At 43.7% G+C, this 57,671-nt stretch carries 45 protein-coding genes and 1 pseudogene (2 of these 46 cut by a window edge); 20 read left to right on the forward strand and 26 right to left on the reverse strand.

Annotated elements, in window-relative coordinates:
* The 3 genes from L4C44_RS11980 to L4C44_RS11990 all read right to left on the reverse strand — a co-directional run.
* A protein-coding gene (locus tag L4C44_RS11980) for an AAA family ATPase (protein WP_146490989.1) crosses the window boundary here: on the reverse strand, nucleotides 1-457 show its beginning. Its footprint begins 500 nt before the window's first position; the window shows 457 of its 957 coding nt (coding positions 1-457); the start codon lies at nucleotides 455-457; the stop codon falls past the left edge of the window.
* Between the two features lie 165 nt (nucleotides 458-622).
* The gene (locus L4C44_RS11985) at nucleotides 623-1,294 is read right to left on the reverse strand and encodes a hypothetical protein (protein ID WP_285953819.1); all 672 of its coding nucleotides are present in this window, start codon (nucleotides 1,292-1,294) and stop codon (nucleotides 623-625) included.
* Between the two features lie 129 nt (nucleotides 1,295-1,423).
* Nucleotides 1,424-2,797: a hypothetical protein gene (locus L4C44_RS11990; protein ID WP_428805106.1), complete on the reverse strand. Its 1,374-nt coding sequence runs from the start codon at nucleotides 2,795-2,797 to the stop codon at nucleotides 1,424-1,426.
* Nucleotides 2,798-2,945: 148 nt separating this feature from the next.
* Here L4C44_RS11990 and L4C44_RS11995 point away from each other — a divergent pair, with 148 nt between their 5' ends.
* From L4C44_RS11995 to L4C44_RS12005, 3 genes are all read left to right on the forward strand, one after another.
* On the forward strand, nucleotides 2,946-3,653 hold the full coding sequence (locus L4C44_RS11995) for a Crp/Fnr family transcriptional regulator (protein ID WP_428805107.1): 708 nt from the start codon (nucleotides 2,946-2,948) through the stop codon (nucleotides 3,651-3,653).
* Between the two features lie 240 nt (nucleotides 3,654-3,893).
* Entirely contained in the window at nucleotides 3,894-5,810 is a 1,917-nt protein-coding gene (locus L4C44_RS12000; protein ID WP_327784747.1) for a methyl-accepting chemotaxis protein, read from the forward strand.
* A 208-nt stretch (nucleotides 5,811-6,018) separates the two neighbouring features.
* Nucleotides 6,019-6,219: a restriction endonuclease subunit S domain-containing protein gene (locus L4C44_RS12005; RefSeq protein ID WP_017065689.1), complete on the forward strand. Its 201-nt coding sequence runs from the start codon at nucleotides 6,019-6,021 to the stop codon at nucleotides 6,217-6,219.
* A gap of 238 nt (nucleotides 6,220-6,457) precedes the next feature.
* Here the strand turns inward: L4C44_RS12005 and malK are convergent, their stop codons facing one another.
* Entirely contained in the window at nucleotides 6,458-7,570 is a 1,113-nt protein-coding gene (malK, locus tag L4C44_RS12010; protein ID WP_108082432.1) for a maltose/maltodextrin ABC transporter ATP-binding protein MalK, read from the reverse strand.
* 665 nt (nucleotides 7,571-8,235) lie between these two features.
* On the opposite strand from malK, the gene malE reads away from it, so the two are divergent.
* From malE to malG, 3 genes are all read left to right on the forward strand, one after another.
* Nucleotides 8,236-9,420, forward strand: coding sequence for a maltose/maltodextrin ABC transporter substrate-binding protein MalE (gene malE, locus L4C44_RS12015; RefSeq protein ID WP_048614635.1), 1,185 nt, complete (start codon nucleotides 8,236-8,238; stop codon nucleotides 9,418-9,420).
* Between the two features lie 78 nt (nucleotides 9,421-9,498).
* Entirely contained in the window at nucleotides 9,499-11,070 is a 1,572-nt protein-coding gene (gene malF / locus L4C44_RS12020) for a maltose ABC transporter permease MalF (RefSeq protein WP_428805108.1), read from the forward strand.
* Between the two features lie 11 nt (nucleotides 11,071-11,081).
* On the forward strand, nucleotides 11,082-11,972 hold the full coding sequence (gene malG, locus L4C44_RS12025; RefSeq protein WP_048610621.1) for a maltose ABC transporter permease MalG: 891 nt from the start codon (nucleotides 11,082-11,084) through the stop codon (nucleotides 11,970-11,972).
* A 571-nt stretch (nucleotides 11,973-12,543) separates the two neighbouring features.
* On the opposite strand, the gene L4C44_RS12030 is transcribed toward malG, so the two are convergent.
* The 4 genes from L4C44_RS12030 to L4C44_RS12045 all read right to left on the reverse strand — a co-directional run bounded on the left by L4C44_RS12030 (nucleotide 12,544) and on the right by L4C44_RS12045 (nucleotide 16,678).
* Nucleotides 12,544-12,816 carry a hypothetical protein gene (locus tag L4C44_RS12030; protein ID WP_060980586.1) on the reverse strand — a complete coding sequence of 91 codons (273 nt, stop codon included), beginning with the start codon at nucleotides 12,814-12,816 and terminating at the stop codon, nucleotides 12,544-12,546.
* 273 nt (nucleotides 12,817-13,089) lie between these two features.
* The gene (locus L4C44_RS12035; RefSeq protein WP_060980585.1) at nucleotides 13,090-13,593 is read right to left on the reverse strand and encodes an acyl-CoA thioesterase; all 504 of its coding nucleotides are present in this window, start codon (nucleotides 13,591-13,593) and stop codon (nucleotides 13,090-13,092) included.
* Nucleotides 13,594-13,968: 375 nt separating this feature from the next.
* Complete coding sequence (locus L4C44_RS12040; protein WP_428805109.1) at nucleotides 13,969-15,591, reverse strand: peptide ABC transporter substrate-binding protein; 1,623 nt, start codon at nucleotides 15,589-15,591, stop codon at nucleotides 13,969-13,971.
* 193 nt (nucleotides 15,592-15,784) lie between these two features.
* A complete protein-coding gene (locus L4C44_RS12045; protein ID WP_004732002.1) occupies nucleotides 15,785-16,678 on the reverse strand; it encodes a DMT family transporter in 894 nt (297 codons plus the stop codon).
* A 98-nt stretch (nucleotides 16,679-16,776) separates the two neighbouring features.
* On the opposite strand from L4C44_RS12045, the gene L4C44_RS12050 reads away from it, so the two are divergent.
* Nucleotides 16,777-17,565 carry an AraC family transcriptional regulator gene (locus L4C44_RS12050; RefSeq protein WP_123283566.1) on the forward strand — a complete coding sequence of 263 codons (789 nt, stop codon included), beginning with the start codon at nucleotides 16,777-16,779 and terminating at the stop codon, nucleotides 17,563-17,565.
* A gap of 50 nt (nucleotides 17,566-17,615) precedes the next feature.
* Here the strand turns inward: L4C44_RS12050 and L4C44_RS12055 are convergent, their stop codons facing one another.
* A complete protein-coding gene (locus L4C44_RS12055; RefSeq protein ID WP_285953814.1) occupies nucleotides 17,616-17,978 on the reverse strand; it encodes a hypothetical protein in 363 nt (120 codons plus the stop codon).
* A 428-nt stretch (nucleotides 17,979-18,406) separates the two neighbouring features.
* Between L4C44_RS12055 and L4C44_RS12060 the strand changes: the two genes are divergently transcribed.
* The 7 genes from L4C44_RS12060 to L4C44_RS12090 all read left to right on the forward strand — a co-directional run bounded on the left by L4C44_RS12060 (nucleotide 18,407) and on the right by L4C44_RS12090 (nucleotide 29,231).
* Nucleotides 18,407-18,748 (forward strand): DUF1214 domain-containing protein, encoded by a 342-nt coding sequence (locus tag L4C44_RS12060; protein WP_428805110.1) that lies wholly within the window; start codon nucleotides 18,407-18,409, stop codon nucleotides 18,746-18,748.
* A gap of 10 nt (nucleotides 18,749-18,758) precedes the next feature.
* Nucleotides 18,759-20,519: a protein translocase subunit SecD gene (gene secD / locus L4C44_RS12065; protein WP_428805111.1), complete on the forward strand. Its 1,761-nt coding sequence runs from the start codon at nucleotides 18,759-18,761 to the stop codon at nucleotides 20,517-20,519.
* A complete protein-coding gene (gene secF / locus L4C44_RS12070; RefSeq protein WP_428805112.1) occupies nucleotides 20,506-21,447 on the forward strand; it encodes a protein translocase subunit SecF in 942 nt (313 codons plus the stop codon). The genes secD and secF overlap by 14 nt, the downstream gene beginning before the upstream one ends.
* Before the next feature lie 305 nt (nucleotides 21,448-21,752).
* Nucleotides 21,753-22,436 carry a hypothetical protein gene (locus L4C44_RS12075; RefSeq protein WP_285953811.1) on the forward strand — a complete coding sequence of 228 codons (684 nt, stop codon included), beginning with the start codon at nucleotides 21,753-21,755 and terminating at the stop codon, nucleotides 22,434-22,436.
* A gap of 733 nt (nucleotides 22,437-23,169) precedes the next feature.
* On the forward strand, nucleotides 23,170-24,969 hold the full coding sequence (locus tag L4C44_RS12080) for a mechanosensitive ion channel family protein (RefSeq protein WP_428805113.1): 1,800 nt from the start codon (nucleotides 23,170-23,172) through the stop codon (nucleotides 24,967-24,969).
* 117 nt (nucleotides 24,970-25,086) lie between these two features.
* Nucleotides 25,087-26,178 (forward strand): efflux RND transporter periplasmic adaptor subunit, encoded by a 1,092-nt coding sequence (locus L4C44_RS12085; protein ID WP_428805114.1) that lies wholly within the window; start codon nucleotides 25,087-25,089, stop codon nucleotides 26,176-26,178.
* The gene (locus L4C44_RS12090) at nucleotides 26,178-29,231 is read left to right on the forward strand and encodes an efflux RND transporter permease subunit (protein WP_428805115.1); all 3,054 of its coding nucleotides are present in this window, start codon (nucleotides 26,178-26,180) and stop codon (nucleotides 29,229-29,231) included. The genes L4C44_RS12085 and L4C44_RS12090 overlap by 1 nt, the downstream gene beginning before the upstream one ends.
* Before the next feature lie 501 nt (nucleotides 29,232-29,732).
* Here the strand turns inward: L4C44_RS12090 and L4C44_RS12095 are convergent.
* The 4 genes from L4C44_RS12095 to L4C44_RS12110 all read right to left on the reverse strand — a co-directional run bounded on the left by L4C44_RS12095 (nucleotide 29,733) and on the right by L4C44_RS12110 (nucleotide 33,709).
* Nucleotides 29,733-30,383: a MarC family NAAT transporter gene (locus tag L4C44_RS12095; RefSeq protein ID WP_327784756.1), complete on the reverse strand. Its 651-nt coding sequence runs from the start codon at nucleotides 30,381-30,383 to the stop codon at nucleotides 29,733-29,735.
* A gap of 115 nt (nucleotides 30,384-30,498) precedes the next feature.
* A complete protein-coding gene (locus L4C44_RS12100; protein ID WP_327784757.1) occupies nucleotides 30,499-31,890 on the reverse strand; it encodes a magnesium transporter in 1,392 nt (463 codons plus the stop codon).
* 9 nt (nucleotides 31,891-31,899) lie between these two features.
* A complete protein-coding gene (locus L4C44_RS12105) occupies nucleotides 31,900-32,550 on the reverse strand; it encodes a DedA family protein (protein WP_327784758.1) in 651 nt (216 codons plus the stop codon).
* Nucleotides 32,551-32,617: 67 nt separating this feature from the next.
* On the reverse strand, nucleotides 32,618-33,709 hold the full coding sequence (locus L4C44_RS12110; RefSeq protein ID WP_428805116.1) for a calcium:cation antiporter: 1,092 nt from the start codon (nucleotides 33,707-33,709) through the stop codon (nucleotides 32,618-32,620).
* 265 nt (nucleotides 33,710-33,974) lie between these two features.
* Here L4C44_RS12110 and L4C44_RS12115 point away from each other — a divergent pair, with 265 nt between their 5' ends.
* Nucleotides 33,975-35,039, forward strand: coding sequence for an alpha/beta hydrolase (locus L4C44_RS12115; protein ID WP_428805117.1), 1,065 nt, complete (start codon nucleotides 33,975-33,977; stop codon nucleotides 35,037-35,039).
* A gap of 61 nt (nucleotides 35,040-35,100) precedes the next feature.
* On the opposite strand, the gene L4C44_RS12120 is transcribed toward L4C44_RS12115, so the two are convergent.
* The 4 genes from L4C44_RS12120 to L4C44_RS12135 all read right to left on the reverse strand — a co-directional run bounded on the left by L4C44_RS12120 (nucleotide 35,101) and on the right by L4C44_RS12135 (nucleotide 40,862).
* A complete protein-coding gene (locus tag L4C44_RS12120) occupies nucleotides 35,101-36,030 on the reverse strand; it encodes a LysR family transcriptional regulator (RefSeq protein WP_372385757.1) in 930 nt (309 codons plus the stop codon).
* A 457-nt stretch (nucleotides 36,031-36,487) separates the two neighbouring features.
* Nucleotides 36,488-37,621: a lipocalin-like domain-containing protein gene (locus L4C44_RS12125; RefSeq protein ID WP_428805118.1), complete on the reverse strand. Its 1,134-nt coding sequence runs from the start codon at nucleotides 37,619-37,621 to the stop codon at nucleotides 36,488-36,490.
* The gene (locus tag L4C44_RS12130; RefSeq protein WP_428805119.1) at nucleotides 37,621-40,155 is read right to left on the reverse strand and encodes an ABC transporter permease; all 2,535 of its coding nucleotides are present in this window, start codon (nucleotides 40,153-40,155) and stop codon (nucleotides 37,621-37,623) included. The genes L4C44_RS12125 and L4C44_RS12130 overlap by 1 nt, the downstream gene beginning before the upstream one ends.
* Before the next feature lie 8 nt (nucleotides 40,156-40,163).
* Nucleotides 40,164-40,862: an ABC transporter ATP-binding protein gene (locus tag L4C44_RS12135; protein ID WP_428805120.1), complete on the reverse strand. Its 699-nt coding sequence runs from the start codon at nucleotides 40,860-40,862 to the stop codon at nucleotides 40,164-40,166.
* 542 nt (nucleotides 40,863-41,404) lie between these two features.
* Here L4C44_RS12135 and L4C44_RS12140 point away from each other — a divergent pair.
* On the forward strand, nucleotides 41,405-41,893 hold the full coding sequence (locus L4C44_RS12140) for a hypothetical protein (RefSeq protein ID WP_428805121.1): 489 nt from the start codon (nucleotides 41,405-41,407) through the stop codon (nucleotides 41,891-41,893).
* Nucleotides 41,894-42,084: 191 nt separating this feature from the next.
* Here L4C44_RS12140 and L4C44_RS12145 read toward each other — a convergent pair whose 3' ends face one another.
* From L4C44_RS12145 to L4C44_RS12155, 3 genes are all read right to left on the reverse strand, one after another.
* Nucleotides 42,085-43,989: a bifunctional metallophosphatase/5'-nucleotidase gene (locus tag L4C44_RS12145; RefSeq protein ID WP_428805122.1), complete on the reverse strand. Its 1,905-nt coding sequence runs from the start codon at nucleotides 43,987-43,989 to the stop codon at nucleotides 42,085-42,087.
* Between the two features lie 299 nt (nucleotides 43,990-44,288).
* The gene (locus tag L4C44_RS12150) at nucleotides 44,289-45,278 is read right to left on the reverse strand and encodes a zinc-dependent alcohol dehydrogenase family protein (RefSeq protein WP_048662408.1); all 990 of its coding nucleotides are present in this window, start codon (nucleotides 45,276-45,278) and stop codon (nucleotides 44,289-44,291) included.
* A 20-nt stretch (nucleotides 45,279-45,298) separates the two neighbouring features.
* Nucleotides 45,299-46,087: a phytanoyl-CoA dioxygenase family protein gene (locus tag L4C44_RS12155; RefSeq protein WP_428805123.1), complete on the reverse strand. Its 789-nt coding sequence runs from the start codon at nucleotides 46,085-46,087 to the stop codon at nucleotides 45,299-45,301.
* 303 nt (nucleotides 46,088-46,390) lie between these two features.
* Between L4C44_RS12155 and L4C44_RS12160 the strand changes: the two genes are divergently transcribed.
* Nucleotides 46,391-47,578, forward strand: coding sequence for a GGDEF domain-containing protein (locus tag L4C44_RS12160; protein ID WP_048661058.1), 1,188 nt, complete (start codon nucleotides 46,391-46,393; stop codon nucleotides 47,576-47,578).
* A 34-nt stretch (nucleotides 47,579-47,612) separates the two neighbouring features.
* On the opposite strand, the gene L4C44_RS12165 is transcribed toward L4C44_RS12160, so the two are convergent.
* The 4 genes from L4C44_RS12165 to L4C44_RS12180 form a co-directional block, all read right to left on the reverse strand.
* The gene (locus tag L4C44_RS12165) at nucleotides 47,613-48,494 is read right to left on the reverse strand and encodes a DMT family transporter (RefSeq protein WP_048661060.1); all 882 of its coding nucleotides are present in this window, start codon (nucleotides 48,492-48,494) and stop codon (nucleotides 47,613-47,615) included.
* 123 nt (nucleotides 48,495-48,617) lie between these two features.
* Nucleotides 48,618-49,949, reverse strand: coding sequence for an MFS transporter (locus L4C44_RS12170; protein ID WP_428805124.1), 1,332 nt, complete (start codon nucleotides 49,947-49,949; stop codon nucleotides 48,618-48,620).
* 230 nt (nucleotides 49,950-50,179) lie between these two features.
* The gene (locus L4C44_RS12175) at nucleotides 50,180-51,691 is read right to left on the reverse strand and encodes a DUF1214 domain-containing protein (protein ID WP_428805125.1); all 1,512 of its coding nucleotides are present in this window, start codon (nucleotides 51,689-51,691) and stop codon (nucleotides 50,180-50,182) included.
* Nucleotides 51,692-51,758: 67 nt separating this feature from the next.
* Complete coding sequence (locus tag L4C44_RS12180; RefSeq protein WP_132786993.1) at nucleotides 51,759-52,547, reverse strand: hypothetical protein; 789 nt, start codon at nucleotides 52,545-52,547, stop codon at nucleotides 51,759-51,761.
* Nucleotides 52,548-52,676: 129 nt separating this feature from the next.
* Between L4C44_RS12180 and L4C44_RS12185 the strand changes: the two genes are divergently transcribed.
* A complete protein-coding gene (locus L4C44_RS12185; RefSeq protein ID WP_123283559.1) occupies nucleotides 52,677-53,603 on the forward strand; it encodes a LysR family transcriptional regulator in 927 nt (308 codons plus the stop codon).
* A 42-nt stretch (nucleotides 53,604-53,645) separates the two neighbouring features.
* Here L4C44_RS12185 and L4C44_RS12190 read toward each other — a convergent pair whose 3' ends face one another.
* Nucleotides 53,646-54,563 carry a LysR family transcriptional regulator gene (locus L4C44_RS12190; RefSeq protein ID WP_048661065.1) on the reverse strand — a complete coding sequence of 306 codons (918 nt, stop codon included), beginning with the start codon at nucleotides 54,561-54,563 and terminating at the stop codon, nucleotides 53,646-53,648.
* Nucleotides 54,564-54,696: 133 nt separating this feature from the next.
* Here L4C44_RS12190 and L4C44_RS12195 point away from each other — a divergent pair.
* Nucleotides 54,697-55,035: pseudogene (locus L4C44_RS12195) on the forward strand (DUF1254 domain-containing protein); the annotation flags it as partial.
* 438 nt (nucleotides 55,036-55,473) lie between these two features.
* The gene (locus L4C44_RS12200; protein WP_048661167.1) at nucleotides 55,474-55,749 is read left to right on the forward strand and encodes a hypothetical protein; all 276 of its coding nucleotides are present in this window, start codon (nucleotides 55,474-55,476) and stop codon (nucleotides 55,747-55,749) included.
* 98 nt (nucleotides 55,750-55,847) lie between these two features.
* Here L4C44_RS12200 and luxN read toward each other — a convergent pair whose 3' ends face one another.
* Nucleotides 55,848-57,671, reverse strand: the 3' portion of a protein-coding gene (luxN, locus tag L4C44_RS12205) for a quorum-sensing autoinducer 1 sensor kinase/phosphatase LuxN (protein ID WP_428805126.1). 753 nt of this gene lie beyond the right edge of the window; 1,824 of the gene's 2,577 nt are visible here — the last part of the coding sequence; its start codon lies off the right edge, out of view — the gene reads right to left on this strand; its stop codon occupies nucleotides 55,848-55,850.

Consider the following 57,671-nt stretch of genomic DNA (forward strand, 5'->3'; position numbering starts at 1 on the left):
TGCCTTCTTGCTCAATCGGGTTTTGCGTTGCCATCACCAAAAAAAGATCAGGCAGAGCATAGGTTTTTCGACCAGCGGTCACCTGCTTCTCAGCCATAGCTTCTAGCATTGCGGCTTGCACTTTCGCCGGAGCACGGTTGATCTCATCCGCTAGAATGAGCGAGTTAAAAATCGGGCCCGATTGGAAAGTGAACTCTCCGGTTTCTGGACGGAAAATATCGGTACCAGTTAGGTCGGCAGGCAATAGGTCAGGGGTAAATTGAATACGGTGAAAATCTCCCTCGACACAGTCAGCCAGCGACTTTACTGCGCGGGTTTTTGCCAATCCCGGAGGCCCTTCAACAAGGATATGACCATCTGCCAGTAAGGCGATCATCAATTGTTTTACGAGCTCTTGCTGACCAATGATTTGAGACTCTAGGTAGTTTTGAAGGATTTCGAAGTTATTTTTATGCATTTTTGGACTCTCTGGGGGCCATTTGATTCTTATTTTGAGTATTGGTCACTTATTAATAGGAAAAAGTTCCAGTACATCTACGTAATTTATTTTTCCAAAAATGGAATGATTTACAAGTGTTTAGCCAAAGTACAGTTAAGCCCAACGGTTTTACCATAGTCAGACTTAAAAGGCGTGCTTTAGTGTTAACCAAAAGTTGTCGTCTTCATCGGTATTTATCGCCATGCTCGTTTCCTTAGTAATGTTGTGGCCAACTTGGGTGACGAGTTCAAACAAGCGAATCTTTCGTCCATTTACGCTGTAGGTATATTGAGGTACCAAATTGACGAACCAGTCGTCGGCGACTTGCCAGCGAATAAAGGTATACAAGGTCACGATCGACGTATCTGGAAATAGTGTTTTTTGAGCTTTCTTATCGTCTGTCCAGGTTTCGCCGTATAAAAGGGCTGGGTTGATCCTAAGGTTATCTGAGATAGGGATTATCTGGATGGCGCCAACAGAAGCTCGGTTAACGGGAATCGCATTGGCGTTGTTGCGCTGCATATCGACAAACAACCCTGTTCCACTTTGTTTATAGATAGAAAAATGGCGTAGATGTACGGTTTCAAAATCGTCTTTAAATTGAATGAAGCTGTTGTGACCCAATACACTGTCGGGGCTATTGAATCCAAATTGCGCGATGGCACCATATCCGTTGGTCCCTGTTCGTATTCCCAGAAACGAGCTCAGCGCGGTAGGATCGTCTAGGTCTTCTATTTGTTCTTGTCCTTGCTCTGGTTTTAGTTCTGGTTTGAGTTCTTCTGTTTGCGCTGCTTGTGCCGGTATAAGAAAAGACATGAGCGACAACAATGATAGTAGTTTAAGTAGCATGGCAACCTCAGAAAATGGATGGTATTCGGTCATAGATGGCAGGCGGGGAACCTGCCATTTCATAGTTTTATTAATTGGTTATTCAGCTGGAAAGGACTATACCGAGCAAGGGATCATCAGCTCGAAGTTGTTGGTCGTCGTGTAGAAAGTTCTTGGGTAGTATTCCCCCATCACCGGGGCGATATCTTTGTCTTGCTGGATGTTTTGGATGGCGTGGCTAAACTCCGGCGCTGCGAGCATGTGACGGATTTGAACAATCGATGCATCTTCATCAATAATGCCATCACCATCGTCTGCCATTGGTAACCAACCTACACCACATTGGGCAAAAGCGTTACGTGGCCTGTCGGCGGCGCGACTCACGGCGACAGTGTAATACCCGTCTTTGTCCACCGGAATAGCTTCATCGTAAAGGCAGTCGTTGACTTTGGTTACAGCGAAGCCTTTATTCGAGCAGACCGACCAATAACGAAGGTCACCTTTGGTCATCTTTTTAACGCCATGGAAAGTTTTTGGCGTCACAGGTGCTTTCGCTCTGAGGACAAATACAGGGCCATGTTTGCGATTGACGACGGTTCTAATGTAATTGTTATCAAGATTGGGGTAGAAGCCACCCGTGCTACGGCGAGCTTCAGGATTGACTTTCCCAGTGTAAATACCTAACAAGCTTTCTCGGTCGAGTTGAATGTGCCAAGTCGATGGGTTGGTCGCGGGGAAGCCCGCTGGCTTGTTGGGTTGTGACACCAGTTCTCGATATTTCTCTACAGGGATCCCCAATGCATTTAATTGAGCTTTTAACGGTTGTGTACTTTGCAGAGAATCACACGCTTCTTGCCCGCGAAGTTCCTTTCCTGAGGCTAGAGTGACGACTGGCTGAGGTAATGCTGTATTCCCTGTGCCATCACTGTTTTCGTCTTTTGCGTAGATACGGTAAATGATCACTTGCTGATTAGCTGAAGATTTCGGCGTGTGCAGTTCATCCATTTCAGCACCGTCACGTATTTGGCCTGCGGTGTAATCAGTTTTTGGTTGAGAGTCGAGAATATTGACTTGATAGCTTCTAAGAACGCTGTCGCGCTGGCTGCCTTCTCTGAAAGGGTTCACGCTGCTTCGGCTGGGTTTTATCATATAGTCGGGTAAAGATTGCACCGGTCTTCCACGGTCATCATAGCTAATGAACGACATGTAGCGAGAATGTGGGAATTGCCCTTCTAACCTGAGCTTGGCACCATCAGGTACAGTAAAAGCTGATCCCCAATACTTAACTGCTGCATCGGGGTAGGCAACGTTGATATACGGGTCAGCAGAGACGGGACCATAACGGAAGAAACACGTTCTTTCTCCTGGGATCCCTTCAAATTTATCATTGGCTGCTGAGACAGAACTCCAGCTAGCGCAGGTAATTAAAACTGTTGCTACAGAGCCTTTAAAGAGCCAACGACTCAATGTATTTACGCATGGCATTTGCATTTTTTAATCCTCTTTTCACGACCTTGTGGTGTTTCCTAATACTTATGTTTGATTAATTGTTAATTTATCTGTAACAATTAATTAACAAGCTATCAGGAGCGAGTTGAGAACAATGTGTAAAATCTTACATTCTAGTTTCGTGCCTACGATGAGTAGTGAAGAACAACATTCGATGCTGGAGACGGTGTTAAGAAATGATCCCACGCTAAATCAGTTAGACCCGAAGGCTATTGAGGAAATAGTTGGAGCCGCAAAAATAGAAACCTATAAGGTTCCAACATTGCTCAATTCCGCCTATACCGCTGTCGATACCATGCGACTTGTCGTTAAGGGACACATTGAACTGATGAGTTACAGTGAAAGTGGCGATGAGGCGTGCATTGCCATGCTAGGTCCGAGCAGTTGGCTGACATGGATAGGGTGTTTTGAAGACCAACCGACGAATCTCAATTTTTACTCTTCATCTGATGCGATTGTCGTCGCCATTCCGGTCAAAAAAATGAGAGCTATCGCTGCCCGTTACCCTCAACTTTATAAGATTGCGATTCGAGAAATCAGTTTTCGATTCCGGCTCTTGATGGAGTGGACGACAGAATCTGTGCTTCTCAAAAATGACTATCGCGTAGCTAAATTACTTCTATTGGTAAGCCGTTTGAATGGGGCTCCTAATGAGTTAAATCCAATCTTGTATACCCAAGACAAACTTGCCCATCTATCTCGATGTACCCGTCAGACACTGAGCCGTTCGCTCCAGTTGCTAGCGAAGGAAGGCATGATTGAAATAGGTTATCGCCGTATTGATATCATCAATCAAGACAAGCTAAATACATTCATTCTGGAAGGGTTAGCTAGGTAAATATGGCGTCACGCATAATGAATTTGAATAAAGCTAAATAATCATATTTCCTGATGGATGATACTCCAAGGTTAAATAATTTAGTTGTTACATCATATTTGCAATTTTTTGAGAGAAAAGTCTCTAGTTTTATTGGTTGTGGCCGATACATCACTCAGATTGTGCATTGCTGTTGGCGTGCACTAAAAAGTCCTGTTCAGGGTATACCGATAACGAGCTATTCTTTTTAAAGGTCCCAATATGTTTAAAACTAACTCTCTGAGTATCAAGCAAAAAGTTGTACTTGGAATTACCTTCGCGGTTCTTGCATCAACAGTTATTGTCGGCGCGATGGCGCAACAGCAAGCAAGAGATGTACTAAGTCATCGATTGATCGATATTGAACTTCCAGGAATGCTGGAGCGAATCAATGGTGAAATTGACCGAGAAGTCTCTCAGCTATTACTAGCGGCGGAGCAAATTGCTTCAAATGAATTTATTTCTGATGCTATCGAATCGACGGATCGCGATCCGGCACTAGAAAATAAACTGGTTAAACAGCTGAACAATGTTCGCAACCAATATCAGTTGAATGATGCCTCAGTGGCGAACCGTCAAACTGCATATTACTGGAACCAAAACGGATTCTTGCGTCAGCTAAACCAACAACAAGATGGTTGGTTCTTTGGCTTTACTCAATCTGGTCAGCCAACCATGGTGAGCATGTTCCAAGAAGCTAATGGCGAAGTGAAGATGTTTGCTAACTACCAACAGCCTTCTGGTTTGGCGATGTCAGGTCTATCAAAGTCGATGGATGACATGGTTAACCTACTCAATGGTTTTAAGATTGAAAATACAGGCTTCGTATTCTTAACCGATAGCCAAGGTGATGTTCAAATTCACCGTGAACGCTCACGCAGCGATTCTTCACTTCAACAACTTTACGGCCCTCAAGCAAGCCAGTTACTGAACAAGTCAGGCTTTAACCTAATTACTACTGAAAGCCAAGGCCAAGAGCTGTTTGTAGCGAGCTTGTATGTGTCCTCAATGGACTGGTTTGTTATTGGTGTTGTTCCAACTAATGAAGTATTTGCAGAGCTAGATGAGACAGCGCAAAAGATGCTGATCATGACTGCGGTTGTGGCGTTAGTCTTTATCCTAATGGGCGTAGTGCTAGCAAATAGCATCACCCAGCCGATTAAGCTGTTGGCTAAGCGTTTCGGTGACCTTGGCGAAGGTGATGGCGATCTAGCACAGCGTATCGAAGTGAAAGGCAACGATGAAATTGCACAGCTTTCAAAGGGCTTCAACGGATTCATTGAAAAGATTCACGAGTCGATGAAAGAGGTGTGTTCGACAAGCCAGGCGCTTCAAGTGGCAGCAGAGAGTGTTTCTAATAAAGCGCATATTACTCACGACAACAGCCAAGAACAGCGTGACCAAACGCTTCAAGTAGTTGCTGCAATCAACCAAATGGGTATGACAATCAGCGAGATTGCATCGAACGCGGCAACCGCAGCAGAAACGGCAACTCAAGCTTCAGGTAATACGGAAGTAGGCCGTTCTGTGGTGAACAAAGCAAAAGACGCGATCAGTCGTTTGGCGCAAGATATTGAAAGCACGGGTCAGGTAGTAGAGCAACTGGCTTCTACAACTCAAGACATCGGTTCTATTCTGGGTGTTATTCGTGATATTTCAGAGCAAACTAACTTACTCGCATTGAACGCAGCGATTGAAGCAGCCCGAGCCGGTGAGCAAGGTCGTGGTTTTGCGGTTGTAGCTGATGAAGTACGTAACTTAGCAAGCCGTACTGCAGATTCAACGGAAGAGATTCAGAAGATGATCAACCAACTGCAAAGCGATGCGAAAGATGCGGTAACGGCAATGAGTGCAGGTAAAGTGATTACCCTTGAAGGTGTATCAGCGTCGGATGAAGCGGTGGACGTGCTGGGTGGCATTTCAGACCGTATCGTTGATATCACAGACCGTAACACTCAAGTGGCAACGGCAACGGAAGAGCAATCAACCGTTGTTCACACCATCAACCAGAACATTGAAGAGATCAACGCGATTAATGAAGTGACAACGGGCACGGCTGAGCAACTTGCAGAGGCGAGCCAAGAGCTTCGAGACCTTTCTTCTCGCCTAGATAAGATGGTTGGTTCATTTAAGCTTTAATTCCTTTAAGCTGTAGCATGGCTTAGAAAGGGACACAGACGAAGAGCTGGATTCATTTAATCGTGAATCCAGCTCTTTTTATTTAGGGGCTTGTTTTCTTCTAACTGGCCTTAGCTTGATCTGGTTTCGGGCTTTGCACTTAATCGCTCTAGCATCACAGAGCGTAAATGAGTAAAATCTGGTTAGGTTTAATATTTAGGTAAGTATCATGAGCGATTTTGAAAAAGAACTAGAGCAGATGACTCAAGAGATGGGCGATGAGCCTGAGGTGAAACTGCCATCACTTGAAGAGCAAAAAGCAATTGTTGCTGAGTTCAAGCGACTAGAAGCGGAAGGCAAACTAACACCAGAAGTGTTAGAAAAGCATTTTGGCCAGTTCAACAAAACAAGTGATACGCCAATCCACTAAGTTGATTTAGGCAGGTCTTTTGTCTGAAAGAAGTGATATTAGCGGTTGGGTTTATTGCCTGACTAACAGATAAAGGTCTAGCAGTTGCTAGGCCTTTTTTATTGCAGCTAGCTCAAGAAAAATGGTTGATTCACGAACGATTCAATGTAAGTAAAATTGTCTCCAACACATAAAAAATCCCCCTTACTGAGTAAGAGGGATTCGATATGGGCAAGTTATATCCTAAAAGGCTAAGCGATTAGTCTGTGCCATACTCTTTGTACAAACGACGACATGCGCGGCCATCGCTGTGGAATAGGTGACAACGGTGCGCTGGAATACCAATCGCCAACTTGTCACCAGATTCGATTGTTAACGTGTCTGGCTGGCGATAGATAACGTCAGCATCGGCACTTTCAAGGTTTAGGTAAACCTGAGTTTCGTTACCTAGCTTCTCAACCATCATCACTTCAGCTTCAATTGTCGCGTCACCTGCTTCAGCAGACATCAAGTGTTCAGGGCGAATACCCAGCGACATACGATCGCCAGCATTAACCGTCGTCCCGTCAACAGGAATCCAGAAAGTCATACCGTTAGAAAGCTGTACCAATACGCGCTCTGCTTCAGCTTGCTCAATGTGTACCGACATGAAGTTCATCTTCGGTGAACCAATAAAGCCAGCAACGAAACGGTTTTGAGGGTAGTGGTAAAGGTCAAGCGGCTTACCGACTTGAGATACATAACCACCATCAAGAACAACGATCTTATCCGCCATTGTCATCGCTTCCACTTGGTCGTGGGTAACGTAGATCATGGTACAACCCAGTTGACGCTGTAGCTTGGTGATTTGCGAACGCATTTGAACACGTAGTGCAGCATCTAGGTTTGATAGAGGCTCATCAAGTAGGAATACGTTTGGTTGAGAAACCAGAGTACGACCAATCGCAACACGTTGACGCTGACCACCAGAAAGCGCTTTAGGTTGGCGCTCAAGAAGGTGACCAAGCTGAAGGATTTCTGCAGCATGTTCAACGCGTTTGTCGATCTCAGCTTTATTTGCGTTTGCTAGCTTCAGACCGAAAGACATGTTGTCGTATAGGTTAAGGTGAGGGTAAAGCGCGTATGATTGGAATACCATACCCACACCACGCTTTGACGGTTCAACGTCATTCATGCGCTGGTCGCCAATGTACAAATCACCAGACGTAATGTCTTCTAGACCTGCGATACAACGTAATAGCGTCGATTTACCACAACCTGATGGTCCTACGAATACTACGAATTCACCTTCGTTGATGTCTAAGGTTACGTCCTTAGAAATCTGTACATCACCATATGATTTATAAACGTTTTTTAACGTGACACTCGCCATCTAGCTCGTCCTCGATCGATCAAATTTTAAGTTTTACTGCTTATCATTATAAGAAATTTTTGGGTCAGCAGTAACTGTAGGAATTGGTAAGTATTGAGTGAGTAAGAAAAAAGTGGGTGAGACTTGGCTTCTTTAACCAAGCCCACCCGTCATAGCCAAACTGATGCCCATTTCCCCCACATCCAGCTAAACCTCCCCCGTGATTCAATCACAGATTTAGCTCGATGCTAATATAAGACACCAGCGGGCAGTGAAGCCAACTAAATGAATAATGCATTAACGCATAACACTCGCTGGTAAAGGGTTCTTACTATCCACTCTTGGATGGATGCAGTTTCGGTGAAATGGCGTAAGGGTACATCCTCCTAACGTAAAATTAACTAGGGGGAGTAGGAGGGGAGGAGTAGATAAATGGGGTTATCCTCAATTGGCGATCCAGTTCAAATAAATCCACCACGTAACGGTGATGTGGATCACGGTGAGTATGCACTTTGTGACTTTGCTCTCTAATCTGACCGGATGACGATCACGAAATTAAGCCATAATAGCGAGGGCGTAGTGGCTAGGATGATGAGCTGTCATTGATTTTCTCAGATCATAACCTCCGAAAACTGGCTCGTCTTAATTGAATGCGCCCTACGTATAAATATAAAAAGGATATTGACATGAAAAACGCTCTAAGCGCTGTAGCTCTAGGCACAATAGTGGCTCTGGGTTCATTTGGTGCAAACGCTGCTATCGAAGAAGGTCAACTAACTATTTGGGTTGGTGGCGATAAAGCTTATGAAGGAATGGCTGAAGTAGGTAAACGTTTCGAAGAAGATACTGGCGTTAAAGTAACAGTAGCTTTCCCAGATAAACTAGAAGAGAAATTCTCTCAAGTAGCAGCAGCGGGCGACGGCCCAGACATGATTTTCTACGCTCACGACCGTTTTGGTGGTTTTGCAGAAGCGGGTCTTCTTGCTGATATCAAACCTTCTAAAGAAACCAAAGAAGGTATCGTAGACTTCGCATGGGACGCTGTTTCATACGAAGGTAAAACAATTGCTTACCCAGTAGCGGTTGAGTCAGTTTCTCTAATCTACAACAAAGCACTTGTTCCTAACCCACCTAAGTCTTGGGAAGAAATCCCAGCACTTAACGCTGAACTTCAAAAAGACGGCAAGAAAGCAATCATGTGGCCTCTACGCGGTGGCGCTTACTTCACATGGCCTCTACTTGCAGCTGATGGCGGTTACGCATTCAAGCAAACGGCTGAAGGTTACGACATTAAAGATGCGGGCGTAGCGACTGATGGTGTTCAGAAGTCTCTAGGTTTCATCGAGAAGATGGTACAAGACAAAGTTATCTCTGCAGACATGGACTACTCAGTAGCTGAGTCTGAATTCGTTGCGGGTAACGTAGCAATGACTATCAACGGTCCTTGGGGCTGGGCAAACATCGAGAAAGCTGGCGTAGATTACGGCGTTGCGACACTACCTAAGTTCAACGGTAAAGCGTCTAAGCCTTTCGTTGGTGTGTGGGCGGGTGGTATCAGCACAGCTTCTCCAAACCGCGATTTAGCGGTTGAGTTCATGGAAAACTACCTACTGACAGATGAAGGTATGAAGACTTTGAACGATGATAAGCCACTTGGCGCTGTTGCTCTTAACTCTTTCCAACGTCAATTAGACAGCGACACGCGTATTGCAGCAACAATGGACAACGCGATGAACGGCGAAATCATGCCTAACATCCCTCAGTTCACAACGTTCTGGTACAGCATGGAAGAAGCGATCGGTAACGTAGTTGATGGTCGTCAATCTGTTGACCAAGCACTCGATGCTGCTGAAGCTCGTATGACTAAGTAATAATAAAGCATTACCTTTTAAGGAGGGGGCAACCTCTCCTTACTTTTCTATTTTTATATCTCGTTAGCAGGTTCCTCTATGCAGTCAGTTCAAGGTTCAGATGCGATCCCGGCACCATCAAGCCTTCCAGGCAGTAAAAGCGTCTTCATCAAATGGGGGTTGCTTGGTAGTGTAGGCTTAATTAATGGCTACGCTACAATCTTAATGTATTCTCGCGGTGAGCTCGCATTTGCGCTGCTTACAGTGATCTTAACGGCTTTGGCACTTTACATTTTTGGTAGTAAGAAAACTTACGCCCACCGTTATATTTACCCAGGTATTGCCGGAATGATTTTATTCATTCTTTTCCCATTGGCATACACCGTAGGGCTTGCGTTTACTAACTACAGCGCAAAAAACCAGCTTTCTCTTGAGCGTACTCAAACCGTTCTATTAGACCGTTCATTCCAAAGCGGTGAAAGTTACCCATTCACTTTGTACAAGACAGACGACGGTCACCAGATCGTGGTTAAAGATGGCGACCAACTGTTAGCGACTGACGTATTTTCTCTAGAAAACATGACAGCGACAGAGATGGACCTATCTGTAATTGAGTCTGCACAAGGTGAAAAAGAGAAGATCAAAGCGATCATCCAAAATCGCTCAGCGATCAGCAGCGTTGATTTCCACCTGCCAAATGGTGATGACATCCGCATGAGTGGCTTACGTAAGTTTGCTGCCGTCGTTCCTCTTTATACGATGCAAGATGATGGCGAAACTCTATACAACAATGAGTCTGGTGAAACACTTAAACCAAACATGGAAGTGGGTTTTTACCAACCAGTAGACGAGAACGGTGCATTTGTTGGCAATACGATTTCTCCGGGCTTCGTTGTCGAAATTGGTACTCATAACTTCGAACGTGTTTGGAAAGATGAAGGCATCAAAGAGCCGTTCATTAGTATCTTTATCTGGACAGTTGTGTTCTCTATTCTTACCGTTGCGTTTACTTTAGCAATTGGTCTCATTTTGGCAAATATTGTTCAATGGGAAGAGTTGAAAGGTCGTGCTGTATACCGTGTTCTATTGATTCTGCCTTACGCAGTACCAGCGTTTATCTCAATCCTAATATTCAAAGGTTTGTTCAACCAGAGCTTTGGTGAGATCAACATGGTTCTGGAAAGCATTTTTGGCTTAAGCCCTAACTGGTTCTCCGATCCGATTCTTGCGAAAACCATGGTGTTGATTGTTAATACATGGCTCGGTTTTCCTTACATGATGATTCTGTGTATGGGTCTACTAAAAGCGATTCCTGAAGACTTGTACGAAGCATCAGCGATTGATGGGGCGAACTTCATTGATAACTTCAAGCGCATTACGTTCCCATTGATGATTAAACCGCTTACACCGCTATTGATTGCAGCGTTTGCCTTTAACTTCAACAACTTTGTAATGATTCAACTATTGACGAACGGTGGCCCGAACATGATTGGTACTTCTGAGCCAGCGGGTTACACGGACTTGCTTGTAAGTTACACGTACCGAATCGCATTCGAAGGCGGCGGCGGTCAAGACTTCGGTCTAGCAAGTGCAATCGCAACGCTTATCTTCCTACTGGTTGGTGCACTAGCGTTACTAAACCTTCGTTTCACTAAACTGACTCAAGATTAAGGAGCACGACAATGGCTATGGTACAAGGTAAAGGCCTTAAATACCGACTATGGGCAACGCATTTCGCGCTGTGGTGCTTCTTAGCGCTTATTATTTTCCCACTGCTAATGATTATTGCTATTTCATTCCGTGAAGGTAACTTCGCAACTGGTAGCTTGATTCCAGACAATCCATCTTTGGAGCACTGGAAATTGGCTCTGGGTATGTCAGTGACGAATGCTGATGGCTCGGTAACGCCACCTCCATTCCCGGTACTTACTTGGTTGTGGAACTCAATAAAAGTAGCAGGTATTACCTCTATTTTGATTGTGGCATTGTCTACAACATCGGCTTACGCATTTGCTCGTATGCGCTTCAAAGGTAAAGAAACTATCCTGAAAGCGATGATGATTTTCCAAATGTTCCCAGCAGTACTCGCTCTAGTAGCAATCTACGCGCTGTTTGACAAACTTGGTCAATACATTCCGTTCTTAGGCTTGAACACACACGGTGGTCTAATCTTCTCTTATCTAGGTGGTATTGCACTGCACGTATGGACAATTAAAGGTTACTTTGAAACGATAGATAACTCTCTGGAAGAGGCTGCAGCACTTGATGGTGCAACGCCTTGGCAAGCATTCAGACTGGTTCTACTACCGCTGTCTGTGCCAATCCTAGCGGTTGTGTTTATTCTATCTTTCATTGGTGTTGTTGGTGAGGTGCCAGTTGCTTCAATCCTACTATCGGATGTGAACTCTTACACACTAGCAGTAGGTATGCAGCAATACCTATACCCTCAGAACTACCTATGGGGTGACTTTGCGGCAGCGGCTGTACTATCAGCACTTCCGATTACTATCGTGTTCTTACTTGCTCAACGTTGGTTAGTTGGTGGTTTGACGGCAGGTGGTGTAAAAGGATAAGCTATACCCTATAAGAAAGAAAAAGAGCGACCGTTAGGTCGCTCTATATTGGCATTTTTATTACATCATTTGGTTTGGCCGCCGATCAGTAATAAAAATAACCCTCAGGTTACGCATAGCTGGCTACTAATCAGGTTCCTTACGCTATTAATGATTAGTGGTTTTTGTAACTCTAACCCAGGTATTTACTTGGGTTTTTTTATGCCTGCTACTTTTTGTTTTTTGTGTCAGCGTTACTCGTCAACTATCGTGCTCGTATCTACTTTAAAGCCCAAAGTTTCGAGTTACTTCTCTCTTAAATACCGACTACTTCATTTTGGTTACTTGTAGAAATGAACTAGTCTCACAAATCAGACTCTCAGTATAAGCGGCTGTTGTACTATTGATATGTTGCTAATATTCCAATGCGTGATACTTCAATGATTTGTATGCAACGATTAGCCAGATTACACAGGAAATGTCTATAACGGCAGGCCACTGTTGATGTATCGCGAGTAATCATCACTGCCGGTTATTAATTTGCTTGAAAGCATGTTTCGATTCAAAGGTAAGAGAGAATCAGATGTTGGGATTAGAATTCTCTACTAGAAGGAGCACAACCAAGATGCTGCAACAGCACATAGATGCTTTCTTGATCGAGTGCCACACGGCGAAATAGATCCGCAAACGTCTGGTCACCGCCAAAACAAGTTTGGATGTAGTGGTTGATTTCATTGCTGTCGTAGCCTTCGACGTACAAAGTTCTAACCCATTGGTACTCAACAGCCTTTAAATTGTTCAGTGTAGATTCGCTAAGAGTGGGGCGTGTGACGCTCAAGAGTGGCTCCGGGAAATTCAAATACATCCATTATAATTGGCGGTATTTAAACAGAGCAAAATGACGACTTTATTACAGTCCGAGCAAATCGCTGAACAATAGCTGCTTCATTTCAACCCTTGGCTGAGTATCACGCTATATAAGCTGTATTGAGACAATTCGTATTGAGATAAGCAGTATTGGCTAAGACGCGGCTTAGTCTGTGAGAGTTTATATAGTGGAGTTGAGTTAGATAAGCAAATGCCAAGCATGTGCTTGGCATTGTAATTAGGTTTTGTAGGGTAGAGCTAGATATGGACCTTATTTAAGGTACTTCACGTGCGCTTCCATCTCTTCGCCGATCTGTTTTCGCATGTTCATTAGACGAATAGCTGAATCTCTTAATTCTATGTCTTCTGGCGTTTCTGGCGTCCACTCCGGCACTTTTGTCGGGTTACCATTTTCATCGACAGCGACCATAATAACGATACAGTGAGTCGTTAGTCGGTTATTGAGCTCTTTAGGGTCGCTGGCTTGAACGTCGATAGCAATGTGCATGGAAGATGAGCCTGTATAGATGACCTTCGCACTTACTTCAACAAGGTTGCCAACATGGATTGGGGCAACGAATCGAATCCCCCCTGCATAAGCGGTAATACAATACTTACCACTCCATCCAGCAGAACAAGCATAAGCCGCTAAATCGACCCATTTCATTACTGCACCACCATGAACTTTACCACCAAAGTTCACATCCCCGGGTTCAGCTAAAAAACGCAGAGTAACGTCTCGTTTACCATCTTGTCGGCTATTGCTACTGCTCATTTATTTTCCTTCATTATTATCGTGCTGCATAACATGCTTGTTACTTGCTAATAACAATATACTTAAGATGACATAAATTAAAGCGGATAATCTCACGATTAAGACTATTTTTTCGAACAGGTGATAAGTTGGTGAATATTGGTGTTTAAAGGTGTTGCATCAACAGAGGTATACTTTATCGAGTAAGTTACTCGAAAGGTTGATTGCAAAAAAAACACCTAGCGTAATGCTAGGTGTTTCTAAGCCGTGTGGTACTCATTACGGTACCTTATTTTGTTTTAGCCAACTAGCCGCTGTTTATCTGGTTTAGTTAAATGATTCTAGCCTCTTTACTACTAAAGTGGTAGTTAAAAATATTTGTTATTCAGCTCATTTTTACTCTTGGATAAAGTATAGATCCTTCGCGTAGATATTTCCTTTCGGATTATTATTAGGGAAACCTTTTAGTGTATTTCGCACTAATCGAGTGTGATTGTAATGATATAAAGGCATAACTGCTGCTGATTCGTTAAGTATCGACTCTGCGTGCTGGTATAGAGCGAAGCGTTTAGATTGTTCTTCCGTTTTACTTGCTTGCTGTAAGAGCTCATCATAATCGGTGTTACAGTAACCACTCTCATTTGCAGTGTGGTCACAAGTGAAGGCTTCTAGCAATGCAGAAGGTTCTGGGTAGTCACCAAACGCCCATGAGCGCGCAATCTGATAATCACCAGCCCCTTTCGCTGCAACATACGCTTTCCATTCCATGTTCTCTAACTCAACTGTTACGCCAAGTGGTTTCCACATTGATGCAATCGCAATAGCTATTTTCTTGTGGTTCTCACTGGTGTTGTATGTCAGTGTGAATTTAAGTGGGTTGCTCTCGTTGTATCCAGCGTCAGCAAGTAGTGTTTTGGCTTTTGTTAAACGCTGCGTGCTGTCTAAAGAATTGAATTCGGATAAAGGCGCTGTGTAGTCAGGAATATTATTCGGCGTCACGCTGTATGCTTCTGGTTCACCTTGACCTGTAACTTTCTCGACCAGAATCTCACGATTGACGGCCATGCTCAGTGCTTGGCGTACTCTTACGTCATCAAACGGTGCTTGACGTGTATTGAATGAATAAACGTAAGAGCCCAATAGAGCTTGCGCTTTGATTTGCTCAGGGCTTTCTTGGATTAATTTTTGGTAGTACTCAAGCTGGACACGATTGGTCATATCAATTTCACCAGCTTGGTAACGAATCAGCTCAGCATTTTGAGACGATAAGCCTAAATAGGTCACCTTGTTGATGACTGTCGACGTGTTATCCCAATAATTTGGGTTTCTCTCGACTTCAACGTATTCGTTGGGTACCCATTTACTCAAAGTGTAAGCACCGTTGGTCGCGATATTTTCTGCGCGAGTCCATTGGTCACCTTTCTCTTGAACCAACTTAGCAGGCAAAGGGAAGAAGGTCTTGATGCTCATTAAACTCATAAAGTAGGGCGTAGGTTTTGAAAGTGAAATTTCAACCGTGCGCTGATCTAATGCTTTGATACCAAGCTCAGAGGGATCTTTGTCTCCTGATAGAATCTCGCTAGCGTTCACGATGTTAGCCGTTGAAAAAACAAAACCCGTGTTGTTACCCGTTTCAGGAGACACAGCGCGCTGCCAACCAAAGACAAAATCAGACGCTGTGACTGGATCGCCATTCGACCAATTGAGATTCTCTTTCAACACAAACGTCACGGTTTTTCCGTCCTTGCTGATAGACCATTCTTTGGCTTGTCCTGGGATGATTTGCCCGTCACTGTTCTCAATCACAAAGCCTTCAAACATATCATTGACGATAATGTCACCGGGCATGCCTGAATTTACGAAGCTAGGGTCTAGTGTATTGGGCTCTGCACCGTTGCCACGTACAAAATGTTGTTCCTCAGCTAACGGTGTATCAGCAGGAACAGTGGCGGCAAAGCTTGAAGCAGATGATAAAGCAAGCAGGGACGAGATGATCACAGGGATCGCTGGTTGAGTCATTGTAATTCCTTTTACAACTTAAACGGTACTCAATGCATTAAACCTGACTCGTTAACATGTTGCAACCACAATGAACGCTTATTAAAAGCATTTGAAAGACTTGTAAATAAAACAACAGTGCCTACTTTAGGAGTAGGCACTGTGAAAAAGTGAGTTTGAGTGTTTGCCCTAATATGAGCGTTGTCCCATGCGTTTAGCTTTGCTGAGGGAGAGGAGCCTCAAGCCTTGGTTTTCTTTTGATTTGAGCAAGGATGACGCCTGAAATCACCATCACACCACCAATGATGTGGAACTGGTTAATTTCTTCACCAAGCCATGTCGCGGCTAATACGATCGCAACAACCGGAAGTAAGTTCATGAACATCGCGCTTGAGTCAGCACCAATGGTGTCAATCGCCTTCACCCACATCCAAGGTGCTAAAATCGAAGCGGCAACCGCGGCGTAAGCTATCAATGGGATTGCTTGTTGCGGTGGTAAAAGTTGTTCGCTGGTAAGCCAAAGTGGCGTAAGCATCGCGACAGCAAACAGACCCTGAATGTAGATCACCACCCAGCTACTGATTGGCATTTTCCAACGTTTCAATAGCACACAGTAAGAAGCATAAACAAAGGCCGCAATCAGCATATAGCCATCGCCTTGAGTCAATTCTTGATGCATGAAAAACAATGGATCGCCTTTACCTAACATTAGAGCTAAGCCTGACAATGACAACACACCACCAACAATACTCAAACTAGAAATCGACTTGTGCAACAAAGGAACGCTTAGAAACACGCTGATCAATGGGACTAAAGATGTGATTAATGCCATGTTGGAAGCGGTTGTGGTTAAGCCTGCGTAGTAGCCTAGAGATTGGTTCAACACCATGCCCAAAAAGCCGAGGAACGCTAACTTCGATAGGTTTGGCTTAATGACGGCCCACTGTTTCATCACAGGGCGAATACAGAAAGGCGTGAGAATTAACATCGCAAAAAACCAGCGGTAGAAACTCATCGCGCTAGGTTCTATGGTGCTTGCAGCAAGCTTGTTGACGATTGCATTGGCGCCCCAGATACAGACTGTAAAAAATGGTAAGAGATAATGCATGTGAATTCCGTCGCAAATGAGTTGATGCAGCTAGTTTGACAGGTCGTTATACTTACAAGTATCTTTAGAAAGACATCAGGCGCGATAGGAAGACAAGTTTGAAAAAACACTCCAGAAACCTTCACCCATCCTTATCAATTGACAAGGCACCATCCAACGTATTTATGAATTTTGAAGCGTTTCTGTCGAACACTGAGACCCGAGTTCATAGCCACTCATGGGGACAGGTTCAATTGATCAGTGGTGGTATATTAGAGATGGAAGCGGAAAGCACCCGATTTCTAGCACCACCGCATTTGGCGATTTGGGTACCAGCCGGGGTGATGCATTGCAGTTATAACCGTAAGCCTCTGGACTACTGCTCGCTAAATATCGCGCCAGAACTCACGCAACACCTGCCAGAAAAAACCAGTCTTATAAAGATCACGCCCATTGTGTCTTCGATCATCGATGACTTTCGCGAGCGTGGAATAAATGTTGCGGAAACAGAGCAAGATCAAAGGCTCGTTCAGGTACTGCTTGACCAACTTGCGCAGCGTGAGGTCGAACACCACTTCTTGCCTTCAACCGACAATAAGTACCTAGCACCAATATTGGCTTCTGTTGAAGAAAACCCAACCGATGAAGTGACACTGAAAGACTGGGCTGAACGTGTCCACACCACGGAAAGAACTCTTTCTCGCCACTGCCAGACGGAGCTTGGAATGAGCTTTACCGAGTGGCGACTGCGAGTGCGCTACCTATACTCAATGGACTTGTTAAGAAACGGCCAATCGGTCAAGGAAGTCGCTCTTACATTGGGTTACAACCAAGCAAGCCCTTTTATCACCATGTTCAAACGTTACGCGAACCAAACGCCAGAACAGTATAAGAACCGTTTGTTGTAACCCGTGCTGCTCTCGCATGGCTAACATGACAAGCCTCCCCCTTGACACAATTATAACGTAGTCAAAGCAACGCACCTGTTACCTAACAGGGTCGTCAACGTTGCGATAATTGGTTTGTTAATGTAATCGCTTTCTACTGCTACATCGTCAAGCCAGTAAATATCTGCAAGTAGGTGAAGATCTTCAATCAATGCTTGGCAATTTGCCTCAGTCACTTTTGAAATATCACTAGGGAAATCATCACTGAGATCGACAATGATCACTCGTTGATGCTTTTTTAGCTTCAATCTTACAATATCTTCTAAATCGGCCATGCTTTTCTCTCTGTGGAAAATAAACATCACACTTTGGCCCTCTCCGATATCGTAGATCTTATAGCGTCGATCATTGAGATAAATAATATTGAATTTCATGTTATCGATTCCTCGGGATTTAAATAATCAGCCAAAATGAAAATGAAAATGAAAATGAAAATGAAAATGTTGAGTTGGCATTAGACGTTAATTTTTAACTCAATGTCGTTTGAATTGAGTTTGCTTAACTTCACTTAAAGACTCAAAGAATTAGAGAAATTCAAATGTGAATCTCTCAAGTCATATTTGAATTTCTGTAAACCATATTCAGGACACTGTTGGTTATTTATGATCACTGCATTCATGGTTTTCTAGGAAAGGAAACCTAATGCAGCAAAGGAGATAGGTTCAAAAAAGAATCTAAGTAGCATCAATCAACAGTTGTCAACCCAATGAAAAATATCAATAAATATCTTTTGTTATTCTCTCTTCTTGTAAGCGGCTTTTTCTCAAGTTTTGCATGGTCTTCGAGCTCAATGTTGGAGGACGTGTCTGCAATCGCCAAGCTCATTTATGACAGTGAACCTCAAATTGAAGCGACGAGTGATGTCAAACAAATCAGTAATAACCAATCTCTGACGTATCGAATTACAAAGGAAGAAGCCGAAAGCGATTTGTGGTCGATTGTTATCATGGATGGGCAAAGTGACGAGGTAGCAGATAGTGGTCAGCAATTGATTACCAATATCGACAACATGAATTTTCATCGAGAACTCGATGGCAGCTTACTGATCAAAATATCGAAGTACCGACCTGGTGATGTGAACGCTACTAACTGGTTACAAGCCCCAGAAGGTAGCTTTTATCTCGTGAAGTATGTGTATTTATAGGGTAGATAACATGAAAAAAATATTTGCCTATTTCCTGCTAATTCTCTTATTGATTAGCGCCATACCGAGCTTTTTTGGCGAAAAGCCTGCATTGGTTCTTAATCACGCTGATAGCTCATTACCCATTGAGCCTTTGCTAAGCACATTAGTTAAAAGTCAGATAACTCCGTTAGGTGTTGAGAACCAGCAAGACGAAACTACATTAATCTTTGAAAGTAAAAAAGAACAGCGAGAAGCACAACAGGTATTGTCATTGGCGTTTCCGTTAGCTCATTCTCATTTTTCATTCGTCAGTGCAGCACCTCAGCTATTTAGCCAAGTAGGGCTAACACCCATTAACCTTGGATTAGATCTTCGTGGTGGCGTGCAGTTCATGCTGCAAGTTGAAATAGATGATAGCGTGAGAAGTTTGGTAGAAGCGACATCGACTAATGCTCGCCACGTGGCTCATGCAGAAGGGGTTCGCAGTCGAATTGCTGACATAGATAACAATGGATTCTCGATCATTATTACTAATTTAAGTAGTCGTGATTCAAACAGTATTCAAAGCGTAACCGACCACATGCGTTCACAGTTTTCTGAATGGAAAATCAGTGTAAACAGCAACGTATTACGTTTTACGCTTGATGAAAGCATTAAAGAAGAGCAGGCAAGCCTCGCTATGCAGCAAACCCTAAATATTATGCGCCAGCGTATTGAAAGTTTAGGTATCACTGAGGCCGTCACCCAGCGTCAGGGGGCTGACCGTATATTGATAGAGCTTCCGGGCGTTCAAGATCCTCAAGTTGCGAAGCGTGTTATTGGTGCGACGGCGACGATCTCTTTTCATACGGTTGTTGATTCAAGCCAAGCTGCACAGACTCATACTACGCGTGATGGGGAATCTGTACGCTTGTCTAGGCAACCGGTATTAACGGGAGAGTACATTATTGGTGCATCCGCATCGGTTGGTGAGTTTGGACAACCTGAAGTGAACCTAGTGTTGAGCAGTGCGGGAGGCAGCAAAATGTCTGACTTCTCACGTAGTAACATCGGTAAGCCTATGGCGACCTTATACAGCGAATATCATCAAGATCATAACAACCAACTTGTTCAACGCCATGAAGTGATCAACATTGCTACGATCCAAAGCCAATTAGGAAGTCGTTTTAGAATAACGGGTATCGGGCAAATTTCCGATGCACAAGACCTTGCGCTAATTCTACGCTCTGGGTCATTGACCGTACCTGTGACCATTATTGATGAGCAAGTGATTGGTCCAAGCCTAGGTGAAGAAAATATCCAAAAAGGTTTGCTCGCCGTATTGGTTGGTTTATCTCTGACATTTGTGTCGATGCTGGTTTTGTACCGAAAGTTCGGTGTTATCGCATGTGCCGCGCTTATCACCAACATTGTCATGATTGTGGGTTTCTTATCATTGATACCGGGAGCAACGCTTACTTTGCCGGGTATTGCGGGCCTTGTACTCACCATGGGCATGGCGGTTGATACTAACGTTCTAGTGTTTGAACGAATCAAAGAAGAAATGCGTTCAGGAAGATCGCTAGCGAGCGCGATACCGAGAGGTTATAAAGAGGCCAGAAGTACGATTATTGACGCAAACCTTACGTCGTTGATCACTGCGATTATTCTGTTTGCGATTGGTTATGGTGCCGTGAAGGGCTTTGCAATAACGCTCGGGATTGGACTTTTAACCAGTATGTTTACGGGATTACTCTATAGCCAAATGTGGATGACAAAACTTTGGGGGCATGACAATGACAAAGCTTAACCAACGAGTCGCTGATATTCAGTGGTCAAAAGTAAGGTGGAACGGTTTTTTGGTTTCACTTGGGTTGATGTTTATATCAATTGTCTTGATATCGACCAAAGGTTTCACGCTTGGGCTTGAGTTTACCGGTGGTATCTCTCATGTCGTCAATGCTGATGTCCCGGTGAGCTTGGAAGCGATGCAATCAGCTTTGAATACGGTATTTGATGAATTACCCAATCTAGTGCCCGATGTTACCTACCAAACTTGGCAGTTACAGTTTCCTATTGGCGGAACGGGTGAATTGGAGTTGTTGCAGTGGTTAAGACCTGTAGAATTGGAGCTAGGCCATCCCCTTAATCTAGTGTCGAGCTCAGTTGTTGGCGCGCAGGTGGGTGAGCAATTATTTGAGCAAGGTGGTTTAGCCCTGATTGTTGCGTCTATCGTCATTATGTTTTACTTAACTGTGCGTTTTGAATGGCGATTAGCTCTGGGCGCGATTGTTGCTATACTGCATGATGTGCTGGTGGTTTTAGCATTGTTTGTGGTGTTTTCGATTGAATTTAATCTCACCGCTCTTGCTGCATTGCTTGCTGTTGTGGGTTACTCGCTCAATGACTCTATTGTTATCGGAGACCGAATTCGTGAGTACCTGACCCGTAGACCGAATCAGAGTACCAGTGAATCTACGGATCAAGCGATACGATCGTCATTGTTTAGGACTCTAGTAACGTCTGGAACCACGTTATTGACGGTAAGCAGTATTGGCCTTATCGCAGGCGGTACATTAAGTGGGTTTGCGTTTGCATTGTTCGCTGGGATTATTGTGGGCACTTGGTCTTCATTAGTGATCGGTACAGCAATACCGGAAAGGATCGGTTTGTCTTCTGAGCATTATAAGCCCAAAGCTCCTTTGTTAGATGAAGGCGGTAATCCTATTCATAGTTAATATCTCATCGTTTATAGCTAATAGCTAATTGAAAACTTATGGCTCCTATATTGGAGCCTTTTTTGTGCCAAAGGAATTATTCATCATCGTTCGTCTAATGTACCAAATATGATCTTAGATTTTAGATTTTCTATTGGTGACCATTTGGGATGTTATTGAAAATTTAAAATAGTAGTGTGCTCATTTTATCGAATGTATGTTTATTAATAATTTACAGTGAGCTCTATTTTGAATTTCTGTAATTCGTCGTAAACAATAGCTGGTTAGGTACAATTTACTCGACATTAAATATTAAGGAACACATTATGAAAAAAATTGTATTAACTATCTCTGCTATTTTACCTTTAACTTTTTCAGCTGTTGCGAATGCAAACCAGAATATCGACTTTTCAAACCCAGTGTCGACTTACTCTTATGCGAACCTAGGTTATGATAGTGATGGTTTTACAGCTGGCATTGCTGCAAGCCAGGATCTAAACAATGGTTCAACCATGTTTGAATACATTGGTTCTAATGATTTCTACCAACATAATTTTATTGCGACATTAGCGAATAGTGATAGCGATGCCGCTCTTCAGTTGGATTACCTATGGGATACCGATTACAAGGATACAAGCAAAAACTCACATACGGTGTTTTTTAATGCCATAAAAACAACCTCTATTGACTCTAACTTCAGCCTTTATCCATCAATGGGGCTAGGCTTTAATACCAATGATTTATCGACAAACACAAGTTATTTAGCTAATGCAGCACTGACCATGACCTACGCATTCACTAGTGTCGTTTGGCTTGATGTCACACCAGAATACACTTATAGCTTTAATGATCAAAAACAGAAAGTCGGCGGTAAAGAGAGTTACCGTGATTTATCTATTGAAACCAATTTAGGTTTCAAATTAGCGCCAAATCAGTTTGTTGAAGCGACATATCGTTACGATGAAAACAATGATCACCATACTGGTATCAGTTACAACATGAGCTTTTAACCCACAATATTCCCCTTTGTTAAGTGACTGTATTTACCTTAAATTTGAAGTGTACAGTTACTTAATTAATAATATGTTTAGCTAATAACCAGTAACTAAAAAATGATAGTTCAATTGATTACTAGCTAAGCATAACGTTTAATGAAAATGTTAAATAATAGGTATAATTATATATGGTAAATATAACTGCTCAACCATTGGTTCTTTATGGAAAAGTTCCCTTCAAATACATCTATTTTGGTTTGTCTTCTTATGTGATTGTTATGTGTGGTTTTTTTTCTTTGATAGGAGGGATGGGTTAAAGGAAGTGATCTTTATAGAGAAATTTAATCGCAAAGGGAAATTTAATCGCAAAGGGAAATTTAATCGCATAGTGATGTGATGTGATGTGATGTGATGTGATGTGATGTGATGTGATGTGATTTGCTATGCGATAGTTAAAGATAAAATATATTTATGATGATATTCGTAACGTTAGAAATGACATGAAAATTAAGTAACCAAGAATAACGGTAATAAGTGGGAAGTATTTCATGGTTTATCTCCATCGATTATTGATGATTATTTATCGCATAACTACTTCACAAATCCTATGAATTAGAGAAATTCATTATTGTTCGAACTGATAGTGAACCATTCTTGAGTTATTCCACTTTTTATTCTTACTAATCATATTGATAGTAAGAATCGTATGCTCTCTGAGAGGGTATCTTTACTAAATCAAAGGTCAATTATGGTCGCTCGACTTTTAACACTTTTCTTTTCAATCCAAATTGTTTGGTTTAGTTCATTCGCTCACGGGCAAGACAAGCCCGGTTTTGTGGATACCTCAACGCCCAATAGCACTCTGTCTGGTTTTATTAAGTATTCTGAGCACGTGATCCATTATTGGCAACTTGAGCAGCTCGATTTACCTGAAGCCCAACATGCTTATGCCCAAGTAACGCGTACCATGGATCTGTCAAACCTTCCCAATCGCAGTCGAACCGTGGTTGTGATGGAAAGAATCATTTTGCTGCACGAAATTCTAAATAGGTTAGGCCAAGACGTTCAATTACACCCTTCAGAAATGGCATCACCAGCGGGTGACACTGGTTACCAATGGCGTCTCGCTAATACAGACATTTTGATTGCTAGGCAGACGAATGGTGAGAAGGTTGGCCAATATCTATTTACGACCACTTCCATTAATAGCTTATCGAAATGGTATCGCCTGATCTCAGCGTCTACTGAGAAAAGTGAACATGACGTTGATTTGTACCATGAGTTTTTAATTCTCCCAGGCCCGCTATTTTCAATATCATTGATTAAATCTTTACCAGAAAGCTTTAATACCTTATACGCATCGATTCCTCTTTGGCAGTGGTTCGCTTTAGTGGGCGTCTTTTTGTTATGTCGATTTATGATTAAGTTAAGCTTCTCGCTTGGCGAACGTTGGAACTTACATTGGTATCGAAATGGACTGAAATGGCAAGTTGGCCGCCAGTTATCTTTGGTTGGGGTCGTCTTTATCCTGTTTATTACCCGAAAAGTGATTGATGACGGAATATGGATCACTGGAGGTATCTACCAGTTTTTGTCTACCTCTTTTTTGATTGGCCAGTTTTTCTTCGTTGCGTGGTTGATCATGACCATCTTCAATTACTTTGCTGAGCTGTATGTATTTAATAAACACGAAGGTAAGTATGTTGACTCCTCTTTAATTACGGTACTCGCGCGTATTTTTGGTGGCCTCACGATTGCCATCTTGGGCATTTATGTGGTCGATTTTATGGGCTTCTCTATCTCCCCGATCGTGACGGGTTTAGGGGTTGGTGGTTTGGCGGTAGCACTCGCCATTCGTCCTGTACTGGAAAACGTGATTAATGGACTGACTTTGTATGCTGATGGTGGAATTAAAATTGGCGAGCTTTGTCGTTATGGCGACAATCTAGGGACGATTGAGAGCATAGGGTTACGGTCTACGAGAATTAGAACGCTAGAACGTTCATTAATTACTATTCCTAATTCCGAGTTTGCCAACATGGAAATTGATAATCTAGAGCGTCGTGATAAGCGTAGAATGAGCCACCGCTTGAGGTTGCGGTCAGAGCTAACTCAAGACCAACTCAAACTTCTGGTTGTTGGTATTAGGCGGCTGTTATTACAACATCCTAGACTCGATGAAGAGCCAGTTAGAGCAAGGTTTGTGGGTGTTGGTGAGTTTGCGATACACATCGATATACTCGCTTATATTATATGCAAAGATCATGAAGAGTTTCTTGCTGTGCAAGAAGATGTGATGTTTTCGGTGATGCAGCAAGTTGAAGCGGTAGGTGCCCAGTTGGCATTCTCTAATCAATACCAACTGACGCAGGCACTTAACCCTATTGATGATGAACTCAAAGAGAAAGCGACCGAAACGGTAAATCAGTGGCTAGATAATAATAACTACCCATTCCCAGACTTTAGCTATGAATTTAAAGATGGAATCAAAGACAGCATTATGTACCCAGCCAAAAGTTCAGCGGTTCGCGCAAATGGAAATGGCTAAAATTAAAAGCTTTACCTTAAGGTGATTACCGCTAATTTGAATTTCTCTAATTCATCGTGTTTGCCTTCAGTTTACTCCAAAGTAGCGTCAAATATTTAAGCTACTTTGGAGATATCCATGCCTCGTATTCGTTCTTCACGCATACTTCTTTCTTTTTCTGTTTTACTTATGTCGACGGGGTGTTCGACCGAAGACTCACCACTGATAGGAGACACTCCTCGCCCTGTTCGTTTGACTGAAGTTCAAACCGTGGGTCATCAAGATATACGCCGTTTCCCTGCTCAAGTTTCTGCGTCGAAGGAAGTCGAGCTCGCTTTTAGAGTGGGTGGTGAAGTGGTGGAATTTAACTTAAAGCCATCGCAAAAAGTGACAAAAGGCGAAGTCATTGCTCGGCTTGATCAGCGAGATTTTAAAACTGAAGTCACATTGAAAAAATCGGAGTTTGATTTAGTCAAAAGGGAATTAGATCGAGCGACCCAAATGATGAAAAAGAATCTATTGGCTCAAGCGGAGTTTGATGGCATTCAAGCTCGTCTTCAAGTTGCACAGGGGGCTTTACAGCTTGCACAAGACAGGTTGAAAGATACCGTCATTACTGCGCCTTACAGTGGTCGAATTGCAACAACTCACATTGAAAACCATCAACAAGTGCAAGCTCACCAAGGTATCGTCCTTTTACAAGATCATGAAATGATTGATGTCACGATCCAGTTACCTGAGAACGTACTTAGCCAGATGGATGCTAAGAGAATTGACCCATCTTATCAGCCCTTAGCGACCTTTAATGGCTCGTCAGTTTCCTACCCTGTGACTTATAAGCAGCATAAAACGCAAGCAACAGCAGGTACACAAAGCTATGAAGTGACCTTTACTCTAGCTGCGCCAAAAGATAACCATACTGTGTATCCCGGTATGGGAGCAACGCTGCACCTTGATATCGATAAAATCATTGCCGATAAGCAAGGTGCTCAGCGTTTTGTCGTTCCTGCTAGCGCCATTTTAGACAATGACGTGATTGGTCAACCTCAAGTCTGGGTATTTCAGAACGGGCTAGTCTCTCCGTTAGATATCACCATTCAAGGAGTGTCGGCACGTGGTGCGATTGTTTCTGGAGATCTTTCTCAGAATAGCTATGTGGTGAGTGCTGGTGTCAGTCAATTGTCAGAGGGCATGAGAGTTACGCCCATCGTTCGTGAGCGAGGTTTATAATGAACCTAACTAATTACGCAATCAAAAACAAAGTCATAAGCTGGCTCGTCGTTGCCATTTTATTGGTGGGCGGTGTGCTTTCTTTTCGTGGTTTAGGGCAATTGGAATTTCCAGCATTCCCTATTCCACAAGCCATGGTTAACACCACGTATCCTGGTGCTTCTGCAATGCAAGTTGAGGAGGAGGTCACCTTACCGCTTGAGCGTGCGATTTCTCAGCTCGAATATGTCAAAGAGGTCGAATCTTTTACCAGTGCTGGGCTGTCTCAGATTGCGGTGATATTAAAAGAGACCATACAAGCAGAACAACAGCCTCAGGTATGGGATGAATTGCGACGCAAGGTGAATGATATTCAGCCTAAAATGCCACCGGGAGTGAATCCATCGCAAGTCATTGATGATTTTAGCGATGTGTATGGCATTCTCTACAACATTACGAGTAATGAATACACTTATCGCGAACTGCAAAATTACGGTGAATTCCTTCAGCGTGAGCTTCTTGCCATTAAAGGTGTAAAGAAAGTTAACTTGGCCGGGCTAGTCTCTGAACATATTGTGATTGAGATTGCTCAGCAAGATCTTAATACGTTGAATCTTGATCCTGCTTGGCTTTCTCGTTTGATTCAAAATCAGAATATGGTGTCTAACGGTGGTGATTTGCTACTTGATGGACAATCGATCCGAATCCATTCTTCTGGTGAGTTTAATGAAATTGAAGCGTTAAGGTCATTTAAATTTAGCCCGCCGGGAAGCAATGACCTGATCCAATTAGGTGATATCGCAGAGGTAAGCCGCCAGTTTCAGGATAAAGCTTATACCTTGTATCGTAGCAATGGTGAACAAGCCATTTCTCTTGGGATCTCGTTTGCGAACAGCGTCAATGTGGTTGATGTGAGTGAACGTGTCAGTAATAAATTGTCTGAACTCGATTTTGCTCGCCCAATCGGGATTGAATTAAACAAGGTGTACGACCAAGGCGATGCGGTTGATAAATCGGTATCTGACTTTGTGATGAGCCTAGTCGAAGCGGTATTGATTGTTATTGTCGTGCTGTTATTTACGATGGGCTTGCGTTCTGGCATTTTAATGGGGGCTATTTTATTACTGACTATCCTCGGTACCTTCATTGGAATGAGTCTTCTAGGCGTTGAGATTCAAATTATTTCACTTGGTGCGTTGATCATTGCACTCGGGATGCTGGTTGATAATGCGATAGTGATAACTGAAGGTGTCTTAATCGGCCTGAAACGTGGATTGACCAAACGTAAAGCCATTGAATCCGTTGTTAAACAGACCCAGTGGCCGCTGCTTGGTGCAACACTGATTGGTATCATTGCATTTGCCCCGATTGGCTTGTCTGCCGATGCAACGGGGGATTTCTTAGGGTCTTTATTCCAAGTATTAGCGATTTCTTTATTACTAAGTTGGGTGCTTGCTATCACGTTAACGCCGTTCTTCTGCGAACTGATGTTTAGAGAAGAAATAGCTAAAGGTGAGTCAGAGCATATCGATCCTTATCGAGGGTTGATATTTACTCTGTATCGCACGGTTCTTAATACCGCACTAAAAAACCGTGTCGCGACTATGGTCATCACTCTGGTCTTACTTATTTCTGCTGTGATCGGGTTTGGCTCTGTAAAACAAGCTTTTTTCCCGCCATCGAATACGCCAATTTTCTATGTGGATGTATGGCTGCAACAAGGCACAGACGTTCGTGAAACAGAACGACGCTTAAAGCAAATTGAACGTACAGTGAGCGGCTTTAATGATGTTCATAATGTTACAACCGTCGTAGGTGCGGGTGCTCAGCGATTTATTCTGACTTATGCACCTGAAAAATCATATAGCAGTTACGGGCAATTGATTGTTGAAGTGAAAGACTTAGCCGCGATCGAAACGATGTTACCCCAGATGAAAGCAAGGCTTGAAAGTTTACATCCAGATATTGATTTCAAGTTTAAGTTAATGGACTTAGGTCCAGCCCCCGCCGCTAAAGTCGAAGCGCGCTTTTATGGTGCGGACCCACAGGTGTTGAGACAACTTGCTGCTCAAGCGAATGAGATCATGCGTAATGAGCCAAAAGCAACTGCAGTTCGTCACTCATGGCGAGAGAAAACTCAAGTGCTTGAACCGCAACTCGATGGTGCAGCAGCAAGGCGAGTTGGGATAACCAAAAGTGATCTTGATAGAACCTTGTTACGCAATTTAAATGGTGAGCAGATTGGCTTGTTCAGAGATGGTAGTCATATCATGCCGATTGTGATGCGCGCGCCAGATGAAGAACGTTTTGATATCGATAGATTACCTGAGTTACAAGTGTGGAGCCAAGACCAAAGCCGTTATATCCCAATAACACAGGTTGTTTCCGACTTTAATTTGACGACGGAAGACTCTCTAATTGTTCGTCGTAACTTTAAACGCGTGATTTCCGTTATGGCCGATGTGACGCCATTTGGTGATGATACGGCTGAATCTTTGCGCCGTTTGGTTGCTCCTAAAATCGAAGCGATTGAACTCCCTCAGGGCTATCATTTTGAGTGGGGCGGTGAATATGAAAGTCAGCAAAAGGCGACCAACAACCTAATGGGTTCATTGCCAATGGGCTATCTGATCATGTTCTTGATTACGGTCTTGTTGTTTAACACCATTCGTCAGCCTTTGGCGATTTGGTTAACCGTACCATTAGCATTAATTGGTGTGACTGCGGGCTTACTATTAATGAATATTCCGTTCTCGTTCACGGCATTGCTAGGACTATTGAGCTTATCAGGCATGATTGTGAAGAATGGTATTGTGTTGGTGGAGCAAATCAATATCGAAACCGACCAAGGTTCAAACCTTAACCGTGCGATTGTGGATGCGAGTGTGAGTCGTGTACGACCTGTGTGCATGGCGGCAATTACTACCATGCTAGGTATGATCCCGCTGGTGTTTGATGCCTTCTTCCAGTCGATGGCGGTGACCATCATATTCGGACTTGGGTTTGCTACACTACTAACATTAGTGGTATTGCCTGTGATTTATGCCTTGCTGTATCGAGTAAGCTATCGTTAACATCTACATGTTCAATACCTTTCATTAGGATAAGAAAGAACGTCCAGAAGTACGTAGGATTAAGCTGATACCAATAATGTTGGTATCAGCTTTTTTATTCGTATTAGCCTGGAGGAAGTGAACGATTTAGTACTCAAGTCTGATGAAAGATACGTGCTGTTATCAATGTATAAACAGTACTATTTAGCTAGAAAACCACCAGTGTGACCACTTTAAAACGTTCATACATTGCTATCGAATTTCTGTGATGAAAACTCGGGAGGATGTTCGTTAGGGGGGGGGCAATGTTTACTGGTCCGTCAATATATACTGGTTCAATGTTTACTGGATCAGTGGAGCACTTACATAGAAGAACGAAGAACAAGTCGAGCGATTAGAAGTAGAATGGGAATTCTGAGGGGGATAGTATTGTGAGCTGTTGGAGTGGAAACTGGGTGCCTATATTTAAACAGAAAAACCCACACAATAAGCAATCTACAGTGCGGGTTTTGATACGAAAAATTACAGCAATGCGCTGATGTCTTGTACGATTTCTGTAATACCGATAGTAAAGAACTGCACACCCATACAGATAAGCAGAAAACCCATTATTCGGGTAAACGCGTTAATACCATTTTGGCCCAAAGCTTTAAGTAATGGGTAAGCCATGCTCAGAATAAAAGCGGCGACTAAGCTCACGACACCAAAACCACCAATCACTCCTGTATAAATACTTATTTTTTCTAACTCTTCTTCACTAGAAGCAATTTCAGCGGCAAGGCTAATGATCAGTGCCATTGTTCCGGGACCGCACAGTGATGGAATCGTAAGGGGCACTAAAGCAATAGAATCTTGTCCGACACTGCCATCCATACTTTCTGGTTTTGGAAACAGCATGTTGAAACCAATCGCACAAATGATAATTCCGCCACCCAAGCGTAAGCTCGGAATGGAAATACTAAACAACTCTAAAACAGAAGCACCAATGAAAAAAGTAATGCACATGGCGATGAATAGGTAAAGCCCAACGGTTTTCGCTTGTGAAACGATATAACTCTTGTCTCGGCCCTTACTTAAACCAAGAAGAACGGTTGCAGCGGCTGGTGGGTTCATCATTGGCAACAAGCCGAGAACGGTGAGAGTTAAATAGGTGAATAACGTTTCTAGATGCATACGGTTTCCTTTAAATATGGGTGGTTTTTTGTGTCATTGGGTGATGGTTAAATTATTAGGTGTTGGCTTAATCTCGAATCAAATTAATGACTAAATGACTGACTAGCTAACTAGGTTAAAGAAGCATTAACTGAGCGAGGTACAGAACACTAAAGAATGAAATCGCATCGGTTAATGTGGTGAGCAGTGGGCTAGATAACATCGCCGGATCGAGGTTTCCGCGCTTGAGAATTAGAGGCAAAGCGCCACCGATCATAACTGCACAAGTGGACGATATCGTGTAGGCCCCCGCGACTAACACTGGTAATAAATGACTTTGCTGACCATGGGTAATCAACATGAGTAGAGCAATAACCAGACCAATAGCAAGACCATTGATAGCACCAATCGGGAACTCTTTGGCGACAACAAATAACCAGTCTCTAGCGGAAATATGCTTTGTTGATAATTCTCGAATAGAAACGGCAACAGATTGGTTACCCGCGGCACCGGATAAGTTAGCCACTAAAGGTAAAATTGCGGCTAATACGGCAACTTGTTCGATAATATGTTCAAAGGAAGCGATGATCGATACCGCGGCATAGCTCAAGATGACCGATGGCAGCAAAAATGTGAGGCGTCGGATATTACGTTGTAATAGCGGCATAGTACGAAACTCGTCGCCACCAAATATACCGCTGGCTTCACGTTGTTGTTGTTCGGATTTCTCATATAACGCCTGGTTTAATTGGGTGTGACCAACAATACCAATTTGAAAGCCATGTTCGTTGATAACAGGAACGGTAGAGTGTGAGGTAGAGTCGAGCACACTTTTTAATGATTGGAGATCAAAATCTGCAGGTACGGTGGGGACACTTGTATCAATATGATCGAGCAATCTATCCCAAGATTGAGCGAGAAACAGTTCTCTAGTTTTCACCGCTCCTAAGTAGTTACCGTGTTTGTCGTGTAAATAAATGTAGCGCCACTCAATTCGTTCAGAGCTTTGCTCACCTTCACGTAAGACGTTCTCTAAGTCTGAAATGGTTGCCCAGCTTTCCAATTTAATGATCTCATTCTTGCAAATACGTCCCACGGAGCCATTAGGAAAAGACATTGCGGCTTTTTCTTCGTTTTCCCAAGTTTCGGGCAGGGAGGATTCAAGGGCTTTGTGAAGTGGTTTAGGTAAGCTACGTAATAGAGAACGGCGAACGTCTGAACGCATATGTAAAAGTATGTCTTTTGCGCTGTCGATAGGAAGGTTGGAAAATAAAAGTGCACGTTCTGGCTCTGTTAGGAAATCCAGAAAATCAGCAGCTAGATTAGGTTTTTGAGTACAAAGCAACACCCAAAACTGTTCACACTGTGCGTTGGTGAATTTTCTAATCACGAATGGAAAATCGGTTAGGTTAGCACTTTCTATATGTTTGATAATGCTCTCACTAGTTCCGGACTTCATTGCTGAAATTAACTCGGAGTACAGCAGCTCGGCGTCAGTGTTAGGTAATGGAATGGTTATTAAGGTCATAATAATGGGCTACACTACAACGTGGTTTCGTTTACGGATAATTCGGACAAACAGCGTGATAAAAGCAATGGCCATCAGCGTTAAGCTAGTGAAGAGAAACCATTTGGTGATGAGCTCTTGGTGTTGGGCTAAAAATGGGTGACGCATAATGTATTTTCCAGCATAAAGCAGCGTTAACACCCACACGATAGAGCTGGTCATGCTGATCATGGCTGTGCGGATAAAGCTGAGGCGTGCAATACCCATAAGCATTGGGGTTAAAACACGAACGAATGGGATAAAGCGAGATACGAACAACGATAGGAACCCGAATTTATTGAGAAGACGCCTTGCTCTAGGTAATGAATCGTCAGGCAGCACGACTTCAATTTTGTTCATTAAGCGTGAACCTTCTAACCAGCGTCCTTGCAGATAACCGACAATCGTGCCTAAACAAGCCGATACGCTGAGAGCAGTCAGGGCGGTATAAAAGTCCAAAGCACCTAATCCCACCAGTCCTCCTACAAACAATACCAGTCCGTCTCCGGGGAGAGGCAAAAACACAAAGCTCGACTCTAGAAATAACACAACAGCGAGCAGTAGCAGCAAGATATGGAGTGAGTTAATCTCAAGTAGCGTGTCAAAATCTTGCACCCAAATGGCGGCTAATATCTCATTCATACTTTTTCCTTAATGGTATAAAACGACGTGACAACCAGATCGAATGATCTGGCTGTTGTGCGTGGTGTTAGTCGAACATCAAAATCAAATAAGCGAAGAAGAGAATAAGGTGGGTCGCACCATTCAGCGAGTTGGTTCTACCGCTGCTAAAGCTAACGCTGGTCATGAGAAGCGTCGCGGCCAGCAACACCATTTCTGCGGGTTCTAGGCCTAACTTCAAGGGCTGGTCCATTACGCCAGAGATGAGTAAAACGGCCGGTACGGTCAGTGCAATCGTTGCTAATACCGAACCAAAAAATAGGTTGATAGCACGCTGCAGTTGGTTTGTGAGAGCGGCTTTCACGGCACCAACGGCTTCTGGAGCAAGAATAATAAGGGCAACGATAAGGCCACCAAGGGCTGCTGGAGCGCCCATAACGCTAATACTGTCGTTAATTGGAATAGCTAGCCCTTTTGCTAGAAGTATCACGATGAGCAAGTAGCTAATGAGCATGACAGTGTGAAATAGATTGCTATTTATAGGGCCGTGGTGGTCGTGTTCACTTTTATTGTCGGCATCAATGAAGAAGTGAGTATGGCTACGTGTTTGTACGAACAGGAATACGCCATATAACGCAATGGATGCGAGAACCAGTGTGCCCATCAAGCTGAATGACATGTTTCCGTTATCACTGCTGCTGGTAAAATTTGGCAAGATCAGACAAAGCATTGCGAGAGGGATAATGGCAACCAAATACGCCTTAATACCATCCAAATTATACGACTGAGTGTGATACTTCATCCCACCGACTAATAAAGTAATACCGACAAAACCATTCAATACCGCCATGATCACTGCGAACATCGTATCTCGGGCAAGAACGGGGTTCGGATCTCCGGTCAACATGACAGAGGAGATCATGATCACTTCTAATGAGATGACTGACAGTGTAAGAATGAGTGTGCCAAACGGGTCTCCCAACTTGATTGCTAAGGAATCTGAGTGGCGAACCACCGCGAAAATGGCGGTCATGGCGACATAAAAGAGTACAGAGGTAGTGATGACATAAGAGAGGGTTGAGAGACTTGAGGTCAGTATGTTTTCGCCTAAAATCTTGAAAAATATAACAGTCAAAATACCGAGGAGCAGCGTTTTCTCTTGTTTTAAAATCTTATACATTTGAGCTTCTCGTTGATATCAACATCGTAAGGTCCTAGTAACGTTGTTGATTCGCGAATGTTCACTACATCCTCCATAAGGTAGTGATTTGCTCATAGTCTATGGTTGTGGGGAGAGGTTGAATATGAATTAGAGAAATTCATAAATGCTTTAATTATTGCCCCAATTCTGAATTTCTCTAATTCGTCGATTTTAAGTTCATTGAATTCAATAATGGCGTAAATAAACTGCAAACCACAGTTCATAAGTCGCCTTTGGAGTCACAATGAGAACATTACACAAATTTATACCGACTAATTTAATGCCTACTACTCTTGTCTCTGCGCTTGTACTTAGTCTTTCAAGTACTACGGCAATCGCTGATATCAACTTGGCTGAGCGCACAATTCCAACGCCTGTGGGGATATCGACAACGCTTGCTGAAATGATCGAAGGTAGAGGCAGCATTCCAGAGTTTCCTGTCCCTGAAAGTACAGAGGCGTGGCTTGAATTTCAGTCCATGTTTGATGTGCACGGAGTTGAACTCGCTAAATCGGTAGCGGAACGTTTTGAAGTAACGTATGAAGCAAAACAATTTGCAGGAGTAGACACTTTTTTTGTGACACCAAAAGTGATCTCATCTGAATATAAAGACAAGTGGTTAGTACACATTCATGGTGGTGCATTTGTATTTGGTGGTGGCGAATCTGCGTTACGAGAAGCTATCTGGGTCGCTGACGGTCTTGGTGCAAAAGTGATTTCAGTTGATTATCGTCAACCGCCATTACACCCATTTCCAGCTGCAATTGATGATGCCGTTGCCGTTTGGAAAGAGTTAATGAAAACCCAAACAGCAGAGTCGAGTGCAATTTTTGGCACATCTGCGGGCGGTAATTTAACGTTAGCAACGACACTGAAAATACAAGAGATGAATTTGCCTGCTCCGGGAGCTCTTTTTGTTGGTACACCCGCGGTTGATCTTAATGAAACATCAGATACTTGGCATACATTAAAGGGACTTGATTCATTAGGTCAGCGTGAAGGATTAATTCAAGCGACATTTGATTTATATGCTGATGGTGAGGCGTTGGATAACCCGCTAATTTCACCTATTTACGCAAATATAGATTCTTTTCCACCCACTGTTTTTATTTCAGGAACTCGTGATTTATTACTGAGTGACACGGTTCGAATGCACCGATTACTGCGCAGCGCTGATGTTGAGACTGAGCTTCATGTTTATGATGGTCAGTCTCATGGTGATTATATGAATGGACTCGTTGCGGATATGCCTGAATCGGAAGATGCTCTCAAAGAGATTGGCTTATTCTTCAGTAAGCATATCAATTAGTTTTAGTTTGCCAGAGGCTCCAAAATAAGTGACCAATATGAAGTAACTTGATGTTAAAGAGTTACTTCTCAGGCTGAATCACCTTATCGAAGAAATTTTGTATTGTTTGGTGCAGCAGTTGGTTTAGTGGAAAACCACGTTTAGATTGCAGGTATCCACCGTTAATTTGAATCGATCTCATCTCTTTTGGAATAGACGGAAGAGGGTAGCAACTTAGTTCGGGCTCATTCTCAGTCACTAACGTACTACCAAAAGACAAGGCGTCAGAATGTTTTAATTTATTGAGTAAAACTCGAATACTGTGAGTCGTTAAAACGATATTTGCTTTATACCCTCTTGCTAAATAAAAGTCTTCAACCGGGGCGCGTTTTGAGTTAATCCCATCAGCGAGTATCCGAGTGATAGGAAGGTGATGGATGTCTTCTAGGGCGGTACTCTTACTAAGTACTGGGTGATCTTTACGAGCAATGAGGCTGAGTTTTATTTCTTTTAAACGGTGCTGATAAATCTCTTGTGGCAATTGGAACTGAGAAAAAAGGAGCAAGTAATCTATTTGGCCATTAAGCATTTCATTTAAGCTTTGTTCTTGCCAATAAACTAATTTAAAACTGGCAGCAGGTAGTGCTTCTCTTAGAGCACTAAAAATACCATCTCCCCATTGCTCAAGCATGAAGATGTTCATTGCGATCGACACTTCACCTTTAAATTGCAGAGGGTCGAAATTTTGATAAGACTCGACGACTTTTAGTAGAGGTGTGAACATTTCATCGGCGGCTTCTGCAAGTTTTTCAGCTAGCTCAGAAGGCTCGACACCATGAGCTTTACGAATAAACAGTTGATCACCAAACGTTTCTCTCAGCTTAGCTAGACCACGACTGACGCTAGTTTGTGATATCCCCAATTTGTCTGCGGCCTGATGTGTGTTTCGTGTTTCTACAACCGCTTGCAATAGTTTCAGTAGGTTTAAATCTAAATCGCGAAGTTCTTTCATCGTTAGCCCTTAACTATTGAGAGTCTTCCATTGTAGTGTTGAACGCGGATGACGCAAACTCATTTTTTCCGCAGGTGTGTCAGTCTGTGTCAAACCGACTTAAACATAAATATAAGTATGGTTTACAGAAAGTTGCATATGTCACCGTTACTTGAGATTTGGAACATATTTGTACCCTAATAGGATTATCGGAACGACCTTGATATTGTGTAATTGATAGTATCTAGGTTGCGATAGGTGATATTGGAGAGTCGCCCAGCCATTTGCAAAGTCCGTATATTGCTGTTCCTGCATTTAATCTTATTGTTAATGAGCCCAAATGATTAGCTCTGAACGTGTTGGGACAGTTTATTGTGCCAATGGTTTTACTAGAATCTATTTAAGTCTTCAGTGGTGGTAGTTCAATTCAGCCCTCGCTCTCTTAATGACTCAATATGTGTTAGGTAGTATTTTTCAATCAATACCCCGTAAGCTCCATATAACCAGAACCGGAGTGTGTTCCTTCAATCACAATCGGCCCTTCCCAATAGGGAACCGATAGTGGCATTTTTGCTTTGGGGTTCAGTGCCGAGACTGTCAGTTCTATTTGCTGGCTTGGAATTAAAACCTGCCACTCTGTTGGATAGCCTCGCCCGTCGATTTCTGTTTGCTTGACGGCGGTTAGGCTGATGTCTTGCTGTGAAATCGCAATGCCAGAACCGTCTTGTTGCATTAACCTTGCGTGAGCATAACTGGCTTCGCCTGTTGCTGAGTTTCGTAGCTGGAACACGACTAAGCTGGTTTCATCATCGAGCCTGAGTGCAAACCAATCCCAGCCTTGTTGCGAGTCGAGTAAGAACTGCGAGCTCCATTCCCTGTCTATCCAGCCTTTGCCAGAAACCTGATGCGTCACGCCATCAATGGTCACTTTGCCTGATACATCGATAAATGGTTGGCTGTAGTAATAGGAGGCCACTTTGCCATCGCTACTTTTGGTGCTGTAGCCTTGCTCGCCTTGTTTCTGATATGGCGAGTTACTGGTGAGTATTAGCGAGTAGCCAAATTGACCGGAATTAGCGTTCAAGGTTGCGGGGAATAGATCATTGCTTGATGAGTTCCATTGCCAATCATCGAGATAAACACGAAACGGCGAATCGCTAACACCCGCAAGTTCAGCTTGGTCGCGAGACCACTTTTCATCGGCGTAGTGTTTGTCTTTGGTGGTGACGGCGCTGTGTGCCATGTAGATTTGCTGACTTTGCCACGTAGTTTCCTTGGTGCTATTGCCACTTTCCTGTGGTGCAGCCGCAAAGCGGAATTGTGTCCACTGCACGCCTAAAGTGTTGCCGTCTTCATCAATTAAGTTTGCGGTTAAGTACCACCATTCATGACGAAAATCTGGGTGTGCTTGATGGTCGGCAGGGAAGGTGATGTCGATACCTTTTACTACCGACGTGAATTGCTCAGCCTCTTTTTGTGTTCCATCGTCGGTTTGTGTTTCTGCGCCAAGTATCGAACCCATATTTTGAGCGGTTTGTTGTGTGGACTCGTCGCACCCTAAAAGGAGCAAGATGCCAAGTGTGAGAACGAAAATTCTCATTGATCGATTCATCACAACACCTCACTCTGCAAACTGGATACCACGGGTTTACTGACCAAACGCCACAGTGGAATCAAGGTCGCAATCACAGCCACTAAAATGGTGATGGTTGCGATGCTGGCTGCGTCACTCCAATTCCATACATAATTTAAGCTCCAACCAAAGGCGCGCAGGGTAACGATGTCCGTTAACACATAACCGACCATAGCGCCGAGTGGTAAGGCGATAATCAGAGTGAAGGTGACCAGAACAACGATTTGCCCGACCACCATCGCCATCAATTTTTTCTGACTAACACCGAGCGCATACAGCCTTGCAATAGCGGCTTTGCGTGCATCGAGCAACATGAAACAGGCGCAGAACAACCCAATCACCGCCACCATTAAGGTGACGCCATTAAGCGCACGGGTGATGGCAAAAGTTTGTGAAAAGATATCCAAAGCGATCGATTTGATCTGTGCTTGATCGTAAAGCTGGCTAGGGTGCAAATTGAGTTGTTGGCGCAGCTGTTCGTACACCATTTGTGGGTCGCCAGATACTTTGACTCCCAAGCTGGTGGGTAAGTCAGTAAAGCCGCTTTCGAGCCACAAATCAGGTGCAAGTAACACTTCGCCATTCGGTGAGCCGTAATCATGAAAAATCGCCCCGACGATGAGTGTTTTGTCTTGGATCGCGTCGAGCTTGAGTCGGCTTCCAAGGGACAAGCCGAGCTTCACCGCAGTAGGTTCGCTGATCGCCACGAATTCACCTTGGTAAAAGCGCGTCCAGAAATCATCAAGGTGGGATTGGAACACCATGGTTTGCTCAAGTGTGTCTTTGTCTTTGGTGCCGATCAAAGTCGGTAAGCCCTGCAAGTTATCATCGACGTAGTATTGCTTGTAGACGGTTTCAACGTTCTCAAACTGCTCTAACGCACGCTCCACATTCGCGATTTCACCTTGGGCTGGGCTAACGTAAATATCAGCATGCAATCGTTGTTCAAGCCATTGCTTTAACGTGGATTCAAAGCTGCCGACTAAAGTATTCATCCCTATATTGGCGGTGACGGCGAGAAGCAACGCCATCATGGCAAGGGAAAGAGGGGAGATAAGTTCACGCAGCTCAGCAAACAGATACTGCATTAATCCCGACTTGGTGCGCTGCTCGCTCCAATTTGCTAACACGCTGAGCGTTTTGGGTAGATACAAGGGAATCGACACCACTAACACGCCTAGCCACGCCATGGTGAAGCGGTGATGCTGGCTCAGCCATAACCCTGCTAACGCGACAATAGTTAATACTGACCCGATAACAAATAGCTGATTTTCGTTAGACGCTTCCGGCGCTTGATAGAAACCGCCATGGGAAGAGAGGGGTTGTCGCACTCGCTGTTTAAAGTGCTGCCAACACGCGACAAGCGTTGCGGCCAGCGTGAGTAGCAGTGCCTGCACTAACCATTGCCACTGCCATGTGCCGGGAAGCAGTGTTGCACCATAAAGTTGCTCAAGCGTTATCGCGACGGTGGGATGTAGCCAATGGCTGAGTTGAATGCCGAGAATGAAACCAAGCGACGCGCCCATTGTGACTAAGAGAGTCAGCTCGACTAACAGAGCTGAAAATACGATGCTTGGCGCAATGCCGGCTTGTTGAATTTGCACCAACAGCCGATTACGTTTCAGCAAACTGTACTTCACGCCATTGTAAGCGATGAACAGGCCAACCAAAAACGCCAACAAACTCATGGCGGTGAGGTTGAGGTGAAAGCTATCGGTAATTGAACCGAGATCCGTGCTTTGGTTGTTGGAAATCCATTGCCCTTGCTTGCCAATAAGGCTTTGCCATTTATCCTGAGTATTGCTGTTAGTGTCGCTCTTAGTGTCAAAAATAGCGATATAGCTCAGTTGTCCTTGCTTGTTAAGCAGTTGCTGAGCGAATCCAATATCCATCAACATTCTGCTGCCCAGTTGCCATTCATCGGGCAGCACTACCACTTGGGTGAGCACTTCATCCAAAGTGAGTGCGTCTACTCCTCCCAAATTTTGGTGTTGCGACTGGCTCATCATCACAATGGGTTCACTCGCTAAGAGTTGCGGCAAAGGTAAGGCATTGTCGAACAGGGAAATGTTTGGCTCTTTGGTTTGAGTATTGCTTTTTTCGTCGACGCGAGCGTGGCGATTTCTTGAAGTGAGGGCAGCGATCAACTCACTGCCTTGAACAGACCAACGTTGACCTTGTTCGTCTCTTACTCGCCCTTCTATAACAGGCAGTGCTGCGCTTAATCCACTTTGTCTTAAGCTGAAGTAGAGCGATTCCGGCAAATAGTTTTGCCCTGCTGGTGGAATGATAAGGTTTTGTGCTTGGGCGCTAAGTTGCTCGGTCGATTTTGCATAACTGCGCTTGGCATTGAGGTTGATGGCTTGCACTGCGACAAACAAGGTGACCGCTAGCACAATGCCGATCAGAATCGCTGCGGCTTGCAATGGTGATTGACGATAGTGCGCCGCGAATAGGTTCAGAGTCAGCTTGGTATGGATGAGCTGGTTCTGAGCGAAGCCAGTTTGCTTCATTGGATTACTCACAACGCTGTTGCTCTTGGGGTTAGCTCCGCGTTCTTTAAACAACCATCATCTAACACCAATTTTGTCTGCATAAAGCTAGCGCATTCTGGGCTGTGCGTAACCAAAAGCACGGCAGTGTTGCCTTGCGTGGTAATTTCACTGAGCAGCTTCATTACCTCAATACCTGCTTTGTGGTCGAGGTTACCTGTGGGTTCGTCGGCAAGCAGTAGTTTGGGTTTATGTGCTAGTGCACGCGCTATTGCGACTCGTTGTTGCTGACCGCCAGAGAGTGCGGATACATGTCTTTCGAGTAGCTCGCTGATACCCAATGCATCAACTAAATAGTCGCACCAGTCGCTCCATTTCTGTTGATTTAAATGAAGAGGGAAGGCGATGTTTTGTTTTACGTTGAGTGGCGTTAGCAAGTTGAACTGTTGAAAGATAACGCCTAATTTTTGATGGCGGAATCGGCTCCACTGTGGATCTTTCCAATTTAATGTATTTTCGCCATCGAGCCACAACTCGCCACCAGATAGAGGTTCAAAGCCCGCAATGATGTTCAGCAGAGTACTCTTCCCACTGCCACTCGCCCCTGTTAAAGCCACGCTTGCCCTTGTCGCCAAAGCGAAGTCGACATTGTCCAACACGTGATGGATATCTTTACCATCAACAAAGCTTTTGCTGGCATGTGTGAGTGTGACAATTGGGCTTTCCATTTCCTTTCCTTATAACCAAAAATTACCATCAAAAGGTGTCGTTACTTGTGGCAATTACCAAAACGGCAAGCTCTATAAAACTGTAGACAACAATTTCAAACAATAGAGCGATTTATATCGAGTTATTAATAACTTGTACTTCAAAAAGAGGGAAATAGATCAGTGAGAGGGAGAATACAGTTGGTGGTGGGAGCTTAGAGTCACTATGGAGGCTTTTGGATTTATCGTTAGATGGTTCGTGCTGTTTCTCTAGCTTGTTACTGTTCCATTCTTCTAATGTTGTTCACTGTGAATCCTCGCGTTGTATTTCGGGGGAAATTATACCTATCTAGCAGCACTCAAATAACTCAGATCTAGTTGTAATCTTGCACGGTAGCACTTGAACATATCACTATGTAGAAAGTTTATACTGGAGGTGCTGAAAACTCGCAAATAGCATAAGAGATTTTAATGAAGTAAAAAATTTTAGTATAATCAATCTACTATGAAGTGGGATGACGATTTTACATTAGGTATAGAAATTATCTGTTAGGTAAATTTGGATGAATGAACATTATGTTATCGAGCTATTTCAACGAGTTTTAGATCAAGCAATATGGTGCGAAAGTGATGAACTTAGAAAGCAAGGTTGGTGTGTTACGTCCGAAACTTTAGAAAATGAACTATTTGATTACATGCGGGAGCATGAGCTAAGTGAAGTTGAAGCAATAGAAGAGTTATTGACTGAACGCTTTGAATCATTATTACAAGTTGAGTTAGAAAGAGAAACTCGACTATTGATTCCACCTTACAGTGACATGTTAATCGAATCTATCAAATCGTTTAATTTAGGTCTAAAGAGTAAGCTTTTTCAGATCGCAAACACAACCGAGGAACTGTTTTCACCGATGCGGTTCGATGCTAGTGAATGCGACATTACGTTAAATAGACATGTTTCAGCGCATGGTCGCAGAGAGAGCCCGTACAATAAAACTGATTGCTTGAAATTATTTCTGCTTTTGGCATCCATAAAATCTTGTTACTCAAATTAAACATTTCTAAAAGCAGTGACAGGCTGACTTTTAACCCAAAGCACTTTACCAACTACGAGTTAGCCTTTGCAGCTCATTCATCCAATATCAACCGCTTTACTCAGTACAGATGTAATGTTGGAAGATGGAAACGACAACGACTTAACCACGCTCCCAGCGTCGTTAAGTCGTTATTGGTTCGAGGTCAGGGATTAGTTGAGTGCTTTGATCAGAGTGATTTCACGTTTGATCTGCTTGCTCTCTTGTTCACTAGCCTGCGCCAGTTTCTTTTCGCGTTTGGTTATGGCTGTTTGTTTGGCTTCGTCAGATTTGAACATCAGTTCTTTCACGTTGATAGAAGCGATGTTTGTGTAGCGTCCATCATCACTGGTTGGGATTGATATGGTTTCATCATTAATCAATGATTTTACGATCTCACGCTGTTCATTGTAGCGGCTCTCTAAACCAGAAAGTGCCCATCGTTGTTGAGGCTTGCCTTCATAATGACCGTTCTTTTCTTCTTTAAGATACTTGATGGTCATATTACGGATTGTGCCAGCTTCTTCTCCATATTCAGCTTCAGTATCAAAGAGTACAGGGAACGATTCACCTTCTAGTACGCCGCCTTTCTTGGTTAGGTGACCCATTCGATAGCTATTCATACCAATACGGATTTCTGTTTCATCAGTAACCTGTGTGCCATCAGCAAACACGAGGTTGGTGATGCGTGTACCTGCAGGTTGAGTGAGGTCGATGGTATAAGTCACACCCGCGAAGAAGTCATTGGTCGAATATTTTGATGCTCTGCGTTCAGGGTTAAAGCTGTAGGTCACATCGCCAGGTTGTACTGAGTTGAAGTAGCCCGCAGACCATTCCATGTAGGTTCTTAACTCTTTGCCTGTCATCTGGTAGACAGTGATTTCGCCACCTGCATATTGGTAGTTGTACGCGATGTCTTTGGCTTTGATTGGGCCAACATCGAGCTCTGCATTGTCATTGTCTATTTGAAGTGCGATGACATTGGCTTTAGGTGCATAGAAGAAGCTCGCTTCTTGGTATAGCGCACTGATGCCTGTGTCTTGAACATGGACTTGAGGGATACCGCGGATTTCGTTTTCAGGGACTAAATCAACGCCGGTAAGCTGAGCGACAGGTCGATTCGCCATTTCTCGGAGTTGTTTATGATAAGGCTGGTATAGCTCGTCCATATTCTCATCAGAATCGATACCTTTGATTTTATAAGTGAAGCTGTCTTTGTTGACGAGAGTGAATGTGCCATCGCGCTCTTCAAATTGAAGATCGATACGAGATAGGGCTCGGCCATATTTGTCGGGCTCAGTAATAATAACGCCATTCACAACGGCCTTATCGATGCGAGTGTGCATGTGACCAGCGACGATGGCATCAAGCTCTGGGTTTGCATTGGCAATGTCGGTGACACCGGTGTCGGCAATGTCATTCTCGTTCTCAATCCCCATATGGGCAACCAATACGATAGCATCCACTTTATCATCAATCTCTTTGACGATTTTCTTCACTTCCAAGGTTGGATTAGTGAAAGTGACGCCTTCTAAACGGTTTGTACCTTGCGCAAAGACCTCCGTCATTGGGGTATCCATTCCGATCACGCCGATCTTAATGCCACCGCGTTCTAGAATGGTGTAACCCGGTAAGAATGGATTTCCGTTTTTGTTCTTGATGTTGCCGCCGAGAGACTGCCCTTTAAATTGGGTAACGGCTCTGTTGAGCGTTTTAAGGCCAAAGTCGAATTCGTGGTTACCTAAAACCCATACATCGTATTTCATGTGATTAAAGCCAAGCATCATTGGATCAACGGGCTCGTCTTTGAAGGTTTCTACGAAGTTGCCTTGGATGGTGTCGCCAGCGTCGACAAGGATAATGTTAGATTGCTCTTTGCGGATCTCACCAACCTTGGTCGCGATTTGGCTCAAGCTACCACGAGTGTTGAGTTTATCTGCCGCGTAATCCCACGCCATAAAATGACCGTGGATATCTGAAGTACCCAGTATCGTGACATCGTGTATGTCGCCATCAGCTGCAAAGGTGGGAAAGGCTAGAGAGAGTAGGATGGCGCTTGATAGTATGTGTCTTTTCATAAGTATGTTCACATCGTGGTTTTAAGTATGACTCTACCATATAGAATCGAGATTACCTTATGGGTGATCAGTGTCATATTTATAGTGATGTAACTTACTGATGTTTCAAATAAATGTGATTCATGACTATCTCGTAACCACTTAAGTTACGATGAAACTCACTACAACTCTTCGCTATCTTTTAATACTCCGAATTCTTTGATCAAACTTTCTATGCGTTGGTGTATTAATAAGCACGTTTGTAAGCTGTTGAACGTCTTGCCTGTTGAGATAAACAAGGTATATCGTCCAACTTTCACTTACTGTGGCTGTAATATGATCTTGCCGTTCAAGCGTATGGTTTTCGATTCAATGAGATCAATCGCGGTTTGCACTTCATCGAATGGCAGATAGCGGTCAATGTCGAGCTGAATGTCGTTTGTGATGAAGTGATCTAGCATGGTCGTGAACTTATCACGGCGAACATCTTTACCTTCCGCTTCTTCCCAATAACGTAAGAAGAAGGTACTGAAATCGATGTGTTGGCTTTTCGCGTATTCAAAGAAGCGTGGTTCGTAAAAATCCAGCGACAACGTCCCATAGTTGATAAAGCGCCCATTGTTGCCAAGGGTGTGAATAAGATCGGTTCCGGGTGAACCGCCAATCGCATCAAAGGCAACGGTTGGCATAGGCAAGTCTAACGCCTTAATTTGATAAACTAGATTAGCGTTCGCATCTAACACCCAACTGGAAGTGGTTGGGTATTGTGTCGGCTGTGATGTAACGACAATGATTTGGAAGCCGAGTGATACTGATAACTGGGAGAAGATCTTACCGATGGCAGAGCTGCCTGCGTTGATGATCAACACATCTTCTTGGGTCAGCTTAGCCACTTCTGTCGTCAACACCCATGCGGTTAGCGCATTAATGTACAACTGGCAGGCGTAGCCATTTTCTAGATGCTGAGGAATTTGGAACAGGTCATCTGGTGATACATCGACATAGTTCTGCCATGTTCCACTGGTTGCCACAAGCACGCGCTGATCCACTGCAAACTCTGCATGACTGGACTCGATAACCCTTCCTACCGCTTCAAACCCCGGTACTCTCGGCGGCTGGTGGCTATGTTTGTATTGGCCCACACCATAAATCGACAACAGATCACTAGGATTAATGTTAGTGGCTTCAATTTGTACTCGAACTTTATCTTTGTCTAGTGCCCCTAAAGCGACATGTTCTAACTTGAGAGATTCTTTTGGCTGACCGAAACGGAACTGGCTAATTCGGGTATTTTGCTTAGTGTCAGTCATAGTTCGGGTACCTTTATGGATTATGAGTACTGCATTGATTTTAAGTGTAGCGTGTTCATAAACAATCTTGGGTCGCTAATATTGCTCAACATAGCTGGTGTTGGTAAACAGTCGTCATCAACGTAGTCGACATAGTCTGCCGCCGAATCGAAGATCAAAATATCCAAAGCTAAACGATCCAAGCCATAACGGCCTCGGTGGATCATATCCGCTGAAAACACCAATAAGTCCCCGGCTGCTAATGGTATTTGCTTACCGCCAGATATGTCATCGCTGCTCACTTTGCCGTTTTCTTCTTGGCGAACATTGTACTCTTCTTCGTTGTCCCAGCGCTTATGTGTTCCGGGGATAAGCTCCATACCTGGCTCATCAAAAAGGGGCACTCGCAGATGCAATACCTGGGTTTCCATGATGACTTTCATCTGGTCATCAATGTCGTAGTCGTATTGACAGTCACGATGCCAGAAGTCTTTTTGCTGCGGGTTTACTGGGTTGAAGAACAGCTGTGTATTCATGAATGCCGGTTTGTTCGGAATCACCGCATCGACCACTTCCATGACTTTTTTTGAGCTGATGAAGTTGAAAAGTACGCGTCTATCTTCGGTTGGCAAATACTCACTTCCCGTAATCAAAGACGAGTTAAATGCTTCTTCTTGATAGAATTCTTCGTTGTCTGCTTTCCATGATGCATGGAATTTCAGCACGACTTTTCTTAGCGATGCAATTTGAGCTTCATTGAAATAATTTCTGATAACAAAGTAACCATGTTCGTCGTATTGGCTACTTAATTGTTGGCTGTTTTCTACCACTGACTACCTTCATTCATTCTGTACCGCGTAATAACTACAGATTTCTTGAGCGCATAATGCCAGACAGTCGTCATTCAACCAAGTAACGAGTGAAGAAGCGTGTAGATTCAGTGATGTTATAAAGCCATATGGGGCGAGTTTTACATACCTATCCATATCATGGACTCATGCGATACCGATCTCCCCATATGTGACACATCCCCTATTTTACAAAGTGTAATGATTCATTTGGTGAATAAATTTATGATTTCGATAACTATTGACCATGTTATAATTTAATTGGCTTAGGGAAGAGAGTAAATCATGGATGGTTTTTCGCTGGATATGAGAACACTTAATTTTATTATTATTTTGTTCTCTTTCATTTACTGCATTGGCTTGTTGCTGTTCCAATTTACCCAACAGTCCATTAAAGGGCTTTCAATTTTTTCCATTTCAATATTTGTTATCGGAAGTGGGCCGTTGATGTTGAGCCTAAGAGGGGAACTCCCTGATTGGATCACTGTTATTGGCGCCAACATGGTCATTGCGCTTGGCTTTCATCTCGCTTTGTATAGCTTATGCCTATTTCGAGAATATTCCCTAAAATGCACCTACCTAAGTAGTCTGATGATGTTGGCTCTTTTGCCATGTTTTATTTATTTTACGTACTACGAACCTTCCATCAAGGCTCGAATCATCCTCATTAGTTTCTATTTGGCCTTTGTGACTGTTTGTACTGCCTTTGCGGTATTGAAGGGTCAACGCGATGACTTAACCTTAGCAACTCGGATGATGGCCTTGTCATTTTTGATATATGGCGGGTTTATGGTTTTCCGAGTAACGGTGACGTTATTTTCAGCTGAGCTGGAGGATTTCATGGCGGCCGCACTTATTCATCAACTTGCCTTTTTAGTCAGTATTGTTCTTATCGTATCGATGAGCTTCACGATGCTCTGGTTGATTAATGCAAGGTTACTTAGGTCTATTCATGACCTGTCTTACAGTGATCCTTTAACGGCACTTGGAAACCGCAGAGCATTAGATGAAATGGTTCCAGTCATCATGAAGCAGGCGGGTACTACGCCTGTCAGTGCCATTATGATGGATATTGATAATTTTAAGTCGATCAATGATCAACACGGACACATTGTGGGTGATCTCGTGATCAAGTCTTTTGCTGAAATGGTTCAAAGTGCGATAAAAACATCGCCAACAGCCAGCGCGTTCCGTTTTGGCGGAGACGAGATAATGATTTTATTACCCAATGTCAATTTCCTACAAGCACAGGCTATTGCTTGTAAGCTGCGATTGTCTATTTCAGAGATCTCAGCCGTGCAAGGAAAAGAGATGTTTCTGACGTCGAGTTTCGGTGTCGCTCAGCTTCACCCACATGAGAATTGGGATGGGTTTATTAGTCGAGCCGACAAAGCGTTGTATCAAGCGAAAACAAACGGTCGCAATATGACTTCAATTTGTCCTAGCCATATTAACGAGCTCGTCACTGCCTGATGATGACAGGTCTTTATGCGTTAGTTTGTTCAAATTATTGCCACATCACCAACACCGCTGCGATAGAAAGCAAGATCAGTGCAACAATGTCTTTGCGCGCGATGCTTTGCCCCAACCAGAAGTAAGATATCAACACCATAAAGACCACCTCAACTTGTCCCAACGTTTTCACATAAGGCACGGCTTGAAGTGACATCGCACTAAACCAGCCAAGAGAACCAATCACACTGGCTAAGCTTGTCATCACCACCAATCTCGACTTCTTGAATATCTGGTGTAACGTGTCGCGTTCTCTGAAAAAGAGGTACGTACAGATAATCACTGTTTGAAGGGAAATAACTAGGAACAGCACCCACGCTGCGCTGTGAGGGAAGGGTAAGCCAATGCTCAAGCTAGCTTCACGTACCCAAAGAGACGTTAAAGCAAAGGCGGTGCTACACGCCATACCTAACAAGAACACTTTCGGGGACAAGCTTCGCCAGCCAGAAGCGCTACTCATGATTAGCACGCCTAAAGTACCAATAAGTACGCCGACCCAACCTGTCACTGTTAATGCGGTGCCAAAAAACAACACGGAGAGCACCGCAGAAACAGGAGCTTCACACTTGGCTAACCCAGCGCCTATCGCATAGTTTTCTAGCTTGAACAGCATCACCATTAAGCCGGTCGCGAGGATCTGCATAATGGCGGCAGCAACAATATAGAAAACAAATTCACCCGAAAAGTCGGGGATAGCTACAGGCTGCCATTGATAGAGGGTGTAGAGGTAAATAAGGGCTATTGGGCCAGCCCAAATAAAACGCGCCAACGTCACGCCAGCCACGCTCATGGTGCCACTGAGTTTGCTTTGAAAGGCATTGCGCCAAGATTGGCTAAAGGCTGCGAGAAGAGTAAAGGCGATCCAACTAAAAGACATGATGCTTCCATGTGTGATGTAATTTGATGATGATACTAACAAAAAATCACATGATAAGAAGCGACATGGTCTGATTATAGCCAGAGGCTCACCTTTATTCTCTATTCAGTATTAGATCGCTCTTCAGAAGATCGGCTGTTTCTTGTTCTTGAAGTAGAACAGCGCGCTGATCGAAACGAACAGTATGGTGAAGTAATAGAAAAACGAAGATAGTGAGGCCAAGAAGGCAAGGTTCTGTTCTATTTCTTGTTCGGTGTAGCCCTGAGAAACCAACTTATAGTAGTAAGCGTACAAGATACCGATCAGGCCGTATCCGAGGTTAAACATCAGCCCTTTAAAGCTAAGGACCGTGGCTCTGTTGTGCGATTCGGTCTTTTTATTCAGGTGGTAGCTGATGAAAATATTCATCGTCATGATGATAAAGATTAACATCAATGCCGGAATGACTCCGTAGATCGACCAACCTAAACTGATCCAGTAATAAGTCGCCGTGCTCGCCAATCCCATAACCACGATGAAGGTTTTAGGCTCAATGCTCTCTGCTAATCTTCGGCTTTGCCCAGCTAAGATGATCTTAAGTAAGCTTATACCCGCGCCAATAAAACCGAAGTAGATAATAGGAATATCAATGGCCAGATAGTATTGGCTGTTCATGGTGAGGAACATGCGTGAGGTGTGTTCGAATAGGCTGTAGTAGAGCAAGATGAACAGCACGTAAGGCGTAGCAAATACCCATTTACCCGCATCGATCGTTAATTTAAGACTTGTGATGGTGGTTGCTAATTTGGTTTGGTCGCTTGGCATCACCTTTTTCTCTTCGCGCATATTAATCGCTGCATAGATAGCGAGCATCGCAACAAATAGGGTGGCAAATACGGGAATACGCATCAGGTCTTTAGTGCTTTCTGGCTCGGCTAATCCAAGGAAATGAAAGATATTTGTCATAAAGTTCACATCGTACATCGCCGCACCAACCAGCGTGACAAAGATCCCCACGCTAGACGCGACACGAAGCTGGATTTGCAGCACTCGAGGCCACAACTCTTCATTGCCTTGTTCTTTTAAGGTGTCGTAAGCCAATGCCTCGTCGGCGCCGCTGGCCAGTGCCATCGCTAAGCCACTGAGAATCCGGTTAATCAGAAAGACTATGAACACCAAGTCAGGGTTTCCGGTTGGCACTAGCGCGATCATCGCGATCTCAACAAACATCACGATCGAAGACAGCACCACTAGTTTCTTGCGGCCTAAGGTATCAGCGAATGCACCCGACGGTACTTCAGCAAGCACAATGGTGGCCGCCCAAACTACATTGAGCATCGCGAATTGAGAAAGGGTTAGCCCGTAATCTAAGTAGAGTAGAGTGAATACTGGGTAATAAAAACGCGCAAAGTAGCTGCTTCTAAACATCAAGAAGTAGCGGACATTGGGAATTTTAAGGATCTCTTTGAGCGTCATGATAATTTCAGTAATTTAGATAATACATCATTATGTATACCTCTTTTCTCTATTTAAATCATGGGATTGTTGTAAGAATCGGAAAACTTTTGATGAGCTTGTCTCTCTGTACATGTAAAGGCTAAAAATATAAAGGAGCTAACAAGAGGAGGAGCAACTAGACTCCTCTTCTTGTTTTTATTACTTCATCTAACTTGATAATTGTTCTTGATGAAATTTCTTATAGGCGATTAATCCACACGCTTGAAGTTAGGTAATAAGGTTTCTGGCTGCTGCGCTACAAATGCTTTACTTGGTGAGTATGCACGGAAGTAAACAAACCAGTTTTCGTTTTCTCGTGTTTGCACCCAGTTAGCTTCATTCACACCTGCTGGCTTAGTTGGCGAGAAGTGGAAGGTGTAATTGCCTTGTGCGTCTTTGACCGTTCCCTCGATGTTTGAACCTACATCTGCACGCTCAATGTCGTTGTCGATAATGGCGCGGTTCTCAACGTTATAAATAGTGATTGTCCAGAACAGATCCGCGAAGTTTACATCACCATCCAGAGTCAGAGTGTAGTGGTTGCTGCCATTAAGCCCCTTACCACTGTCATCGCGGTAGTTGTCTAGATAGATCTGGCCCCAACCGCCATTCTCAAAACCGTGCATTGCTACGTCGTTAGTTACAGCTTCGTAGAACCATGCTGCGCGTCCATCGAGATCCATACCGTAGTAACGATCTTGGTTTGGTGTTGAAGCCGTCGCTACTTCCCAAAAGTTGCCTTCCTTACCGTAAGCTGCGTGTGGCAAGCGTTCTGTTTTGTTGAAGTCGATATTCTTAACCATAGCTTCCCCCATCACTACAGCTTGTTCTAAAATCTCACGCTGCTGACCTGATGGTTCAAACGTCTTACCTTTCTCAATACCCAAGGGACGTAGCATGTCGTGCATCATGCGATCACGCTCTGCTACTGGCTCAGCTTGAATGGCTTCATTCAACGTATTCCAAAATGCCATGCCTCTTGGGTGTTTGGCATCTTCACCACGCTCAGGGAAGTTTACGCCGTTATCACTCAGTGGCTTTCCGTTGAGGTTGGTAATTTTCAGGGCCTCTAAGTCTTTCATACGTTGCTGGTCTGACTCTGCCATTAAGCGAACGCCAAAGAAAACATAGTTGGTGTCTGACTCAAAAACCTGAGCGCCTTTTGGCAGATTACTCGGTGTCTCAGACCCTTTGGCTTTTACCACGTAGACGCCCGGCTCGGTCATCTGAGAAATTCCGATCTGCCACATGGTGTGTACTGCGCCGCGCAGTTCATCTGTGGGGATTTCTATAACAACGGGCTCTTTTTCTACGTTAAACCAAGTAATCGCGTAAGGCGTAGAGGTGTTGTAAGTTAAGCCGCCTAGCTTAGATTCATGAGACTCAACATAAGTAATTTGACCATCTTCTGCCCCCATGTCTGCATAGGCTTGTTTCCATGCGTAGTTTGACACCAAAGGCACTGACCAAATGTAAGCTTGTGACGCGCGTTGATAGTCCATTAGTTCGAACAGTTTTGCTGAGCTTTCTTGTGTTGGAATACCATGAAGAAAGTCGGTTTCGAAGGTGAAGTCTCCCGCACGTGTTTGAAGGGTTTCTGTTGGGTTATCGTTTCCAGCAATCGCCGTTGCTGAAAACAAGGCTGTTATAGAAACGAGCATCGCTGTTGATCGCAGTGGATGTGTGAAAGTACTGGCAAGGGCTTTAGATATCATGTTCATAATGTGTCCTCAAAACTTAAACTTATTCGTTCAAGCGAAACCAGCTCGTTAAAGCCGAAATCACTACTTAAAATTGGTAGTTAAATTCGATACGGTGATCGCCGTCTTCGATACTTGTGTTTTCTGTCCAGTTTGCGAAATAACGAACGTTGGCTCTTGGATTGATTTGATAGCTCGCTGCAAATTCATGTGCGAGTACAGAATCATTGCCCTCAAAGCCAAAATCTTTGAACGTTGATGACCCTGACATTGTGCCTAAATACATAGGGTTGTAGTTCAACCAAACCTTATCGGTAAGTTGCATCTTGGCGTACATACCTGCGACGTAGAAAGTACCGTGCATGTTGTAGCGGTCGCGAAGTTGATCGGCATCGAGAGCGCCACCAGTGCCTTCAACCAACTCTTCACCTGCAGCGATACCGACACCCGCGAGCGGGTAGAAGTTAAACATGCCCATTTGCGGTAAAGCTTGAATAAAGCTGTAAGACGCGCTGCCTTGGTTGTTATCGAAATCCCAAGACATATCAACTTGCGATCCTCGGCCATTAGTTAGATCTACACCGAAGTTTCTAAAGCGGAAGGAATCAATACTGTCGTCTGCACCTCGACCGCTCCAACCAATCGTCTCACCAGCGATACCTTTGATTTCGAGCACATTCATGCCCATGGTGGTATCACTGCCCGTGTCGTAGGTTTGCCCAACTTTTAGGTTTAAGCCCTTGTCGGTGTAGCCGAAGCCTGCTTGTGTGTAGACCGCTAATGGGTCGGACATATCTTGAACTTCTGTTTCTTCAGCGATAGCACCGCTAGCTAACAAAAGAGGGGTTAGAGAAAGGATCGAACGTTGTAATAACATAGCTGCCTCATAGAGTTATCTCACTACATCCGTGTACTTCGTGAAGGTGGGATAACTATACAAAGTGGACTTTGTTAAGTTAATTCATATAAACTTAACCATTCGTTAAGCAATGCTTTATGGTGTCTCATGAAACTTAACAATGTCGATCTGAACTTATTGAAAGTGTTTGTGGTGGTGTATCAGGAGAAGAGCTTGAGAAAAGCGGCTGAGAAGTTGTTTGTCTCGACACCAGCGGTTAGCCAAAGCATCAAGAAGCTTAAGGAATCCTTAGGTGAAGAATTGTTTGTCCTGTCTCATCAGCAGTTTTTGCCAACACCTTATTCAGACGACCTGTATCGACGCGTTTTCCCGCTATTAGATGGATTGGTTACGGCGATAGAAGAAGGAAAACAGTTTATTCCCGCGGACCTCAGTGAAGATTTTAAGATAGAGGCGAATCCTCATGTCTTGCCTTGGTTGACTCCCGCTCTGTTTCATCAGCTATCAGTAGAAAGTCCACTTTCAAGACTGATCAGTCATACGAGTTCCCAAAATTCATTAGAAAGACTTAAGAGTGACGAGATTGATTTTGTCATTCACTTCGAAGCTAAGAATTTGCCTGCTGAGATCATTGCCGTACCTCTGGTGACCTTAAAGTTTGTATTGGCAGTAAGAGAAGATCATCCTTTCGAGGAATCCATCGCGACGATTGATGATTTGTTGTCGTTCCCATTTGCTCATGTTGACCTTGCTTATTTCGACCAAAACAAACATTCTCGATTGGAAGAGGAAGTCTTAAGCCAAGGTAAATCGATTAACATGGCACTGCGAACGACTTCCATCGTTGGGTTAATTGAAACGATCAAGTACTCCAACATTATCGCACCTTGCATGCCTCCGGTGATTGAACAACATAAAGGTGTCTTGCGCTCAATCGCAATTGAGGGATTGGAAGAGGGAACCGAGGAGATGGAGGTGTTCGCTTATTTTCATAAGAAAAACCAGCACTCAGCTAAATATAAATGGTTGCTGGATTTGATTGAAACGGCGATGACAGAGGCCAATCACCAGTAAGGGTCATGCTTGTTTGTTTCTACTTTTCAGAACTACATATAACTACTCTTTGAACACCTCTTCGATACACGATTCCAACCAGCGCATCTTCGGTTGATTGCGATGTTTACGCCCGATAGTCATGCCAATATCGCCATTTGGCATGTTGGGCATGTGAGGAAACTGCACAAAAGAAAATTCATTTGAAAGCGAATTGGCCAGTAGCTTTGAGCATGGGAATAATACGTCGCTCTGCTTCACTATAGATAATAAGCTGTGTAAGTAAGTCGAACGTATTTTTACCTCAGTATTGATGCCAACATCGGCTAACACGTTCGGTGCTAACGCAATATTGTCGTTCCAATCACTGACCACCAAGCTCGCTAATTGCAAGGTTTCTTGCTGGTCACTTTGCAAAAGCGTGTTGGCAAGTGGATGCCCAGTGCGGCATACCAAGACAAAATCATCGCTTGCGATACGTTTCTGGTATACCTGTTTGGATAATTCTAATGGGTAATAATTGACACCTAAATCAACCTCACCAGAGGTGAGTAAATCCAGAGTATTCGCGCCCCAATCCACAATATTCACTTTGACCTTAGGAGCTTGCGCTAACAATATCTGAGTTAGCTTTGCCGAGATGCTGTTAGCAATAAAGCCATTAATGGCGATGTTCACAGTGCCATCAAACTGAGCAACATCAAACTCAGACTTTGGTTCAAGTACTTGTTCTAACTGCAACAACACCGGTAACAAGGTCTGCTTAATTTCAAGCAATTTAGAAGTGGGTTCTAAGCCGTGTTGGGAGCGAATAAACAACTCATCGTCAAAGTACTCACGTAGCTTTTGTAGTGACCGACTGATAGAGGGTTGGCTTGTAAACAGAAGCTCTGAAGCCTTTCGAGTATTTTTTACCTCAATTAATACTTTCAATACCTTAAGTAAATTAAGGTCTAATCGTTTAAAGCGGTTACTCATCATGATTACTGCACTCCAGAATTGAGAAGCCGTTTAGATATACCCAAACTGTATATCTTGATTTCATATAATCGATTGGAGTATATCATGAAGTGTCTACATACTGAGCTCATCGAAACAGACATGAGTAATCATTATGAAGAAAACGACGTTAGTGACGCTATTAGCATTAACTGCATTTGGCGCAACAGCTGCGGATAACAACAGTTCATCTGTTTATGATCATACTGCTGTTGGTGGTGTTAATTGGGATAACTACCCAGAAGCGGAGTCAGATTGGAACTTTCTTGGTCTCCAAAATAAGGTCGGTGTAAACCATTGGTTGCACGCTGAACCAGTCTCAAAAGATACACAAACTGTGATTCGTTCAAATCGTGATGTTGTTTACTCGACGATGGTTGTTGATGTATCAGAAGGTGCAACGTTCCATGTGCCCGCAGAAGACAACGACTATTTCCAAATCATCCATATCATGGACGAAAATCATCTGGTGCATAAGGTGGTTCGTCGTGGTGAAACACTTAACCTAACAGCTAGTGACTTGACGACAGGTACACATGTTCATGTACTAGCCAGAACACGTATCGCAGATTCTATCGAAGATACCAAACGTCGCCAAAGTCTGCTTTCTATCAAAGCGAATTCAGATAAGCCTTATCAAGGTAAAGGCTATAACCCTAGTGATGTTGAAAATTACCGTTTAAAACTGATCAACAATGTAATGAAACACGGCGCGCCTATTGAAGGGTTAAAGGGATTTGGTGCGACTTTGGATGACGTAGAAGACCACCACTTCAAATACGTGACGGCATTTGGTTACGCAGGGCTACCAGCCGATACAGCGCAATACCTAGAGCGCGTGCCAGGTCAAGGTAAGACGACCTGCCAAGAGTGGACGATTCCAACGCCAAATTTGGACTTTGAGGGGCGCGGTGGTTACTACTCTCTAACCACTTATGGAGCGGATGGTTGGATCGACTCTGAGCACTTCTATGCTTCTGGCGAATCCATGCGTGATAACGGTGATGGCACAGTGTCTGTCACATTCAACTGTGGTACCGGTGCAGCTTATGATTTTGAAGTGTCTGAAGGTTGGGCTGGCGTATTACGTTTGTACGAGCCAGTCGATGTGGATGAAACTTTAGAGTATATGGAAACGTTGCGTCAAATTGAGATTAAAGAGCTTTAGTATCTCTTCGAATAGCTGAAATATCCCAAAATAAAAATCCCCTCAAGAACCTTTCTTGAGGGGATTTTTAATCAGTCGTTAATTTACTGGTTAGCCATCTACTCTTCACCTTCGGCTTCTTTGGAAGCATTTGACGCCCAGTCTTTCTCAAGCCAGTTATCGAGTACGTGCTGCAATGCATTCAAAGACGTTGGCTTTTCAAGTCGACCATCCATTAACTGATTGATCATGTCTAATTCACGTTGTCCTGATTCGCCGGACAAAGCAATGATTGGTGTTTGAGGAGAGCGTGCCTTGATGATTTGGCTTGCGTCAAAACCATTCATTATCGGCATTTGCACGTCCATTAAGATCAAATCAACTTTGTGTGTTCTGAACAACTCAACAGCATTTTCGCCATTTTTGGCTTGTAAACTGTTAACGCCAAGTCGGCTCAAATACATCTGAACAAGTGTGCGTTGCACCTCTTTGTCATCAACGATGAGCACGGTAGGTGCTAAATGGCTCTCAGATTCTCGCGAACTTGTTGGTTCTGTATCAGCGCAGGCTTTATCTTGAGTAGTCGTTTGGTTGTGTTTCCAATCATTAAAATAAGGTGTACGAAGCGCGTCTGCTTTGGGGGCATTCGGTACCACAGGGAAGTACAGGTGGAACTCAGTAAACTCACCAAGTTTAGAATGGCACTCAACTCTGCCACCAAATGAACGCATTACACGTTGGCAATAGCCTAGCCCTAAGCCGCTACCACCACTTTTTTGGTAAGAGAAGAAGTCATCAAAGATCTTGTGAGCAATCGCTTCATCTATGCCGGGGCCGGTATCTCGGAATATTAAAACGTTCTCGTAAGAGTCTATTTTGGTGCTGATTTCGATCTGGCTATCTGGATACGAATCAAAGTAATAAATCGCATTGCGTATTAGGTTGAAAATAACGAAGTTGAATAGGGTTTCATTTAGCTTTACAACAAAATCAGCATGTTGTGGTAAGCGAATACGTTCGATTATCTTCTCGTTTTCAAAGCCATAGTGGCTTACTGCTTGATCGACAGCTTTGTGGATAGAGGTCATCGTCACCGGACCATGCTCAGGTGAACTATCACTGACCTCACGCAAGATGATATCAATCAGCTGTCGGCCGCGTTGAATTGCAGCTTGGCCGTTTTCGATATCAAGTAGGATCTGTTTCGCTGGCGCTTGGTTGTCGATGTGCTGCTTTAGTACTTCGAAGTGCAGTTGCACTTGAGCAAGCGGGTTACGCATCTCATGGGCAATGGAGTTGGCCAGAGCACGACTTTGGCGAATGCGTCTATCCGCTTCGATGGTACTTTGCACACGAGTTAACAAGCTTTGCAGTGCAGAAATCTCTTCGTTAGAGAACATTTGATCGTTGCTCTTGTGCGATGACACCAACAAGTGCGTGACCGACTTTCCCTGACCAAACAGAGGCATTACCAAGGCCGTGTTGTTAGAACTCATCTTTTCATAGAGCGCCTTGATAGAACGTTTTGCTGGCGCAGTGTAATCGAGCTCTTCAGACAGTTCGTCGAACACTAAAACAGACTTGTTGGTCGACAGGTAGTCTTCGTAGAAAGTCTCGTTGTAGTTGCTGTTAACAAGGCGCAGTTTGTCTTCTGGGATTTGAAGTAGGCTACCCAAACGACGCATCGCATCATCAATTGATAGCTTGAAATCTTCTTCTAAAGCAAGGATTTGCTGTACTGGTGTTTTCTTGTTCCCGTAGACAAAGAAGGAGGCATAACGGCTCACACGTTTATAAAGTACATGCCAAGTAATGCCTATTAGCGCGCAGATTGGAATGGCGATTAGCCATTGATTATCTTCGGTCAGCGGGATGAATATCGCACCAAACGGTATCACTAAAATAGCACACACTAACAGGGCGTTCAGGCTCATGTACGCAAG

Source organism: Vibrio satsumensis (assembly GCF_050337435.1).
Taxonomy (GTDB): domain Bacteria; phylum Pseudomonadota; class Gammaproteobacteria; order Enterobacterales; family Vibrionaceae; genus Vibrio; species Vibrio satsumensis.

Coding starts and splice junctions, on each gene's coding strand:
- L4C44_RS11985 (WP_285953819.1), bottom strand. CDS start 1,294: ATGTCTTTTCTTATACCGGCACAAGCAGCGCAAACAGAAGAACTCAAA.
- L4C44_RS11990 (WP_428805106.1), bottom strand. CDS start 2,797: ATGCAAATGCCATGCGTAAATACATTGAGTCGTTGGCTCTTTAAAGGC.
- L4C44_RS11995 (WP_428805107.1), top strand. CDS start 2,946: ATGAGTAGTGAAGAACAACATTCGATGCTGGAGACGGTGTTAAGAAAT.
- L4C44_RS12000 (WP_327784747.1), top strand. CDS start 3,894: ATGTTTAAAACTAACTCTCTGAGTATCAAGCAAAAAGTTGTACTTGGA.
- L4C44_RS12005 (WP_017065689.1), top strand. CDS start 6,019: ATGAGCGATTTTGAAAAAGAACTAGAGCAGATGACTCAAGAGATGGGC.
- malK (WP_108082432.1), bottom strand. CDS start 7,570: ATGGCGAGTGTCACGTTAAAAAACGTTTATAAATCATATGGTGATGTA.
- malE (WP_048614635.1), top strand. CDS start 8,236: ATGAAAAACGCTCTAAGCGCTGTAGCTCTAGGCACAATAGTGGCTCTG.
- malF (WP_428805108.1), top strand. CDS start 9,499: ATGCAGTCAGTTCAAGGTTCAGATGCGATCCCGGCACCATCAAGCCTT.
- malG (WP_048610621.1), top strand. CDS start 11,082: ATGGCTATGGTACAAGGTAAAGGCCTTAAATACCGACTATGGGCAACG.
- L4C44_RS12030 (WP_060980586.1), bottom strand. CDS start 12,816: ATGTATTTGAATTTCCCGGAGCCACTCTTGAGCGTCACACGCCCCACT.
- L4C44_RS12035 (WP_060980585.1), bottom strand. CDS start 13,593: ATGAGCAGTAGCAATAGCCGACAAGATGGTAAACGAGACGTTACTCTG.
- L4C44_RS12040 (WP_428805109.1), bottom strand. CDS start 15,591: ATGACTCAACCAGCGATCCCTGTGATCATCTCGTCCCTGCTTGCTTTA.
- L4C44_RS12045 (WP_004732002.1), bottom strand. CDS start 16,678: ATGCATTATCTCTTACCATTTTTTACAGTCTGTATCTGGGGCGCCAAT.
- L4C44_RS12055 (WP_285953814.1), bottom strand. CDS start 17,978: ATGAAATTCAATATTATTTATCTCAATGATCGACGCTATAAGATCTAC.
- secD (WP_428805111.1), top strand. CDS start 18,759: ATGAAAAAAATATTTGCCTATTTCCTGCTAATTCTCTTATTGATTAGC.
- secF (WP_428805112.1), top strand. CDS start 20,506: ATGACAAAGCTTAACCAACGAGTCGCTGATATTCAGTGGTCAAAAGTA.
- L4C44_RS12075 (WP_285953811.1), top strand. CDS start 21,753: ATGAAAAAAATTGTATTAACTATCTCTGCTATTTTACCTTTAACTTTT.
- L4C44_RS12080 (WP_428805113.1), top strand. CDS start 23,170: ATGGTCGCTCGACTTTTAACACTTTTCTTTTCAATCCAAATTGTTTGG.
- L4C44_RS12085 (WP_428805114.1), top strand. CDS start 25,087: ATGCCTCGTATTCGTTCTTCACGCATACTTCTTTCTTTTTCTGTTTTA.
- L4C44_RS12090 (WP_428805115.1), top strand. CDS start 26,178: ATGAACCTAACTAATTACGCAATCAAAAACAAAGTCATAAGCTGGCTC.
- L4C44_RS12095 (WP_327784756.1), bottom strand. CDS start 30,383: ATGCATCTAGAAACGTTATTCACCTATTTAACTCTCACCGTTCTCGGC.
- L4C44_RS12100 (WP_327784757.1), bottom strand. CDS start 31,890: ATGACCTTAATAACCATTCCATTACCTAACACTGACGCCGAGCTGCTG.
- L4C44_RS12105 (WP_327784758.1), bottom strand. CDS start 32,550: ATGAATGAGATATTAGCCGCCATTTGGGTGCAAGATTTTGACACGCTA.
- L4C44_RS12110 (WP_428805116.1), bottom strand. CDS start 33,709: ATGTATAAGATTTTAAAACAAGAGAAAACGCTGCTCCTCGGTATTTTG.
- L4C44_RS12115 (WP_428805117.1), top strand. CDS start 33,975: ATGAGAACATTACACAAATTTATACCGACTAATTTAATGCCTACTACT.
- L4C44_RS12120 (WP_372385757.1), bottom strand. CDS start 36,030: ATGAAAGAACTTCGCGATTTAGATTTAAACCTACTGAAACTATTGCAA.
- L4C44_RS12125 (WP_428805118.1), bottom strand. CDS start 37,621: ATGAATCGATCAATGAGAATTTTCGTTCTCACACTTGGCATCTTGCTC.
- L4C44_RS12130 (WP_428805119.1), bottom strand. CDS start 40,155: ATGAAGCAAACTGGCTTCGCTCAGAACCAGCTCATCCATACCAAGCTG.
- L4C44_RS12135 (WP_428805120.1), bottom strand. CDS start 40,862: ATGGAAAGCCCAATTGTCACACTCACACATGCCAGCAAAAGCTTTGTT.
- L4C44_RS12140 (WP_428805121.1), top strand. CDS start 41,405: ATGAATGAACATTATGTTATCGAGCTATTTCAACGAGTTTTAGATCAA.
- L4C44_RS12145 (WP_428805122.1), bottom strand. CDS start 43,989: ATGAAAAGACACATACTATCAAGCGCCATCCTACTCTCTCTAGCCTTT.
- L4C44_RS12150 (WP_048662408.1), bottom strand. CDS start 45,278: ATGACTGACACTAAGCAAAATACCCGAATTAGCCAGTTCCGTTTCGGT.
- L4C44_RS12160 (WP_048661058.1), top strand. CDS start 46,391: ATGGATGGTTTTTCGCTGGATATGAGAACACTTAATTTTATTATTATT.
- L4C44_RS12165 (WP_048661060.1), bottom strand. CDS start 48,494: ATGTCTTTTAGTTGGATCGCCTTTACTCTTCTCGCAGCCTTTAGCCAA.
- L4C44_RS12170 (WP_428805124.1), bottom strand. CDS start 49,949: ATGACGCTCAAAGAGATCCTTAAAATTCCCAATGTCCGCTACTTCTTG.
- L4C44_RS12175 (WP_428805125.1), bottom strand. CDS start 51,691: ATGAACATGATATCTAAAGCCCTTGCCAGTACTTTCACACATCCACTG.
- L4C44_RS12180 (WP_132786993.1), bottom strand. CDS start 52,547: ATGTTATTACAACGTTCGATCCTTTCTCTAACCCCTCTTTTGTTAGCT.
- L4C44_RS12185 (WP_123283559.1), top strand. CDS start 52,677: ATGAAACTTAACAATGTCGATCTGAACTTATTGAAAGTGTTTGTGGTG.
- L4C44_RS12190 (WP_048661065.1), bottom strand. CDS start 54,563: ATGATGAGTAACCGCTTTAAACGATTAGACCTTAATTTACTTAAGGTA.